The organism is Kitasatospora kazusensis (assembly GCF_039529945.1).
In the GTDB taxonomy this organism is placed as follows: Bacteria; Actinomycetota; Actinomycetes; order Streptomycetales; family Streptomycetaceae; genus Kitasatospora; species Kitasatospora kazusensis.
The window spans coordinates 172,635-230,305 of record NZ_BAAANT010000006.1 but is presented as its reverse complement, the minus strand read 5'-3'; the positions used below and the strand labels follow the sequence as shown (position 1 = coordinate 230,305).

At 74.2% G+C, this 57,671-nt stretch carries 45 protein-coding genes and 1 pseudogene (2 of these 46 cut by a window edge); 33 read left to right on the top strand and 13 right to left on the bottom strand.

Annotated features, from left to right (window positions below; all coding sequences use genetic code 11):
* Positions 1-6,430, top strand: the 3' portion of a protein-coding gene (locus tag ABD330_RS07980) for a DUF6531 domain-containing protein (RefSeq protein WP_344462306.1). Its footprint begins 410 nt before the window's first position; 6,430 of the gene's 6,840 nt are visible here — the last part of the coding sequence; the start codon falls outside the window, past its left edge; its stop codon occupies positions 6,428-6,430.
* A gap of 45 nt (positions 6,431-6,475) precedes the next feature.
* Here ABD330_RS07980 and ABD330_RS07975 read toward each other — a convergent pair whose 3' ends face one another.
* Together ABD330_RS07975 and ABD330_RS07970 are read right to left on the bottom strand one after the other, a co-directional pair.
* Positions 6,476-8,248: a methyltransferase gene (locus tag ABD330_RS07975; protein ID WP_344462304.1), complete on the bottom strand. Its 1,773-nt coding sequence runs from the start codon at positions 8,246-8,248 to the stop codon at positions 6,476-6,478.
* An 87-nt stretch (positions 8,249-8,335) separates the two neighbouring features.
* The gene (locus tag ABD330_RS07970; RefSeq protein WP_344462302.1) at positions 8,336-9,547 is read right to left on the bottom strand and encodes a 4-hydroxybenzoate 3-monooxygenase; all 1,212 of its coding nucleotides are present in this window, start codon (positions 9,545-9,547) and stop codon (positions 8,336-8,338) included.
* A 260-nt stretch (positions 9,548-9,807) separates the two neighbouring features.
* Between ABD330_RS07970 and ABD330_RS07965 the strand changes: the two genes are divergently transcribed.
* The 17 genes from ABD330_RS07965 to ABD330_RS07885 all read left to right on the top strand — a co-directional run bounded on the left by ABD330_RS07965 (position 9,808) and on the right by ABD330_RS07885 (position 31,973).
* A complete protein-coding gene (locus ABD330_RS07965; RefSeq protein ID WP_344462300.1) occupies positions 9,808-10,350 on the top strand; it encodes a hypothetical protein in 543 nt (180 codons plus the stop codon).
* A gap of 109 nt (positions 10,351-10,459) precedes the next feature.
* Positions 10,460-13,876 carry a CHAT domain-containing protein gene (locus ABD330_RS07960; RefSeq protein ID WP_344462298.1) on the top strand — a complete coding sequence of 1,139 codons (3,417 nt, stop codon included), beginning with the start codon at positions 10,460-10,462 and terminating at the stop codon, positions 13,874-13,876.
* Complete coding sequence (locus ABD330_RS07955) at positions 13,873-14,577, top strand: hypothetical protein (protein ID WP_344462296.1); 705 nt, start codon at positions 13,873-13,875, stop codon at positions 14,575-14,577. The genes ABD330_RS07960 and ABD330_RS07955 overlap by 4 nt, the downstream gene beginning before the upstream one ends.
* Entirely contained in the window at positions 14,577-15,305 is a 729-nt protein-coding gene (locus tag ABD330_RS07950; protein WP_425555475.1) for an RES family NAD+ phosphorylase, read from the top strand. Before ABD330_RS07955 ends, ABD330_RS07950 begins: the two co-directional genes overlap by 1 nt.
* Positions 15,306-15,352: 47 nt before the next feature.
* Complete coding sequence (locus ABD330_RS07945; RefSeq protein ID WP_344462294.1) at positions 15,353-16,447, top strand: macro domain-containing protein; 1,095 nt, start codon at positions 15,353-15,355, stop codon at positions 16,445-16,447.
* A gap of 151 nt (positions 16,448-16,598) precedes the next feature.
* Positions 16,599-16,817, top strand: coding sequence for a hypothetical protein (locus tag ABD330_RS07940; RefSeq protein ID WP_344462291.1), 219 nt, complete (start codon positions 16,599-16,601; stop codon positions 16,815-16,817).
* Positions 16,814-17,632, top strand: a complete 819-nt coding sequence (locus tag ABD330_RS07935; protein ID WP_344462289.1) for a vWA domain-containing protein — start codon at positions 16,814-16,816, stop codon at positions 17,630-17,632. The genes ABD330_RS07940 and ABD330_RS07935 overlap by 4 nt, the downstream gene beginning before the upstream one ends.
* Positions 17,629-18,495 (top strand): protein phosphatase 2C domain-containing protein, encoded by an 867-nt coding sequence (locus tag ABD330_RS07930; RefSeq protein WP_344462287.1) that lies wholly within the window; start codon positions 17,629-17,631, stop codon positions 18,493-18,495. Before ABD330_RS07935 ends, ABD330_RS07930 begins: the two co-directional genes overlap by 4 nt.
* A gap of 3 nt (positions 18,496-18,498) precedes the next feature.
* A complete protein-coding gene (locus tag ABD330_RS07925; RefSeq protein ID WP_344462285.1) occupies positions 18,499-19,620 on the top strand; it encodes a protein kinase domain-containing protein in 1,122 nt (373 codons plus the stop codon).
* Positions 19,608-20,258 (top strand): 4Fe-4S single cluster domain-containing protein, encoded by a 651-nt coding sequence (locus ABD330_RS07920; RefSeq protein ID WP_344462283.1) that lies wholly within the window; start codon positions 19,608-19,610, stop codon positions 20,256-20,258. Before ABD330_RS07925 ends, ABD330_RS07920 begins: the two co-directional genes overlap by 13 nt.
* Positions 20,255-21,721 (top strand): hypothetical protein, encoded by a 1,467-nt coding sequence (locus ABD330_RS07915; RefSeq protein ID WP_344462281.1) that lies wholly within the window; start codon positions 20,255-20,257, stop codon positions 21,719-21,721. Before ABD330_RS07920 ends, ABD330_RS07915 begins: the two co-directional genes overlap by 4 nt.
* Positions 21,718-23,841: an AAA family ATPase gene (locus tag ABD330_RS07910; RefSeq protein WP_344462279.1), complete on the top strand. Its 2,124-nt coding sequence runs from the start codon at positions 21,718-21,720 to the stop codon at positions 23,839-23,841. Before ABD330_RS07915 ends, ABD330_RS07910 begins: the two co-directional genes overlap by 4 nt.
* The gene (locus tag ABD330_RS07905) at positions 23,838-25,775 is read left to right on the top strand and encodes an Hsp70 family protein (protein WP_344462277.1); all 1,938 of its coding nucleotides are present in this window, start codon (positions 23,838-23,840) and stop codon (positions 25,773-25,775) included. Before ABD330_RS07910 ends, ABD330_RS07905 begins: the two co-directional genes overlap by 4 nt.
* Positions 25,775-26,968 carry a TRAFAC clade GTPase domain-containing protein gene (locus ABD330_RS07900; RefSeq protein WP_344462275.1) on the top strand — a complete coding sequence of 398 codons (1,194 nt, stop codon included), beginning with the start codon at positions 25,775-25,777 and terminating at the stop codon, positions 26,966-26,968. Before ABD330_RS07905 ends, ABD330_RS07900 begins: the two co-directional genes overlap by 1 nt.
* Positions 26,965-29,520, top strand: coding sequence for a GTPase-associated protein 1-related protein (locus ABD330_RS07895; RefSeq protein WP_344462273.1), 2,556 nt, complete (start codon positions 26,965-26,967; stop codon positions 29,518-29,520). The genes ABD330_RS07900 and ABD330_RS07895 overlap by 4 nt, the downstream gene beginning before the upstream one ends.
* 6 nt (positions 29,521-29,526) lie before the next feature.
* A complete protein-coding gene (locus ABD330_RS07890) occupies positions 29,527-31,089 on the top strand; it encodes a TRAFAC clade GTPase domain-containing protein (protein WP_344462271.1) in 1,563 nt (520 codons plus the stop codon).
* 89 nt (positions 31,090-31,178) lie between these two features.
* Positions 31,179-31,973, top strand: a complete 795-nt coding sequence (locus ABD330_RS07885; RefSeq protein WP_344462268.1) for a maleylpyruvate isomerase family mycothiol-dependent enzyme — start codon at positions 31,179-31,181, stop codon at positions 31,971-31,973.
* A 192-nt stretch (positions 31,974-32,165) separates the two neighbouring features.
* Here the strand turns inward: ABD330_RS07885 and ABD330_RS07880 are convergent, their stop codons facing one another.
* Positions 32,166-33,008: an alpha/beta fold hydrolase gene (locus ABD330_RS07880; RefSeq protein WP_344462266.1), complete on the bottom strand. Its 843-nt coding sequence runs from the start codon at positions 33,006-33,008 to the stop codon at positions 32,166-32,168.
* Between the two features lie 486 nt (positions 33,009-33,494).
* Here ABD330_RS07880 and ABD330_RS07875 point away from each other — a divergent pair, with 486 nt between their 5' ends.
* Both ABD330_RS07875 and ABD330_RS32450 read left to right on the top strand, forming a co-directional pair.
* Positions 33,495-34,823, top strand: coding sequence for a lipase family protein (locus tag ABD330_RS07875; protein ID WP_344462264.1), 1,329 nt, complete (start codon positions 33,495-33,497; stop codon positions 34,821-34,823).
* Between the two features lie 209 nt (positions 34,824-35,032).
* A pseudogene (locus ABD330_RS32450) lies at positions 35,033-35,128 on the top strand (IS982 family transposase); the annotation flags it as partial.
* 82 nt (positions 35,129-35,210) lie between these two features.
* Here the strand turns inward: ABD330_RS32450 and ABD330_RS07870 are convergent.
* Positions 35,211-35,753, bottom strand: a complete 543-nt coding sequence (locus ABD330_RS07870) for an ArsR/SmtB family transcription factor (protein WP_344462262.1) — start codon at positions 35,751-35,753, stop codon at positions 35,211-35,213.
* A 336-nt stretch (positions 35,754-36,089) separates the two neighbouring features.
* Here ABD330_RS07870 and ABD330_RS07865 point away from each other — a divergent pair, with 336 nt between their 5' ends.
* From ABD330_RS07865 to ABD330_RS07855, 3 genes are all read left to right on the top strand, one after another.
* Positions 36,090-36,212 carry a hypothetical protein gene (locus ABD330_RS07865; protein WP_344462260.1) on the top strand — a complete coding sequence of 41 codons (123 nt, stop codon included), beginning with the start codon at positions 36,090-36,092 and terminating at the stop codon, positions 36,210-36,212.
* A gap of 33 nt (positions 36,213-36,245) precedes the next feature.
* On the top strand, positions 36,246-37,553 hold the full coding sequence (locus ABD330_RS07860) for an MFS transporter (RefSeq protein WP_344462258.1): 1,308 nt from the start codon (positions 36,246-36,248) through the stop codon (positions 37,551-37,553).
* Between the two features lie 223 nt (positions 37,554-37,776).
* Positions 37,777-38,787: an Acg family FMN-binding oxidoreductase gene (locus tag ABD330_RS07855; RefSeq protein WP_344462256.1), complete on the top strand. Its 1,011-nt coding sequence runs from the start codon at positions 37,777-37,779 to the stop codon at positions 38,785-38,787.
* Between the two features lie 45 nt (positions 38,788-38,832).
* Here the strand turns inward: ABD330_RS07855 and ABD330_RS07850 are convergent, their stop codons facing one another.
* The gene (locus tag ABD330_RS07850) at positions 38,833-39,252 is read right to left on the bottom strand and encodes an SsgA family sporulation/cell division regulator (RefSeq protein ID WP_344462254.1); all 420 of its coding nucleotides are present in this window, start codon (positions 39,250-39,252) and stop codon (positions 38,833-38,835) included.
* A gap of 539 nt (positions 39,253-39,791) precedes the next feature.
* Here ABD330_RS07850 and ABD330_RS07845 point away from each other — a divergent pair.
* The 8 genes from ABD330_RS07845 to ABD330_RS07810 all read left to right on the top strand — a co-directional run bounded on the left by ABD330_RS07845 (position 39,792) and on the right by ABD330_RS07810 (position 45,785).
* Entirely contained in the window at positions 39,792-40,358 is a 567-nt protein-coding gene (locus tag ABD330_RS07845) for a hypothetical protein (RefSeq protein ID WP_344462252.1), read from the top strand.
* Positions 40,359-40,588: 230 nt separating this feature from the next.
* The gene (locus ABD330_RS07840) at positions 40,589-40,954 is read left to right on the top strand and encodes a PRC-barrel domain-containing protein (RefSeq protein WP_344462250.1); all 366 of its coding nucleotides are present in this window, start codon (positions 40,589-40,591) and stop codon (positions 40,952-40,954) included.
* Between the two features lie 340 nt (positions 40,955-41,294).
* Positions 41,295-41,462 (top strand): hypothetical protein, encoded by a 168-nt coding sequence (locus ABD330_RS07835; protein ID WP_344462248.1) that lies wholly within the window; start codon positions 41,295-41,297, stop codon positions 41,460-41,462.
* Positions 41,463-41,557: 95 nt separating this feature from the next.
* A complete protein-coding gene (locus ABD330_RS07830) occupies positions 41,558-42,109 on the top strand; it encodes an ATP-binding protein (protein WP_344462246.1) in 552 nt (183 codons plus the stop codon).
* 83 nt (positions 42,110-42,192) lie between these two features.
* Positions 42,193-43,089: an RNA polymerase sigma factor SigF gene (locus tag ABD330_RS07825; RefSeq protein WP_344462244.1), complete on the top strand. Its 897-nt coding sequence runs from the start codon at positions 42,193-42,195 to the stop codon at positions 43,087-43,089.
* A 263-nt stretch (positions 43,090-43,352) separates the two neighbouring features.
* A complete protein-coding gene (locus ABD330_RS07820; RefSeq protein ID WP_344462242.1) occupies positions 43,353-44,078 on the top strand; it encodes a hypothetical protein in 726 nt (241 codons plus the stop codon).
* Positions 44,065-44,784, top strand: coding sequence for a class F sortase (locus ABD330_RS07815; protein ID WP_344462241.1), 720 nt, complete (start codon positions 44,065-44,067; stop codon positions 44,782-44,784). Before ABD330_RS07820 ends, ABD330_RS07815 begins: the two co-directional genes overlap by 14 nt.
* 59 nt (positions 44,785-44,843) lie before the next feature.
* Positions 44,844-45,785, top strand: a complete 942-nt coding sequence (locus ABD330_RS07810; protein ID WP_344462239.1) for an NAD-dependent epimerase/dehydratase family protein — start codon at positions 44,844-44,846, stop codon at positions 45,783-45,785.
* Between the two features lie 64 nt (positions 45,786-45,849).
* Here the strand turns inward: ABD330_RS07810 and ABD330_RS07805 are convergent, their stop codons facing one another.
* The 6 genes from ABD330_RS07805 to ABD330_RS07780 are packed head-to-tail and all read right to left on the bottom strand — an operon-like array spanning position 45,850 to position 52,813.
* Entirely contained in the window at positions 45,850-46,623 is a 774-nt protein-coding gene (locus tag ABD330_RS07805) for an ABC transporter ATP-binding protein (RefSeq protein WP_344462237.1), read from the bottom strand.
* Positions 46,620-47,624, bottom strand: a complete 1,005-nt coding sequence (locus ABD330_RS07800) for an ABC transporter ATP-binding protein (protein WP_344462235.1) — start codon at positions 47,622-47,624, stop codon at positions 46,620-46,622. The genes ABD330_RS07805 and ABD330_RS07800 overlap by 4 nt, the downstream gene beginning before the upstream one ends.
* Positions 47,621-48,523: an ABC transporter permease gene (locus tag ABD330_RS07795; protein ID WP_344462233.1), complete on the bottom strand. Its 903-nt coding sequence runs from the start codon at positions 48,521-48,523 to the stop codon at positions 47,621-47,623. The genes ABD330_RS07800 and ABD330_RS07795 overlap by 4 nt, the downstream gene beginning before the upstream one ends.
* The gene (locus ABD330_RS07790; RefSeq protein WP_344462231.1) at positions 48,520-49,467 is read right to left on the bottom strand and encodes an ABC transporter permease; all 948 of its coding nucleotides are present in this window, start codon (positions 49,465-49,467) and stop codon (positions 48,520-48,522) included. The genes ABD330_RS07795 and ABD330_RS07790 overlap by 4 nt, the downstream gene beginning before the upstream one ends.
* The gene (locus tag ABD330_RS07785) at positions 49,467-51,116 is read right to left on the bottom strand and encodes an ABC transporter substrate-binding protein (protein ID WP_344462229.1); all 1,650 of its coding nucleotides are present in this window, start codon (positions 51,114-51,116) and stop codon (positions 49,467-49,469) included. The genes ABD330_RS07790 and ABD330_RS07785 overlap by 1 nt, the downstream gene beginning before the upstream one ends.
* A gap of 26 nt (positions 51,117-51,142) precedes the next feature.
* Positions 51,143-52,813, bottom strand: coding sequence for an amidohydrolase (locus ABD330_RS07780; RefSeq protein ID WP_344462227.1), 1,671 nt, complete (start codon positions 52,811-52,813; stop codon positions 51,143-51,145).
* A gap of 236 nt (positions 52,814-53,049) precedes the next feature.
* Between ABD330_RS07780 and ABD330_RS07775 the strand changes: the two genes are divergently transcribed.
* Positions 53,050-53,787 (top strand): TetR/AcrR family transcriptional regulator, encoded by a 738-nt coding sequence (locus ABD330_RS07775; protein WP_344462224.1) that lies wholly within the window; start codon positions 53,050-53,052, stop codon positions 53,785-53,787.
* Positions 53,788-53,941: 154 nt separating this feature from the next.
* Positions 53,942-55,489, top strand: a complete 1,548-nt coding sequence (locus ABD330_RS07770) for an FAD-binding oxidoreductase (protein ID WP_344462222.1) — start codon at positions 53,942-53,944, stop codon at positions 55,487-55,489.
* A 71-nt stretch (positions 55,490-55,560) separates the two neighbouring features.
* Here the strand turns inward: ABD330_RS07770 and ABD330_RS07765 are convergent, their stop codons facing one another.
* Together ABD330_RS07765 and ABD330_RS07760 are read right to left on the bottom strand one after the other, a co-directional pair.
* The gene (locus tag ABD330_RS07765) at positions 55,561-56,415 is read right to left on the bottom strand and encodes an alpha/beta hydrolase (protein WP_344462220.1); all 855 of its coding nucleotides are present in this window, start codon (positions 56,413-56,415) and stop codon (positions 55,561-55,563) included.
* 108 nt (positions 56,416-56,523) lie between these two features.
* Positions 56,524-57,671: the 3' end of a hypothetical protein gene (locus ABD330_RS07760; RefSeq protein WP_344462218.1), read on the bottom strand. It continues 1,312 nt past the right edge of the window; 1,148 of the gene's 2,460 nt are visible here — the last part of the coding sequence; its start codon lies beyond the right edge, outside the window; its stop codon occupies positions 56,524-56,526.

Here is a 57,671-nt window from a genome sequence, read left to right as displayed (position 1 = left end):
GCGCGGTCACGGTGCCTTCGCGTATGCGGTCGACCTGGACACCGGTCGGGTCCGGGCCGTTGCCAGCGGTGTCGCCCTCGCCTACCACTCTCCCGGCTGCGGGACCGGCGACGAGGCGGAGTTCACGGTCGCCCTGGGTGCCGACCAGCAGACCACCGAGATCGTCTCGGCCTCGCTGGCCTCGGGCACGGTGGACCGTACGAGCAGGGTCGCGGGCCAGCTGACGTCGGTGGTCCCGACCGTGCAAGGGGTGATCGGCGTCCTCGGGGACCGGCTGGTGTCGGTGCCCGAATCCGGGCCGCGGGCCGGACTGCCCCTGACGGTCGCCGCCGTCCCGGGCCAGGCGTACGACCTGCGCCCGGCGGCCGACGGCGGCGTGGACTTCCTCGTGACCGCGCCTGGTTCCGGGACGGCCCGGGTCGAGCACGAGAGCAACGGCGCCGTCACCGAGGCGGGCAGCGGGAGCACCTCCCGGCTGAAGCTGTTCGCGGGGCGCGGCGGACACACCGTCGTGACGGGCGCCGACCGCGTGGGCGCGGGCGCCCTCGTCCGCCCGGTCGACACGAAGTCGATCACCGACCCGCTGACGGTCTCGCTGGACGGTGACGCGGTCTTCGGCCCGCAGCGGACGGCCGCCGGCCCGGACCCGACGGTGCTCGCCGCCAGGACGGGAAGACTCGTCAAGCAGTCGTCCGACGACACGGCCGGGACTGCGGCGACCACGGCGACCTCGGCCGTCGTCCCCGACGGCGTGAACCGGAACGCCCTCGACTCGGAGCTGCCGGCGGCCGCCGTCCCGGCGCAGAGCCGGCCCGTGAGCGGCCCCGGCGGCGCGGCGGCGCCGGCCGGGGTGCCGCAGACCCCGGCGTGTTCGGTGCCCCGCAACAGCCCGGTCTTCCAGGTGGCGCAGCCGGGGTCGAGCCAGATCGACTGGGCCGTCCAGATGGCCGAGCAGAACCTGCTGACCGGCTCGGCGTACGCCCGCCCCGCGAACTACGGGAATCTGGGCCTGGCCTCCTACTCGCCCAACGGCGACTTCGCCGCCGTGCCGCTGTCGCACCCGTCGACCGGCACCTGGAACACCGTCCCGCGCTCCGTCTTCGAGGCGATCATGGCGCAGGAGTCCAACTGGGACCAGGCGTCCTGGCACGCGCTGCCGGGGCTCGCGGGCAACCCCGTGATCGCCGACTACTACGGTGCCGGAGGGACGATCGACACGATCAACTACCCCGGCGCCGACTGCGGTTACGGCATCTCCCAGGTGACGACGGGGATGTTCGCGAACCAGACCGGCCAGCAGTACTCGGCCCACGGCCAGTGGAAGATCGCGGTGGACTACCAGGAGAACATCGCCGCCGGCCTGCAGATCCTCGAACGGACGTGGAACTCCCTGTACAGCGCCGGGATCACCGCCAACGGCGGCGATCCGCGGTTCCTGGAGAACTGGTACTTCGCGATCTGGGCGTACAACACCGGTGTCCAGCCGGATGCCAAGCACGGCAACACGACCGGCTGCACCCCCGGCCCGGCGTGTGCCGGTCCGGACGGGACGTGGGGCCTGGGCTGGGCGAACAACCCCGCCAACCCGAACTTCCCGCCCGGCCGCGCCCCGTACCTGGCCTACACGTACGGCGACGCGGCGCATCCGGCCGACTGGCCGTACCAGGAGCGGGTGCTCGGCTGGATGGGCACCCCGCTCGTGCGGATGGGCACCCACGCGTACGCACAGGCGGCCTTCAACGGCGGCAGCAACTGGCTGAACATCCCGGCCTTCGGCACCTTCTGCACCACCGCCGACAACCGCTGCACGCCGGGCGCGGCCGGGCAGTCGGGCACCTGCACGCTGGCCGACTTCGAGTGCTGGTGGCACACGCCGGTCACCTGGGTCCCCACCTGCCCGACGACGTGCTCGACCAGCGCCTACGCGGTCGGCTCCGGCTCCACCGAGCCCCCGGTCACCGATCCGCACCCACCGGTCTGCAGTCTCGACACGAGTGTCGTGCCGACCACCTCCAACGGGCCGCCGGTCATCGTCGCGGCGCAGGTGGGCCTGGCGGCGGGCAGGACCCCGCTGAACGTCGTCGGCTGCCCGGCGGCCTCGAACTGGTCCAACGGCGGGGCCTTCACGATGGCCTACGGCACCAATGCCAACGGTGACCCGACCGGCTCGGTCGACACCCACGAACTCGGCGCCGGCTTCGGCGGCTACCTCATGTTCGACCACACCCAGAACGGCACCGAGGCGGCCGTCATGAACACCGGCACCTGGGCCCCGACGCTGCCCTCCCTCCAGTACTACAAGGTCAAGCTGCACATCCCGGCGACCGGCGCCCGCGCCACCGACGTCGTCTACGTCGTCAATCCGGGCGGCGGCGCGAGCCCGTGGAGGATCCGGGTCAACCAGGCCTGGGGCTCCGACCAGTGGGTCACGATCGGGACCTTCGCGATGTCCCCGGGCGCGACCGTCCAGCTGTCGAACCAGAGCTCGATGACGCCGGGCGGGTACGACGTCGGGTACGACGCCATCGCCTTCCTCCCCCAGGGCGGCACCCCCGGAACGCCGATCGGCGGGCCGCCCGGCATCAGCGACGCGCCCACCGGCAGCAACCCGGCCTGGATCCAGTGCGGTTGTGCGACCCGTACGGCCGGCGACCCGGTCGACACGGCGACCGGCTACTACGGTGAGACGGTCACCGACCTGTCCACGCCGGGCCGGGGCATGCCGCTGTCCTTCACCCGCACCTACTCCTCGGCGCTGGCCGACCCCGCCGGCCCGAACGGGGGGAACGCGCTCGACGGGCCGTTCGGCCACGGCTGGACCTTCTCCTACAACCTCTCCGCGGCCACCGACGGCACCACGGGCAATGTGACGATCCGTCAGGAAGACGGATCCCGGGTCACGTTCGTCAAGACGTCCGCCGGCTACACGCCGTCGGCGCCGCGTTACGACGCCACGCTGACCGCGGCCGGCTCCAGCTACACCCTCACCCGCAAGGGCAAGCAGATCTACACCTTCGACATCGCCACCGGCCACCTCGCCGCCGAGACGGACCTGGCCGGCGCGCACGCCACCACCCCCTACGCGACCACCCTCGCCTACAGCGGCGGCCAGCTGTCGACCGTCACGGATCCCGCCGGGCACGTGTACACGCTCGGCTGGAGCGGCGGGCACGTCACCAGCCTGGCCGACTCGGCCGGCCGCCAGGTCACCTACGCCTACGACGGCTCCGGCGACCTGACCGACGTGTACGGCGTCGGAACGACCCGTGCCCCAACCCTGCACGACGACGACCACACCGTCTACGGCTACAACACGGCCTCGCACCTGCTCACCTCGTGGCGCCAGGCCAAGTACTACGGCGACACCACGACCAGCCCGGCGCCGGTGATGAGCATGGTCTACGACACGTCGGAACGCGTCGTCAACCAGACCGACCAGACCGGGCACACCACCATCTTCACCTACGGTCCGGCCGGCAGTCCGTCCCTCGCCGCAGGCCAGACCCTCGTCACCGACCCCGCAGGGCACCAGGTCCTCGACACCTACCAGAACGGCCTGCTCGTCTCGGAGACGAAGGGCTACGGCAGTGCCACGCCCGGCACGACCTCCTACACCTACGACCCGGTGAGCCTCGGCGTGACGACCGCCACCGACCCCCTCGGCAACGTCCAGACCTTCGCCTACGACGAGCACGGGAACAGGATCTCGGCCAGCAACGGCCTGGGGAACACGAGCGCCTACACCTACGACGCCCTCGACGACCTGACGTCGGCCATCGACCCCCTGGGTGTGCTGACCACGTACGGGTACGACCAGGCGGGGCACATCGCGGTGTCCGGCGGGACGAACGGCGGGGCGCTCACCTTCGGCCTGCCGACCGGCATCTCCGTCACCCAGCCGCAGCAGTCCGCCGAGATCGTCGACAGCAATCCGGTGTCCCCGCCGCTGCGGACGACCGCCTTCTACTACGACGACGCCGCCCACCCGGGCGACGAGACCCGCGTCACCGACGCCGACGGCAACACCTCCTCGGCGACGTTCGACACGTACGGGGAGGCCGTCAGCAGGACCGACGCGGCGGGGGACGTGGCCCGCTACGGCTACGACACCGGGACCGGGCGGCTGACCTCGGCCGTCACCCCGGACGGCACCGCCGCCGGGACCGCTCCCGGATGCACGCCCCCGGCCAGGGGATGCACCGCCTACGCCTACGACGCGTGGGGGCACGTCGTCAGGACGACCGACCCGCTGGGCCGTTCGGCCTCGGCCGGCTACGACGCCGACGGGAACCGCTCCTCCAGCACCGACGGCAACGGCCGGCAGACGACGTTCCTCTACGACCCGGCGAACCGGCTCACCGTCACCACCGGCGCGGACGGCACCCGGACCAGGTCCGACTACAACCCGGACGGCACCACCGCGGACACCGTCGACGCGAACAACGCCAAGACGGTGTTCGGCTACGACAGCCGGGGCCACCAGACCAGCCGGACCGACCCCGACAACCGGAGCACGACCTACACCTACGACGCGGACGGGCACCCCCGGACGGGCGTCGACGCCGCCGGCCGGACGGTCACCGACGGCTACGACGCCGCCGGGCGCCTGACGTCGCTCACCTACTCCGACGGCGTCACCCCGAACGTCGCCTACCGCTACAACAGCGGCGGGGCGCGGACGGCGATGACCGACGGCACCGGCACGACGGCCTGGTCCTACGACGCGTTCGGCGAGATCGTGTCGAAGACCGACGGCGCGGGGGCGTCGATCGGCTACGGCTACGACAACGACGGCCGTCAGACCTCGATCGTCTACCCCGGCGGCCCCAGCCAGACCGTCCTCCAGGCCTTCGACAAGGCGGGCAGGCAGACCGCGGTCACCGACTGGAACAACGCCAGGACGCAGTTCGGCTACGACAACGACGGGAACCTCACGTCGACCGCCTACCCGAACGGCGACACCGTGACGAACACCGTCGACGACGCGGGGAGGACGGCGGGCACCGTCCTCACGAACGCCACCGGCACCCTGGCCGCCCTCGCGTACACGCGGGACGGCGCCGGCCAGCTCCTGACCAGCACACCCACCGGTCTGCCGGACACAGCCCAGACCTTCGGCTACACCGCCACCGAGCAGCTGAAGTCCGTGAGCGGCACGAACCCGTCCTCGTACGGCTACGACCCGGCCGGCAACCCGACCACGGTCGCGGGCAGCGCGCAGGGCTTCGACGCGGCCTCCCAGCTGTGCTGGACCCTCCCGGGAACGGCGACGAGCAGCGCGCCGTGCACCTCGGCGCCCACCGGGGCCACCACCTACACCTACAACACGCCGGGCGACCGCACGAACGCCCAGCCGGCCTCGGGGACGGGCAGCACCTACACCTACGACCAGGCGAACAGGCTCACCGGCTTCACCGGCCCCGCGGGCAGCGCGACCTACACCTATGACGGCGCAGGGCTGCGGGCCGGTACCTCGGCGGGCGGCGTGACCACGAAGTTCACCTGGAACGACGCCGAGACCGCCGGCCTGCTCAGCGACGGCACCACGAGCTACGTCTACGGGCCGGGCGGCGCCGTCGAACAGCTCGCCGGGAGCACGAGCTACTGGTACCTGCGCGACTCGCTGGGCTCGACCAAGGAACTGCTGAACGCCAGTGGCGCGGTCTCCGCGGCCTTCGGCTACGACTCCTACGGCCGGATCACCTCCGCCTCCGGCCCGGCGACGACACCCCTGACGTTCACCGGCGGCTACCAGGACGCCGAATCCGGGCTCGTCTACCTCCAGGCGCGGTACTACGACCCCGCCACGGCGCAGTTCCTCACCCGCGACCCCGCCATCGACTTCAGCCGGTCCGCCTACGGGTACGCCCAGGACAACCCCGGGAACGTGACGGACCGCAGCGGGCTGTGCTGGCCGCTCTGCACGATCGTCATCGGAGCGGTCCTCGGAGCGGTCGGCGGCGCGGCCGGAGGCATCGTGAACGGCGTCATCAACGGCAACCTCAATCTCAAGGACGTGATGATCGACTCGGTGACCGGTGCCGTCGCCGGCGGTGCCAGCGGGCTGTGCGGCCCGGAGTGCGGGATCGGCGCGACAGCGATGACCGACGCGGCGGCCAACGGCGTGGGGTCCTTCGCCTCCAGCGTGTTCACCCAGGCCAACGACAACGGCTGGGGCCATGTCGACTACGCACACGCGGGGATCCAAGGGCTCATCGGTGCCGGCGTCGGCTTCGGCGGCGGAGGCTACGGAGCGACCATGGCGTCCAACGTCGAGAGCGAGTTCGGCAGCATGGTGCTGAGCAACGGAATGGCCGACTTCTTCGCGACCGGTATCTCCGGACTCGACCCGCTCGGCCTCATCTCCAACCCGCCGCCCTCGTTCAGCTCCTCGGGCGCGGGCTGCGCCTCGGGCCCGGCCACGGCGTGACGCGAGCGGTGGGGCCGCCCTCGGCGGCCCCACCGTCCGCGACGGTCAGGACCCCGGGCGCGCCCGGGGCGGGGCGGGGGCCGGCCCTTCGGACGGGCCCGCCGCCCCGCGCTGGGGGGCCGGGACGTACGCGGGGGCGGTGAGCCTGCGGGCGTGCAGCACGTGGGCGTCCAGCGGCAGGGGGGAGTGGCCGACGAGGTGGAGCCCCGCGTCGGCGAGCAGCCGGGCGTAGTGGTCGGCGCGGCGTTCGCGGCCGCCGACGTTGCACATCATGTGGAGGTCCCAGGAGGTCGCCAGGGAGGACGGGTCGTCCGACAGGAGGCGTTCGACGATGAGCAGGTCGGCGTGGGCGGGCATCGCACGGGCGCAGTCGCGCAGGATCTCCCGGCAGCGGTCGTCGTCCCAGTCGTGCAGCACACGGGAGAGGACGTAGACGTCCGCGCCCGGGGGCACGTCGGCGAAGTCGCCCGCGCGGTAGGTGCAACGGTCGCCGACGGCCGGGTCGAGCGACCGGCGGGCGGCGTCGACGACGTTCGGGCGTTCGAGCAGGACGCCGTGCAGGCTCGGGTGTGCGGCCAGGATGCGGCCGAGCAGTTCCCCGTTGCCGCCCGCGATGTCGACGACCGTCCTGGGCCCGCCGGCCCGGCCCGCCGCGGTGAGGACCGGATGCGCGGGGAGCGGTTCGAACATGCGCGAACTCGCGGCCATGGACCGGTCGAACCGCTCGCCGAGTTCGGGATGGCGGGCGAAGTAGTCGAAATGGTTCTCGCCGTAGAGCTGCTCGAAGCCCGTCCGCCCGCTTCGCACGGCATGGGAGAGGAGCGCGAAGGAGTGGTAGAACGGGCCGCCGTACATGAGGGCCAGCGGCCGCATCGATCCGGCGGTGTTCGCGCGCAGCAGCGTCCCGAGTTCGGTGAGCCGGAATCCGTCCGGGCTCTCCAGCACCACACCCAGCATCGCGAGATAGCGCAGCAGCGTCGCGAGGCTCTCCGGGTGGGCGTCGACCGTCCGGGCCAGCGCCTCGACGCCGACGGCTGCCCGGGTGTCCAGGGCCTCGGGCAGCCGCAGCTGTGCGCAGGTCGCGAGCGCCTGGGTCGTCCAGGCGCCGGTGAACAGGCGCAGGAGCGTTTCAGCGGGGTCGTGGATGCCTGCCGGGCCGAGGTGGCCGGCGAGGACGTCCCGATGGTCGCCGCTCGCGTAGAGCTCCACCCGCCGGTACCCGGCCTTCGAGTCGGCGGGGGCGGTGAAGTAGAACACCGTGCCGTCCTCGTGCGGGTTGTACCCGCCTCCGTCGGGGACCGCGCCGTACCGGGCGAAGACCGCGGCAAGGCCGCGCAGCACCAGCGGATCCGGCCGCTCGACCTCGAAGGCCAGGTGCGCTTCGTTGTCCTGGAGGCGTTCGTGCGCGGCGATCGCGGCCAGCTCCGAGCCTGGCGGGACGACCAGCGCGAACAGCTCGACCGTCCGCCGTTCGCCTTCAGGGCCGTGCACCGTGGGCCGGAGAATCGTTACGCCAAGCTCCGCGGGGTCGTGCCGGTACCGCCGGGCCAGCCGCTCCCGGACGACGACACTGGGCTGCTCCGCCACGTCGGCGGCCAGTCCGCAGGCGGTCAGCTCCGCGCGCAGCATCGACGGGTCGGACGGGAAGACGAGCAGCGCGGCGTGCGCGAAGTGGCAGCGGTCCGCTAACGCCCGCAGCTCCGGGCCGTCGAGTCCGGGCAGCAGGAGTTGCAGCAAGGTGGTGGTGTCGTGGCCGGTGACGAACTCGACCGCCGCGCGCAGGCGGGCCGTGTCACCGGATGTCATCGTCGTCGTCATGGGCTGGGAGGTCCTCGTTCCGGTGCGTGGTCGTACTCGGGGAAGGGGGGAGAGGGGGGTTGGTCCTCGGGGGAGGGGCAGCAGGTCTCAGACACCCGCGTAGTTCTCGGCGAACCAGTCCTGCTGGGTCCGGGACTGACGCAGCGACCGGAGGCGGGAACGGCGCAGGGAGTCCTGGAACAGCGACTCGCCGCCCGAGCCGGGGGTGCCGTGCAGCAGCCGGATCATCCAGAGCGAGAACTCCTGCGCCCGCCAGATGTGCTCCAGGCACTGCGCCGAGTAGCGGGCGAGCGGTTCGGGATCGCCGTGTGCGAGGTCCTCGACCAGGGCGCGGGCGAGGAGCTCCGCCTCCAGCACCGCGAGGTTCGCGCCCTTGGCGGCGGAGGGGCTGATCAGGCTCGCCGCGTCGCCCGCCAGGAAGAGCGAGCCGTGGCGCAGCGGGTCCAGGACATCGGATTCCAGCGCGAAGACTTCGGCCTGGCTGATCCGGCCCGTGCTCAGGGGGCCGTAGTCCGCCGCACGCATCCGCAGTGCGAGCTCGTCCCAGATCCGCTCCTCGGACCAGTCGGCGGCCGACGTACCGCGCTCGCACTCCAGGTAGTAGCGCGTGACCTCGGCGGAGCGTGCCATGTGTCCGGCGAAGCCCCGGTGGTGCACCGCGTAGCCCACGGCGTCGAGACTCGGTGGCGCCTCGGCGAGCAGGCCCAGCCAGGACACGCCGTGGTCGCGGTGGTAGCGGCGGACCGCACCGGGCGGGAGCGAGCGCCGTGCCGCGCCGTGCCGGCCGTCACAGCCGGCGACGTACCTGGCCCGCCACCGGCCGGGCCGTCCGTCCGCCGCACGCACGGTCACCGAGGGTTGCCGGCTGTCGGCGTCGAGCACCGCCAGCGCCTCGGTCTCGAAGTGCACCCGCCCGCCGGAGTCCAGGAAGCGCGTCAGCAGGCTGGTGACCAACTCCTGTTGCGGGTAGACGGTGTGCCGGGCGCCGCTGCCGAGCCGGCCGTAGTCCAGGCTGAAACGGCCGTCCTCGGTGCGGAACTCGCACACACCGTGCTCCCGGCCGTGCCGGTGCAGGTCCTCGGCCAGCCCGTGCCGGTCCAGGATCCGTACCGTGTGCGCGGTGAGGAAGCCGGCCCGCGCCCGGGCCCGGAGGTGCTCCCGGCCGGCCCGTTCCACGATGACGCAGTCGATCCCGCTGCTGAGGAGGAGGTTGCCGAGGACCAGGCCGGCCGGTCCGGCGCCGAGGACGACCACGTCGGCCGAGTCCCCTGCTGTGCCGATGTTCTGACGTTCTGTCACGGGAGTGGATCATAATCACTGAAAGCCGTACGGATCACCGAGAATCACCCGTATGGTCGCAAAGCGTCAGGGCTGACACCCATGAACCGTTTGAAGATGCCTGGTTGGGGCTCCGTGGTTCGTAACCTCCGGATCCTCGGCGGTACTTCGGGCCGGTCGGCGTCAGGTCGAACACCGGGCGACCTCCGGGCCGGCCGTTCCACCGGCCCGGAGGTCGCTGCTTTGCTGGCCGGGTAACGGAGTTGTGGACGGAGGCCAGGGTGGATTTCGGGGACACGAGCGCGCTCGGCGTCGCGGTCGTCGGCGTCGCGGGGACACTGCTGTCCGCGCTGCTGACCCAGCGCGCGGCCGACCGGAGCGGCCGGCGCAGGCAGGAGCGGGTCGAGGAAGTCTCGGACCGGCGCCGGCGTGAGCAGGAGCTGCGCTCGTGCTACGTCGCGCTGAACATGGCGGCCCGGCAGTATCTGGCCGCTCTCACCGACCAGTTGCACGCGCTGGTCCGGGAGGAGGACCTCCAGGAGACCTGGCTGCGGCTGACCGGGGCGCGGGACCAGTACCGCGAGGCGTACGCCGAAGCACAGTTGCGGGTACCCGAGTCCGTACTCGACCTCGCGGGCCGGTTCAGCCACGACCTGGGCGCGCTCTACGGCATGGTCCGCCGCCTCGACGGCGGCCCGACCCGGACCGGTGACTCGGCGGTCGCCGTGCGGGAGAACATCGACGCCCTGTGGGCCGCGCTGCGCCGGATGCGGGGCGAGATGAGGGACCAATTGGGCGCTTCCCGGGCGGATTTCGGGCGTTGATCAGGCCGGTCGCGGAATTCGGCTGCCGCCCCGGCCGGGGCTCGGCATAGTGGCGGTAGTCACGGGGCCCAGGGGGCCAGGAGCCGGGATCGGGAGAGGCGGAGTGCCGGTGGGCGAGGTGGAGGACGGCGGGGTGCGGGGGCTGCGCGCCTGGGCCGCGGACGCGGAGGAACGGGCGAAACGGCTGCTTCCCGTCCTGCGGGGCGACGAGGCGCCGCTGGCGGAGTGCGAGGCGTCCGTCGCCGAACTGGAGCAGCTGTCCCGGATGTTGGAGCACGAACCCGCGCTGTGCAGCGCGGTGAGCATGTGGCTGGGATCCGCGCTGGCCCTGCGGCAGTTCGCCGGTGGCGGGGTGCCCGCCGACCGGGAGCGCGCCCAGTCACTGCTGCGGGAGGTGCGGGACCGCGGCACGGCGCTGGGGGCGACGGCGAGCGAGGAGCACCGCCAGTGGGCTGCGCTGGTCCTGGTGAGCCTCCTCTCACCCCTTCAGGCGCAGGCCGGGTTCGGGGACGTGCCCGACCTCACGGCCTACGTCGAGTGGATGGGGCAGGTGGGGCCGGCCGGGATGTTGAGCGCCGCCAAGGAGGTCCAGGAGCTGTTCGCGGAGATCGTCGACCTCCCGCTGCCACCGGAGTTCCTCGCTCAGCTGAGCCGGATGCAGCAGGTGGCCGCGGCCCCGACCGGTGAGGGGATCTCGGACCTGTTCGAGAGCATGATCCCGGACGGAGACCCCTTCGCGGACCGGCTCCGGCAGTTGCTGGGCGGACTCTTCGGCCCGGCCGGGACACCGATGCCCGCCCCAGCCCCCGCCCCGGGTCCTGCCACCGGCAACGTGCCCCCGGACCCGGCGCCGGACCCGGCAACCGTCCTCACCCCCGACGCCCTGCGCCGCATCGCGGCCGGCCTGGACGCCGTCAACGCGACCACCTACGGCCTCGACGCGGCACTGAACAGCGCCGACCCCCACCAGGCCGTCAACGACCTGCTCGGCAGGCTGCGCGCCGTCCAGGACCAGCCACCCCCGGGCTTCGACCCGACCGCGCACCTGGAGGGGATCCGGGCGCTCCTGCTCAACGCCAGCGCCGGCGCCGGCGGCACGCTCCAGGACCGCGAGGCGGGCCGCCGCCACATGGCGGCGATCCGGGACGGCCTGGAGGGGGTCCGGGACAAGCTGCCGCCCGGGATCGGGGATCCCATGGTGATGGCCCGGGTGATGGACCTGTACAGCCGGATCATGGACGTCGGGGAGAGCGGGAACACCGAGGCCGACGTACGGGTGGTGCGCGGCCTGCTGGCCGAGGCCGAGCAACTGGCGGAGGAGGTCCCGGACGGCTTCTTCCGGGGCATCGTCCTGCTGACGCTCGGTGCGGCCCGCGCCAAGTCCGGCATCGTCACCGGCGACCGGGAGCTGCTCCTGAACAGCCTGTCCGACCTGGAGGGCGGGATGTCCACGGTCAGGGAGACCGGGCCGCCGTTCGGCGACACGGTACCGATCCCGCCCCTTCCGGACTTCGACCTCCTGCGCGCCGCCCTGACGGACGAGCCGACGGTGACGATGCCGGAGCACCACGCCCCGCGGCCGGACGCCCCGACCGAAGAGGTGTACAACTCCGCGCTCTCGCTGGTCCTCGGATACGGGATGACCCGCGACCGGACGGTCCTCGACCGGCTGATCGGGGAACTGGAGCGGGTCCGGGACGGCGTCCGCGAGGGCAGGGCGCCGCGCATCGCCGCCGAGGCGCTGTGGCAGCTGGCCGAGGCGTACCGGGTGCGCGGGGTCGAGAACGACGACGTGGCGGACATCGCGGCCCTGGCGGCCGCGGAGGAGGCACTGACCGCGCTGGCCGCGGACGTCGTCCTGCAGGCCGGCGCGGAACACGGACTGGTGGCCGCCCGCGCCGGAGCGAGCCGGGGCGTCCGGGCCGCGCTGTGGGCCGGCTCCCAAGGGCGGCCGCACGAGGCGGTGGCCGCCCTGGAGTCGGGCCGCGCGCTGGTGCTGCACGCGGCGTCCGCCTCGTCGGCGGTGCCGGAACTCCTCGAAGAGCGGGGGCACCACGAACTTGCCGGGGCCTGGCGGGCCGCCACCGCGAGCGCGGACGGCGCGGCAGGAGCCCACGGCGTCCCCGCCGAACTGCCCAGCACCCTGCGCCGCCGGGCCCTGGAGGCGCTCGGCTACCGGCAGGAGGACGGCCTCCTCGCCGCCCCCACGCTGGGCGAACTCGCCGACGGACTCGCGGACAGCGGTGCGGACGCGCTGCTCTACCTCGTCCCCGGCGACGCCGTCGGCCCCGGCATCGTGATCGCGGTGGCCCCCGAACTCGGGGTCGCGACAAGCGTCCGGGAGCAGCTGTCGCAGGCCGGGAGCGCTCCGCTCGAACGCTACCTGGACGCCGCCGCCGCGCACGAGGCCGCCGTGCGCGAGACCGGCGCGCCGGACCCCGCCCTGCGCCGGGCCTGGGAGGACGCGCTCGCCGCGCTCTGCGACTGGGCCTTCGAGGTGCTCGGCCCGGTGATCGACGGCCTGGAACAGGGGTTGGCGGCCGACGGCCGGCCGCTGCGGATCGTCCTCGTGCCGTGCGGGCGCCTCGGCATCGTGCCCTGGCACGCCGCCCGCATGCCCGGCGAGCAGCCCCGCGCGTACCTCTGCCGGCGTGCGGCCGTCAGCTACGCGGCCTCGGGCAGCCAGTTCCTGCGTACCCTGCGGCGCGCGCCCCGGCCTCCGGCGGCCGCGCCCGTCCTGCTCGCCGACCCGACCGAGAGCCTGGTGTTCGCCGAGATCGAGGTGCTGGCCCTGCGGGACTCCTTCTACCCGGACGCCCGGGTGTGCGGGGCGGTCTCCGAGCTGGCGGACGACGAACTGGCCCCGTGCACACCCGACGCCGTCCTCGGGTACCTCGCCGACGGGGTCTCGGTGCTCCACGTGGCCGCGCACGGCTCGGCGGGGACGAACCCCACCGCCTCGGCCCTCAGCCTGCCCGACCCGGACGGCGCGGACGGCGCGGAGGAGCCGGAGGAGTCGGCGGCCCCGGGCCCCCGTCCCGAACTGCTCACGGTCACCCGGCTGCTGGAGTTCCCGGATGCCCGGGAACCGCGCGCCGACGGCCCGTTGGTCGTACTGAGCGCCTGCCAGACCGACCTGTCGACCCGCGACCACGACGAGGCGCTCACCCTCACCACGGGCTTCGTCACCGCCGGCGCGCGGGATGTCGTCGGCTCCCGCTGGGCCGTCTCGGACGGCGCGTCGGCGGTGCTGATGGCGGTGTTCCACCACTACCTGAACGTCGACCGGCTCAGCCCGGTCGACGCGCTCCGGGCGGCGCAGCTGTGGATGCTCGACCCGGACCGGCGGAATCCGGGCACGCTCCACGGCGACCTGCTGCGCGAGATGCGGCGCCCGGACCTCGACCGGATCGCGCACTGGGCCGCCTTCATCCACCAGGGCCACCCCGGCCCGGGAAGGCAGGAGGACATGACCGGTACGAAGGAAACCGCGGAGCACACCGGCGGGGACGGGAGGAACGCGTGAGTGGCGACGGTACGGGGGAGGACCGCGGGCGCTCGACCGAGCGGCTGCTCGGTCTGATCCGCGAACACCGGGACGGTATCCGCGCACAGCTCGGCGAGGAGGGGTACGCGGTCCTGCTGAGCCGCCTGGAGGCGCTCGCCGCCGCGGCGGACGACCGGGCCCGGCGCAAGGCGCTCCAAGGCGTCCGCCGGGCCCTGACAGCGCTGGAGTTCGACCATCCGGTGCGCGCCGCGCTGGAATCCGCGCGGCTGGTCGCCGCGCCGCCCGCACCGGTGGACGCCGCCGCCGCGTACGAGCTGCTCGCCTGGCTCTCCGCCCCGGCCCCGGAAGCCGGACCGGAGGCGGCTCCGGCCCCCGCCGAGACCCGGCCGGACCACCTGCGGCTGGGCGCGCGGACGCTCTCGGCGCAGGAGGCCCGCGACCGCTGCGGCGGCCCGCCGCCGCCGGAACTGATCAGGGTGCCGGACGCCCGCGCGGACGACCGCTACCCGCAGTTCCAGTTCACGGCGGACGGCGGCGCCCCGTACGAGGTCGTCCTCGAAGTCAACCGGCTGCTGCTCGCGGACATCGACCCCTGGGGCGCCGGAGCCTGGTGGCTCGGCGACAACAGCTGGCTGGGCGCCGCGCCCGCCTCGCTGCTCGGACACCTGCCGGACCACCGGCTGGTCGGGGCGGCCACGCAACTGGTGGAGGGGGAATGATGAGCGACAGCCCCTTCCCCGCGACCGGTTCGTCTCCCGTGACCGGCTCCTCGCCCGTGACCGGCTTCTTCCCCATGATCGACAAGGTGCTGCGCCCCAACGCCGCCACGATCCCGGCGGGCACCGAACTGTGGCGGGTGCACAAGTCCGGTTACGCGCCGGACCAGTTCAACGACCGGCTCTCGGACATCCACTTCGGCGGAGGGCGGTTCGAGGGCACCGTGCTCGACCCGTACCACTACCTCTACCTGGCGATGACACCACTCACGGCCCTGGCCGAGAGCATGCTGCGTTCGGTGCCGTTCGACGGTCCGGGCGGTACCCGGGAGGTCCCCTACGCCGTGGCGCGCGGCCGCTCGCTGAGCTGCCTGCGCGCCCGGTACGACCTCACCCTGGTCCCGCTGCGGACCGGCGCGGACCTGGCCGCCGTCCGCCAGGAGGCCACGCTCCTCGACGACGAGCGCAACTACGCCGTGTCACGGCGCTGGTCGAGCGAGATCCGGGCGCAGGCGGCGGACGCGCAGGGCCTGATCTGGGACTCCCGGCGCAACCGGAGCGAGGACGTCCTGGTGCTCTACCGCGACCGCCTCGACCGCTGCGAGGGCGGCCCGCTGGAGGCGGTGCCGGACCGGAGCGTCCCGGACCTCGGCTCCCCGGAGGGCCTCAAGCACGCCAACGAGCTGCTCAGGCCGCTCTGGGCGGAGATCTCGAAGCCCGTGGGGTGGTGATCGCCGGGAGCTTGTGCGTGGGCGAGGCATGATGCCATCGTGTGCGCATGGCATCGCTCTTACTCGACTCCGCGTCACTTGTGCCTGAGCTCAAGGAGGTCAGGCGGGCGGGGCTGGTCCGCCTGCGCGGGCGTGCGCTGCCCGCCCTGGAGGCGGCCGCCGGGGCCGCCGTCCCGGTGACCGCCCGGACGCCCGGAGCGGCCGTCGAGGCCCTGCTGCGGCTCGCCGTCTCTCAGTTGGACGCCGGGACGCTGCGCACCGCCGCCGAGTACACGCTGGGGCTGGCGCAGGGCACCCGGGACTGGCCGGCCTCCGACCGCCGGGTGCGGGCGGCCGAGGTCTACGGGGTGAGTGTGGAGCGGTTCCGCAAGGACCACGAGGTGATGGTCCTGGAGCAGATCGCCGAGCACGTCCTGCGGCTCGCCGCGGAGCCGGGCCCGCCGCCCGCGAAGGCGGGCGGCGGCACCCACCGGACGGTGCGGATGACGGCCGGGGGACGGCCGGTGGCGCTCACCCTGCACGTGCACCCGGTGGACCTGTTGCGCGACGTGGACGTCGTCGTCTCCCCGTCCAACGTGTACTTCGCGCTGCCGGTGCCCTTCAAGTCCTCGGTCGCCGCGTCACTGCGCCGGGCCGCCGCCCGGCGCGGGGTGACCGGTGACGTGCTGGCCGACCCGGTCCACGACGAGCTGCGCGCCTGGGAGGCCGCGCACGGTGTCGCCGGGCGCGCCGTACTGCCCGGCACGGTGGCGGCCACCGGCTCAGGGGCCTTGGCGGAACGGGGAGTCCGCCGGATCTACCACGCGGCGGTGGCCGTGCCCCGGGCCGGGACCAACGACTACGACGTGCTGCCGTCCGATGTCACCCGGGCCGCGTCACGGGTGCTCGCCGTGCTCGCGGAGGAGCACGAGCGGTTCGACCCGCCGCTGCGCTCGGTGTGCTTCCCGCTGCTCGGCTCGGGACGCGGCGGCCTCCCGCACGAGGTCAGCCTGGCCGCCGTGTGGGCCGCCGTGGAGGCCGAGTTGGCGCGCGGAGCGCAGTGGGAGGTGCACTTCGTGGTGCGCACGCCCGAGGCCGCGGCGCTCGTGGAGCGCGTCCCGGCCGGGATCCGCCCTGCGCGCGACCGGCGGGCGACCGGCTGAGCCGCTGCAATGGAGGGGTACCGCGCCGTGCGCGCGGGGTTCTCGGTTGCGCGTACGGGCGCCGGGGTGCAAGGGTGATCGCTCTTCAGAGCCAAGTTCAGGACCAGCTTGCCGGGAACGACAGTTGACGGATGATCACACGGTGGGGCGGATGGCTGACGGGATGCACGAATGGGCGCGCGGGGCGTCGGGGCGGACGGTGACCTGGCCCGCGCCGGACACCTACGTCCTGGTCGAGGGCGTACTGCTGCGCATGCTCCCGGAGTCCGGCCGCACGCCGCGGGGGACGGAGGTGGTCGTGGACCACGACGCGACCCGGGGACGGCTCCTCGCCCGCCCGGCCGGCCGGCCGGGGGCACCGCGCGGATGAGCCTGTACGAGTTCGGCCCCGCCGAGGGCTACCACGAGCGCCAGCCCGTCCTGTTGCTCCTCGACACCTCGGCCTCGATGGGCCGTCCGGCCGAGCAGCCCCCGGGCCGTCCGGCCGAGCAGCCCCCGGGCCGTCCGGCCGGGCAGCCGCCGATCGACGCGCTCAACGACGCCCTGGTCCGCTGGTTCGACGGCGAGCGCACCACGCCGAGGCTGCGCGCACGGGTGGAGGTCTGCCTGGTCGCCTTCGACTCGCGGGTACGGGTCTTCGACCACGGCCGGAACGAGCTGGTCCCGGTCGAGGAGGCCGCGTCGGACCGGCTCTTCGTGCCGGTGGACGGGATGCGCCCGCCCAGGCTGGAGGCATCCGGGCTCACCCGGCTGACCGACGCCGTCGAGACGGCGCTGGAGCTGGCCCGCAGCCGCTACCGGACCCTGCAGGAGCAGCACGTCCCGGTGCGGCGCCCGTTCCTGTGGGTGCTGACGGACGGCGCCCCGAGTGACGCCCACGGCAACCCGATGGACCCCGCCGCGCTCGCCGGCACCGCCCGCCGGGTCAGGCTCGGTGAGGAGCGCGGCGAGTTCGTCCTCCAGGCGGTCGGGGTGCGCGGCGCCGACCTGGAACTGCTGCAGGTCCTCGCCCCCAAAGCGGTGCTGATGCTGGAGGACCTGAGCTTCGGACAGATCCTCGACCTGCTGTTCCAGAGCTCGGACCGGATCACGCCGGACCGGACGGCCGACGACATCCACCGCGACGTCCGCCAGTACAACGAGAAGCGCGAGCGGATGCGGCGCCTGGAAGAGAAGCACCGGTGATCGTCGCGGGGGCCGCCGTCCAGGGCACCGGGCACCTGGCGGCCGGGCGGGGATGCCAGGACGCGTTCAAGGCCGCCGACCTGGGCGACGCGGTGGTCCTGGCGGTGGCCGACGGCGCGGGCAGCCGGGAGCGCAGCGCGCTCGGCGCCCACATCGCCGTCGACGCGGCCTGCCGGGTGCTGGCCGAGGGCATACCCGACGCGCGGGACGCCCCGGAGACCTGGACCCGCTGGGCCGCGGCCGGCGGGGCCCGGCTGGTCGCGGAGTACCTGGGCGCCGCGGCGGCCGTGCTGCGCGCGACCGGCGGTGGGCAGCCGCCGTCCGACGGGCCGGCACCGGACGCCGGCGCGCTCGCCGCCACCGTCGCCGCCGCCGTGGTCCGGCCGCCCTGGGTCGCCTTCGTCTCGGTCGGGGACTGCTTCGGCACGGTCCTCACCCAGGGGGCGGCCCGCCCCGGACCCGCAATGGAGGCCGCCCGGACCGGACTTGCGCCGGAAACCGCCGCCGAGCGCTGCCACTTGGTGCTGCCGCCGGCCGTCCCCGGCGGGCCGGGGCCGGTGTTCCTCTCCTCCCCGGGGGCCGCGCTGCGCGTGCGCTCCTTCGTCGTGTGGGAGCCGGAGCTGAGCGGGGTCGTCCTCGCCACCGACGGATGCACCGCCCTGAGCCTGGACCACCCCGCCGCCCACGGGCTGCCCCCGGAAGCCGGCCCGGTGCCCTCCGAGCGGTTCTTCTGCGGGCTCGCCGCGACCCTGCGCGCCAACGGCGGCGACGCCGAGCCGCTGCGGGCCCTGCTGTCCGGCCCCGAAGCGGCCAGGACCGGAGACGATCTGACGGTGCTGTGCGCCGTGCTGGACGGGCGGTGACCGATGGTTCTCACCGTGGTGTCCGGTGCCGGGCGCGCCTGGCGGCTCACCGAGCGGATCGGCCACGGCTCGGAGGGGGTCGTGTACGCCGTCGACGACGCCCGCCCGCTGGTGGCCAAGCTCGTCCCCGACCCGCCGTCCCCGGCCGCCTACCGCCGCCGCATCGCCCGACTGGTGCGCCAGCGGCGCGAGCCGCGCACCGTGCGGCTGCTCGCCGGGACCCCGGTACGGATCGCCTGGCCCATGGTGGCCGTCCGGACCGGCGGCGCGGAGGCCGACGCGGTGGACGGCTACCTGATGGCCGACCTGCGCCGGGACTACCGGCCGTTCGCGCAGCTGCTGTCCCCGGCGGCCCGGCGGGCCGCCCTGCCGGAGGCGACCTGGGCGACCGCCCTCGCCGCCGCCCGCTCACTCGCCCGGCTGGTCGCCGACCTGCACGCCGAGGGCTACGTGGTGGGCGACCTCAAACCGGACAACCTGTGGGCCGACGGACAGGGCCGGGTCGGCATCGGGGACGTGGACTCCTGGCAGTTCACCGACGGCGGCGAGCTGTTCCCGGGCCGGATGGGCACCCCCGGCTACACGGCTCCCGAGCGGATCGGCGCGCCGCCCGGCACCCCGCCGGACCGCGGGGCGGACGAGTTCGTGCTCGCCGTCCTCGTCCACCAGCTGCTCACCGACGGCCTGCACCCCTTCGCCGGGCACCCCGGGGACGGCGGCTCCTACCTCTCCTACGACGACAACGTCCTGCACGGCCGCTGCCGCCTGCTGGACCGCGCCTCGGTGGTCATGCCCCGCTCCGCGCCGCCCGCCGACCTGCTGCCGAGGCGGCTCGGGGAACTGTTCCGGGCCGCCTTCGGCGGTGTCCGGCCGTCGGCGTCGGCCTGGGCCACGGCGCTGGCCGCCGAAGCGGCACCGGAACGGCTGCGCCGCTGCCCGGCCGACACCCGGCACGTGCACACGGCGGAGCGGCCGTGGTGCCCCTGGTGCGACCTGGCCGAGGCGGTGGGCGGCGGCGCCGCCGAGCGTACGGACCACCGCCCGGAGACGGCCGGGCCAGGCGTCCCCGGCCCCGGCCGGGCCGAGCACCGGGCACTGCGGAAGGGCGACACATGGCCGAGCTGACCCGACTCCACGTGGCACGGCGGCTGGACCGCTGCACCGTCCTGGGTCCCGGCGTCCGCGCCGTGATCTGGGTGCAGGGCTGCCCGCTGCGCTGCCACGGCTGTGTCGCCGCCGAGACGCTGCCCTTCGACGGCGGAGTCGCCCTGACCGTCCCCGAACTCACCGACTGGCTCTGCCGGCTGACCGAGGTGGAGGGCGTCACCCTCTCCGGCGGCGAACCCTTCGCCCAGGCGGCCGCGCTGGCCGAACTGCTCGACGCGGTACGGGCGCGGCGGCCGGACTTCAGCGCGATGGCCTACTCGGGCTACCACTACGCGGCGCTGCGCACCGGCAGCCCGGACCGCCGCGCCCTGCTGGAGCGGCTCGACCTGTTGATCGACGGCCCGTACGTGGCCGCGCGGCACGGCAGCCTGCGCTGGCGCGGCTCGGCCAACCAGCGGGTGCTCGCCCTCGGCGACCGCTACGCACACGTGCCGGCCGAGCCCGACGTCAGCGCGGGCGTCGAGGTGTCGGTGGAGTCCGACGGATCGCTCTCCTGGGCCGGCGTGCCGCCGACTCCGGGCTTCCGGGAGGGACTTGAGCAGCGGCTCGCCGCGCGGGGCTTCGCCCTGCGCACCGAGGGGTGGGGAGAGGCATGAGCGGATCACCGAAGTACAGCAGCGTCGGGGTGGCCTCCGGCTACGCGCGGCGCGAGGCGGAGCTACGCCGCCGACGCGAGGCCGAACGGCGCCGACAGCAGGAGCTGCGGGCCGCGGAACGCGCCGAACTCGCCGCCCGGCGGGCCCGGGAGGCGGCGGCCCGCCGCGAGCGGGCGCGCGCCGAGGCGGAGCGCGGACGGGAGGAGACGGCGCAGCGGCGGGCCGCCGAGCTGGCCGCGCACACCCGCCGGCTCCGCCAGGACCAGGCCGGAGCTGAGGCCCGTGGGCTGGCCGAGGTGCGCCGGCTGCTGGTCCGGGCGCGGGGCGGCGGGCAGGCCGGGCCGAGCGCCGGACTGGACTCGCTGGAAGCCGCTCTGGCACGCCTTGAGGGCCGGCTCGGCGGTACCGAGCAGCTCGGCGGGGCGATCGAGGAGCTGCGCGGCCGGGTCGTCGGCCTCCCCGGCCGCCCGGCCCCGGGCGCGGATCGCGCGGCCGTCCTGGCCGGGTTCGAGGACCGGCTGGCCGCGGTCGGACCGGACGCACCGGGGTACGACCCGGAGGGCCGCCGGCACTGCGCGGAACTGCTCGACCGGCTCCGGGCCGAGAGCGGCCCGGGCGCGGCGACCACCTTCGACGCCCTGCTGGGGACGGTGGAGCACGCACTCACCCGGCACGCCCTGACCGTCGCCGACCGGCACCGGACGGCCGAACAGACCCGGCGGCAGGCCGAGGAACGGGCCGAGGAGCAGGCCCGGGAGCTGGCCGCCGCCCGCGCCGAGGCCCAGGAGGCGCAGTACCGGCGCGCCGCCGCCGAGAAGGCGGAGCACGAACGCCTCGCAGCGGCGCTGGGCGAGGCGGCCGACCGGCTCGGGATCGTCCGGCGGACCGTCGCCGACGCGGTCGCCGAGGCCCACGACCTCGCCGCCCCGGACCTCGCCGCCCGGCTCGACCGGGCACTGGGCTCGGTCACCGACGCGCTCGCGGCCCGGGCCGGGCAGGACGCGCTCGACGCCGTCGCGACCCTGGAGGGGGTACTCGCCGACGCCGAACTCCGGCTGGACGACCTGCACCTCGCACACACCCGCCGCACCGATCTCGCGCAGGCGCTCCAGGACGCCATGCTCGGCGAGGGCTTCGCCTTCGTCGACGTCGACGACCACGGGGACGCCCTCCTGCTGCGCTTCGAACGCCCCAGCGGAGCGCGGTACGAGACCACCGTCGCCACGGACGCCGACGGCGGCTCGGTGCTCGTCTACCACGTCGACGGCGAACCCGACGTGGCGCTGTACCCGCCGGCGGAGGGGGCGGTCTGCGACGCCACCGAGGACCTGCTGGAGCGGGTACACGAGGCGATCGACGAGCAGGAGGACTTCGTCCCGGGCGAGCTGACCTGGGACGGCAAACCGCCTCGCGGGCAGGCCGGGCCGCTGCCGGACGTGATCGAGTGGAGGCGGCTGCGGTGAGCACGGTCGAGTGGGGCAAGCGGGAGGCAGGCCTCGGCGACGCGGCCCGGACTCCCCGGCAGGGCCGGTCCGACGGCCCGGCCCGGGACGGCCGGCCGGCCGTCGCGGACGGCATGATGCCGCTCTGGGCGATCTCGCTGGACTGGGAGTTGCGGCGCGGGCGGCAGGTGATCCTGGACGGGCAGATCCGCGACCGCTGGTGGTTCGACGACCGGCCCGCCTCCTTCCGGGAGGTGGTCGCCGGGCTGCTCGAACTGCGGGGCGCCGAGGTGGTCGGCTGGTGGGACCCGGTCGGCGGGCTCGGCTTCCCGATCCCGGGCCACGCGGAACGCTACGAGCAGCTGGTGGCCGCACTGCCCGCGGCGGGGAGCGGCGGGGGTGGTGGGCTCGGCGGCCGGGGCGGGCGGTCCCCGGACGGCGGGGCGCCGACCGGCCTCGCGGCCCGTGAGGACGGCGCGGCCGGCGGCGCGGAGCCGCGCACCGCCGACGGGACAGGTGACCCCGGGACGGCCGGTGACCCCACGGCGGCGGCCCACACCAGGCGCGGGGCGGAGCGGCAGCGCGGGCGGGAGCGGCTGTCCGCCGCCCGGCCGCCCGCGACCCCGAGGAACCTGGAGGACATCCTCGCCACCGTCCGCCGCCTGGTGGCCTCGCCGGACGCGGCCACCGCCTTCGTCTTCGAGGACCTGGAGCACCAACTCCCGCCGGGGCAGCCCGATTCGAACCGCGGCTACCTGTGGCTGCGGGCGGCGATGACGGAGGCGGTCACACCGGACGCGGCGGCCGGCCAGGGCCCGCACGCCCGCAACGCCGTGCTCTGCGCGGTGGGTGACGTGGGGCGGCTGCCCGGCTGGCTCCACCTGGAGGACCCCCGGATCGCCACCCTGCATCTGGGCCGGCCCGACCCCAGCGAGCGCCGCCTGTGGCTCGACTGGCTGCGGCAGCGGTTCAACGGCGCGGCGGACGCCTCGCCCGCCGAGCTGGAAGCCCTGGTCGGCGCCACCGACGGCATGACCGGCTGGGACATCGACTCGCTCGCCCGGACCTCCTGGCTGCGCGAGGCGCCGCTGCAGAAGCCGGTCAAGCTCCTGGAACTCCACCGGCTCAACGTCAGCGTGGACCCGTGGACCCAGCTCGACCGCGACACCATCGCCCGGGCCGCCGAACTGCTCTCCGCGCGGGTGGTGGGCCAGGCCCCGGCCGTGGACGCCGTGACCTCGGCCCTCCAATCGGCCTTCGTCGGAGTCGACTTCGGCCACTCCGGCACCGCACGGCCCCGGGGGGCGTTCTTCTTCGTCGGGCCGACCGGCGTCGGGAAGACCGAACTCGCCAAGGCAGTGGCCGAGTTGATGTTCGGCGATCAGAGCGCGTACGCCCGTTTCGACATGAGCGAGTACCAGCAGGAGCACTCCGCCGAGCGGCTGGCCGGCGCCCCGCCCGGTTTCGTCGGCTACGAACAGGGCGGTGAGCTGACCCGGCGGGTGCAGGAACGGCCGTTCAGCGTCCTGCTGTTCGACGAGATCGAGAAGGCCCATCCCAAGGTGCTGGACAAGTTCCTCCAGGTGCTGGAGGACGGCCGGCTCACCGACGGCCGGGGGCAGACGGCGTACTTCTCCGAGTGCCTGATCATCTTCACCTCCAACACCGGCGCGGAGGAGCTGCGCACCCTGCTGGACGGGCGCGGCGGCGAGCCGTCGTACGCCGAGTTGGAGGCGCACTTCACCCGCGCCGTGGAGGACAAGTTCCGGCGGATCGGCCGGCCGGAGATCTACGGCCGGCTCAAGCCCGGGGTGGTGGTCTTCGACATGCTCCGCCGGGAGCACGTCGTCCACATCGCCGACCGGCTGCTCGCCCAACTGCGCGAGTCCGTACGGGAGCGCCACCGGGTCGAGCTGGTGCCCGACACCGCGACGCTGCACCCCTGGATCACCGCGCGGATGTCGGACCCGGAGCACCAGGCGTACGGCGGGCGCCAGATCCGCAACGAACTGGAGCGGGCGCGGGCGGCCGTCGTCCGGCACATCCTGGAACACCGCCCGGGCCCCGGGAGCCGGCTGCGGATCGGAACCGGACCGGACGGCGCCCTGTGGGTCGCCGCGGAAGAGGAGGAGCGGACGTGATCGCCATCGACCTGGGGCACCGGTTCGGGCGGCTGGCCCGGACCGGCCCGGACGGACGGCCGGCCGTCACCGCGTACGAGTTCGACGGCGTGGACGGCCTCCTCGACCCGGCCCGCGCCCTGCCGGCCCTGCTCGCCGCGGCGGGCGAGGGCATGGCGGGCGAGGGCACGGCGGCCGGACCGGACCGGTCCGCGGTGCTCGGCCTGCCCGCCGGCGGCGAGGGCGAGGACGGGCTGCGCCGGGCCGCCGAGGCCGCCGGCCTGTGCGTCGAACGCGTCGTCCCGGAGCCGGTGGCCGTGGCGCTGCACTACCGCGCCGTCGCCGAGGGCGTCGACCGGACCGTCCTGGTCTGCGACCAGGGGGCGACCACCCTGGACCTGACCGTGCTCGCCATCACCCCCGACCTCACCGTGCGCATCCTCCGCACCCGCCGGGAGCACCTGGGCGGCGACGACTGGGACGCGGCCCTCGCCGCCCGGCTCACCGGGCGGCTGCCCGAGGGCACGGACCCGCGCCGGGCGGCGGCACTGCTGCGGCGCGGGATCGGCGCGGCGGACGAGGTGGTGGAGTCGCTGCCCGCCCCGGACGGCGGCCGGCACGAGGTGGTGCTGACCCGGGCCGAGCTCGACCTGGCCGTCGCGCCGCCGGCCGCGCGGATGCTCGCCGCGGTCGCCGAGGAACTCGCCGCCGAGCCGGCCGTCGACACCGTGCTGCTCGCCGGCGGCCTGTGCGCCACCCCCGGGCACCGGACCGGGATCGAGGCCCTGCCGGCCGCGCGCCACCTGACCGTGCGCTGCCACCAGCCGGAACTCGCCGTCGTACAGGGCCTGTTGCTGCGGCAGGAGTTCGGTGTCCTGCGGGTGCTCACCGGCCCGGGGCCCAGGACCTCCCGGCCCCCGGACGGGTACTTCCCGAAGGACCCCGCCCCCCGGTCCGATCCCCGGCCGTCCTCCCGCATGCGATACCCCGTGCCGGGCGAGCTGGAGGAGCCGGAGGATCCGCAGCCCCGCCCGCGTCCGAGCACCGCCCCGCCCAGGCGGGTGCCCGGGCCCGAGGCGGACGGCGTACGGGCGGCGGAGCCCATGGCCGAGACGGCCACCCGCCCGACCCCGCCCGGCCCTGTACCCAGCCCCGCGGCGTCGAGCCCCACGGCTCCGGGGCCGGACGCGCCGCCCGTCGCACCCGCCATCCCCGAGCCCCGGCGGAGCGAGGACGCTCCGCCGCCGCCCCCGCCGTCCCCGGAGCGCACCGCCACCTCCGTACCGAGCCCCGATCCGGTCGGCGAACCCCGGCCCGCCGGCCTGCTCGCCGTCCCCGTCGCCGATCTGCAGGCCGACCGGCGCGGTGACCACCTCCTCGTCCTGTGGGCCTGGCCCGACGGCGCGCTGAGCGCGCGGGTCCGCTGGCGGCGTGAGGGCAGCGGCGCCTTGGACGGCCGTCCGGACGGGGACCTGGTCTGCCGGCGCCGGGTGTACGAGCACGACGGCGGGCTCGACCTGGCCGTCGGCCGGGGGGCGGTGACCCTGACCGTCGAGGCGCTGGTCGCGGGCGCCGGCGTGGACTGCGAGGGCGCCGCCGCGCTGATCGTGCCCGCGCAACCGCCCCTGGTGCAGTACGAGCCGGCCGTACGCCGCAGGTTCAAGGGCCGGACGGCGACGGTCACCTTCACCGCCGAGAGCGGCTGCGACCTGCCCGACCTGCGGATCGTCCACAGCCTCGGCCGGTTCCGGCCGGCCAACGCCGCCGAGGGCACCGTCGTGCACGAGGTGCGGGCGCAGCGGCTGTCCGCCCGGACGCCGCTGACCGTCGAGTTCCCGCTGCCCGCCACCCGGGGCCCCTCCTGGCTGGTCTGCTTCCCGGTGCACGGTGACGCGGGTGCCGAGGCCGGTATCGACATCCGTCCGACCGAGCTGCACAGACTGCGAGTGACCTGATGGCCCGACAGCACACCTGCCCCTACTGCTACGAGAGCTTCGCATCGCGCGAGATCCGCTTCCGCTGCCACGGCCGGCTCAGCCCGACCGGGGAGAAGTGCGAGCTGCGCCGCGACCAGGTGCTGGACACGCGGATGGGCCCGCGCCGCAGCCACGACCTGGGCCCGGACTTCCTCGCCGACGGCCGCCGGCCGACGGCGGTCTGCCCGGGCTGCAAAGGCGAGACCACCTACCGGATCTGTCCGGTGTGCCACTGTGAACTCCCGGTGCAGTTCGGCCGGGTGGACAACCGCCTGATCGCGATGGTCGGCGCCAAGGCCTCCGGCAAGACGGTCTACATGACGGTCCTGCTGCACGAGGTCCGCAACCGGGTCGGCGAGGCGTTCGGGGCCGCGCTGATGGGGCTGGACGACGCCACGATGCGCCGCTACAGCTCCGAGTACGAGGACCGCCTCTACCGCGACAACCAGCTGTTCCCCGGCACCCAGACCGCCTCCACCAACCCCAACAACCGGGTGGATCCCCTGGTCTTCCGCTTCAGCCTGCGCCGCCGCACCCTGCTCGGCCACCGCCCGCAGCACACCGTGCTGTCCTTCTTCGACACCGCGGGCGAGGACTTCAGCTCCCGGGAGAGTGTGGAGCTCAACGCCCGCTACCTGACCGGCGCCGACGGCATCATCCTGCTGCTCGACCCGCTGCAGATGCCCGGTGCCCGGGACGGCGCGCTGCCCGGCACGCCGATGCCGGGCACCGACGGGTTCGACACGCCCGTGAACCTCCTCTCCCGGGTGACCAACCTGCTGCTCGCACCCCGCTCCGGCCGCTCCGCGCAGAAGATCGACGTACCGGTCGCGGTGGTGTTCTCCAAGATGGACGCCTTCCGGCACCTGCTGGACGCCGCCAGCCCGCTGCGCGACCACGCACCCGCGCGCGACCACTTCGACGTGGGCGACAGCCTCAGCGTGCACGAGGAGGTACGCCGGCTGCTCAAGGACTGGGACGGCGTCCCGGTCGACCAGCTGCTGGAGAACCACTACACCCGCTACCGCTACTTCGGCGTCTCCTCGCTCGGCCGCAACCCCACCCCCGACGCCCGGATCGCGGCCACCGGCATCCAGCCCTACCGGGTCGCCGACCCGCTGCTGTGGCTGCTGAGCGAGTTCGGCTCGGTACCGAAGGCGGGGCGCGGATGAGCGGGCACCCCGGCAGCGACGGCACGGTGAGCACGGGCAGCGACCGCACGGGCAACAACCGCACCGGCAACAACCGCACCGGCAGCGGTGCGCACTTCCAGCAGCTCTACTACACCTCCTGCGAGCACGGGCTGAGCGGCTTCTCGGGCTTCCAGTTCAACGCGGTCAGCGAGGGCGTCACGGCCGGCACCCGGCAGGCCGTGGAGGTGCTCGCCGGTTACGAACCGCCCCGCTCCCTGGTCGAGTCGGAGACCCCCGAGCAGCTCGACCGCTGCCCGGTCAACCTCTGCTACCGGCCGTACGATCCGCGCGGCCGCTCCGCGACGGCCCTGTGCGTGCGATACGTCGGCCGGGACTCGGCCCGCCGGTTCGGCAACTACTTCGCCCACGCCCTGCACGGCGAGGACTTCCCGGCGGCCGGCCGCGGACTGCTCGGCATCGAGCTGTGGGATTCGCCGGTGTGGACCCGGCAGGTGTCCCCGACCACCGAGATCCCCGTCCTGGCGGCGCCCCCGCGCGGCCCGCTGAGCGCGCGCAGTGTCCAGGACTTCCTGAGCGCCCACCCCCACGGCGGGCGGCTGCCGGACCTGCTGGCCGCCGTGTTCGCCGCGCTCACCGAACACGGCTCGGTGGTGGTGGCCGACCACACCACCGAGCGGATCGCCCACTGGTTCGCCGCCGTTTCGTACCTGCTGCCGCCCCCGCTCGCGCGCGGACTCTCCTTCGCCACCTACGTCCTGCGCCCGGCCCGCAGCCGGCTGCACCTGATCGGGACGGTGCCGCAGGCGCGGCTCGACTTCGGGCCGGACGAGCAGGACGCCTACACCGTCTTCGACTTCGCCGAGGGCCGGTTCCCGCAGCCGGCCGCCGTCCCGGACGGCGTCCGCGCGCTGGTGGACCTGCTGACCCGGATCGGGGTCGGCTCCGTCCGCCCGGTGTGGACCTGGGCGGCGGAGTTCGTCCACGGCGGGGAGGAACACCCCCAGGACTGGCACCCGCCGGCCGCCGCCGCGGCCGCCTCCGGCGGCATCGCGCTGACCACCGCCGAGATGCGGGCCCTGATCCGCTGGCTGCCCGGCGCGGACCACCTCGGGCCGCGCCGGGCCGAAGTGGCCGCCGAACTCTACCGGGCCGACCGGCACTTGGACGACGGCCTGCTGACCGCGCTCAGTGACGTGGCCCGGGCCGACGGGGACGGCGCGCTGCACCAGGAGATCGAGGGCCGGCTGTACGAGTCCCGGATGCGCGCCCACATGACCGCGGCCGAGGACGCCGTGGCCCCCGCCCCGATCGTGGACCGGGATGCCCGGCTCCGGGCGACCGCGCTGTGGGAACGGCTGCTGGCGACCGGGACGACCACCACCGGGGAGCGGGTACGGCTCCTGCTCTGGGCGCTCGGCGCCGACCTCGCCCCGGCGCCGGAGGTGATGGAGCGCGAGACGCTCGCCCTAGCCCGCGCCCTGCTCGCCACACCGTCCCCCGGCGCCCGGCTGGCCCGTGAGGTCGAATGGCTCGCCGGTGAACTGCCCCCGGTGCGGGCCGCCTTGGCGAAGGCCGTGGAGGAGGCGCTGGAGAGCAGGGCCGGCCAGGAGCAGCTCTTCGGCCAGTTCCCCGCCGCGCTGCTCACCGAGCGGGACCTGACCGGCCGTCCGCTGCTGCTGGAGCACTACTGGCGGGCCCGCGCGGAGCGGCAGCCGGAGCGCACCGTCGAGCTGCTGCTGCGGATCCTCCGGGTCCGCGGCCAGGCCGTCCCCGACGCCGCGCTGCTGCGGGAGCTGTGGCGGCAGCCCTCCCGCCCCTGGACCCACCTCGAAGCGGTCGAGATCGCCCGGGCGCTGCCCGCCGAGGCGCTCCGGGACGAGGAGGTCGGCCAGTGGCTCGACCGCGCGGTGAACCAGCCGATCGACGGCGAGGAGCAACTCGACCTGTGCCTGCGGCTGTACGGGCTGCTCGGCTCGCCGGCCCGCTTCGCCGCCCTGCGCCCCGAGACCCAGCGGCGCGTGACGGCCACCCTGGCGCTGGAGAGCGGCCTGCACGAGGCCCGCGAGGCCACCGAACTCGCCCGGGTGTTCACCGTCCGGGAAGCCGACCCGTGGGCCGGGCCGCAGGCGCTCAGGCGGCTGCGCCTGCTGCCGGCCCTGCTGCGACTGCCCGCCGACAGCGGCCGGTTGCGCGACGTGCTCCCGGACTTCGGGCACGCGCTGCTGGAGCGGTACCTGACGGAGGTGTGGAGGATGGTCACAGCCGGCGAACGGATCGACGACATCCGGCTGAGCCACGTCGCCGCCGTGGCCGCCCTGCGCTCCGGGACGGGGCTGGCGACGGCGCACCAGGAGATCGTCAACGCCGTACGGCTGCACGCGGCCCACCGCTGGCCGCTCGCGGACCTGGAGCGGCTGGAGCGGGCGGTACGGCCGTGCCACGCCGAACTCGCCGACCGCTACCGCGAGATCGCCGAAGAACGCCGGGGCCCACAGCGGCCGGGACGCAGGCTCCCGGCCCGGTGGCCGTCCTGGCGCCGGCGCGGGCCCGGCGAGAACGGGGAGGAGTGATCCGCCGTGGCCGAGATCGTCGTCTTCGTCCTCGTTCCGCTGTGCTACCTCGCCGCGCTCGCCGCCTACCTGGTCGTCGCCCCCGCCCTCGCGGCCCTGCGCGCCCTGGCGCTGGTCGTCGAACTGCTCTGGGGCTACGTGCAGTTGCTGGTCGGCGTGCTGTTCCGGCGGACCGCCGAGTTCCGCACGCTGCCGCCGTACCGCCCGCAGGACGACGAAGTCCCGGCCCACCGCAACTACTTCTTCGGCCCGGGCAGCCGTGACCTGCGCCAACTCACCACGCTGGCACGGCGGTCGTACCTCCGTACGGTCGGCGACGCGTTCCGCGAGGTCACCACCGGACAGTTCACCGCCCCGGCGCAGAACCGGGCCCTCACCGTGCCCTACGGGCTCACCCTGTACCCCGGCCTCGCCCTCGGCGCCGTGCTGGCGGTGCCCCCGGTGCTGGTCCTCGCGGCGCTGCACGTGCTCGTCCTCGGCCTGCTCGCGGCCGGGGCCAGGATCACCGCCGCCACCCTGCGGGCGGTGGACCGCGCACTGCTCCGGCTGAAGCGGCTGCGCACCGGCATGATCTGCCCGCACTGCTACGAGCGCGTCCGCTACCCGGCGTACGACTGCCCGAGCGCGACCTGCCGCCGCCGGCACGCCGACATCCGCCCGGGCCGGTACGGCATCCTGCGCCGGCGCTGCGCATGCGGGCAGCACATGCCCACGCTGCTGATGCTGATGCGCCGACAGGAGCGGCTCCAGGCGTACTGCACGCACGCGCACTGCGGAAAGCCGATGAACACGGACGCCGGCCACATGCCGGAGGTGGTCCTGCCGCTGATCGGCGGCCGGGCCGCGGGCAAGACGCAGCTGATGGCGGCGATGCTGCTCGCGCTGGAGAACGCGGCCGCGAACGGCGGCCCGGCGGTCCGCCTGGCCGACGAGGACTCCACCGCCGGCTACCGGGTGCTCCGCGAGGTGCTGCGGATGCGCGGGCACACCCTCGGCACCCAGAAGGCGCTGCCCCGGGCGCACTCCTTCACGCTCGGCTCCGGCCGCGCCGAACGGCTGGTCCACCTGTTCGACACCGCCGGCGAGCGCTTCGTCGACCGGGACGAGACCGACGCCCTGCGCTACGCCCGGGCCGCGCGCACCTTCGTCTTCGTCCTCGACCCGATGGCGGTGGACGACTTCTGGACCCGGCTGGAACCCGCACCGGGCGCCCTGCTGGACCGCACCCTCGCCTCGACGGTCCACCCGGAGGAGGTCTTCGGCCGGTCCGTCCAGGCGGTGGCCGCGATGGGGGCGCCCGTCCGGCAGTCGCGGCTGGCCGTGGCCATCAGCAAGACCGACCTGCTCGCCGGACACGGACTGTCGCCGGAGCCCCCGGACGACAGCGACGCCGCCCGCGCCTGGATCCTCGACCGGCTCGGCCTGCACAGCCTGGTCCAGGCGATGGAGCTCGACTTCCAGGAGGTCCGCTACTTCTGCACCGCGGCCGTGGCCGACGAGAGCGCCCAGGTGGACCCGAGCATCAGCCGGCTCGTGGGGTGGTGCCTGCGGTCCCGGCCGGCCGGGTGAGCCGGCGTCACTGGGCAGGATCGCATCCGGTGCCCGCCGGTCAGGAAAACCGCTGTCCGGCCGCCGGGGCGCGGTGATACACATCCGGGGTGCAAAAGACTCTGGAGTTCTCCGATCTGCTGCGGCTGATCGACGATCGGTCGACGGCCTTCCGTGCCGCGATCGCCGCCGCGCCCGGCCTCGACGTGCAGGTGCCGACCTGCCCGGAGTGGACGCTGTTCGATCTGGCGCAGCACCTGGGCGAGGGACGCCTGGCCTGGGCCGCCACCGTCGCGGCAGGGCCCGGCGCCACGGCCAAGTCCGCGCCGAGGGGCGACGCGGCCGCACCTCGGGAGCGCGAGGCGCTGCTGGCCTGGCTCGCGGCATCGACGCAGGAGCTGCTGGACGCACTGCGGGAGGCCGGCCCGGACCGCGGTTGCTGGACGTGGTGGGGCAAGTCGCAGTCGCCGCAGACCTGCGCCGGCGCCGCCCGGCGCCAGCTCCACGAGATCGCGGTGCACACCTACGACGCCCAGCTGACCGTGGGCACCCCGCAGCCGCTGCCGGACGAGGTGGCGGTCGACGGCGTCGAGGAGTTCCTGTCCACCATCTGCACCACGACGGAGGCCTGGCCGCACGAGCCCGGCGCCGTCGACTACCACGCCACCGAGGGCCGGTCCTGGCGCAACTCGTTCTCCGCCGAGGGCGCACGCTTCAGCCGGATCCCCGTGCCCGGCAGCACGCCTGCCACCGCCGCGGACCCGGCGGCGGCCGACGCCTCCGCCCGGGGTACGGCCCATGAGCTGGTGCTCGCCCTCTACGACCGCATTCCGCTGGACTCCCTGAAGCTCGACGGCAACCGGGCCGTCTTCGACCAGCTCGTGGAGTGGGACCCGGAGCGGTAGGGAAGCCCGGCGGAGTCCCCGTCCGCCCGGAACACCTGCCCTGGGCGCCCTGACGGCCGATCACTTCAGGTACGGCCCGGGCCCGGTACTCCGGCAGGCGGCGCGAGCAGGACACAGGGTGCTGGGGCGGGCCGTTCGGCCCGCCCCGGCACCCTGTTCCCGTCCGCTGGTCCGGTGCGCTGTCCGCCCGCGTCAGCGGGTCGCCCGGGCGGCCTCCTCGATCACCTGGGCGACGATCCCCGGGCGGGACACGGCGACCGAGTGCGAGGCCGCCACCTCGGTGACGTGGGCGTGAGCGCGGCGGGCCATGAAGAGCTGGGCGGCCTCAGGGATGTTCAGGTCCTGGGTCGTGACGACGTCCCAGCTCGGCGTGGTCTGCCAGGCCGCGACGGTCGCCGGCTCCTGGAGGGCGCTCTGCGTGATCGGACGCTGTGTGGCAGCCATCAGTGCCGCCTGGCCGGCGGGGACGTCGGCGGCGAACTGGTGGGCGAACGCGTCCGCCCGGATGTACAGGTCCGTCGTGGCGGCGCCGCCGGGGAGTGCGTAGGTGACCGGGTCCAAGGCGGCCCCGAGCGTGGAGCCGGGGAATTTGCCGGTCAGCTCCAGCGCCGTCTCGCCGGGGGCGGGGAGGAAGGCGGCCACGTACACCAGGGCCTTGACCTGCGGATCGTTCGCACCGGCCGCGCTGATGACCGAGCCCCCGTAGGAGTGGCCGACCAGGATCTTCGGCCCCGGGATGTGCTTGATCACGCTGCTCAGCACCGCCGCGTCGGCGGCGGGTCCGCGCAGTGGGTCGGCGGGGGCCACCACCGGGTACCCCTTCGCCTGCAGCCGCTTGATCACGCCGGCCCAGCTGGACGCGTCGGCGAAGGCGCCGTGCTCCAGGACGATCGTCGGCTTCGCGCCGCCCGCGGCCGACGCCGACGCACTCGCGGTGCCGCCGGCCACGGCCGTGCCCAGCACGACGCTCGCGGCCACGGCCCACGCCGCCACCGTCGCGAGCCGATGCTTGCGGATGCTCTTGCCTGCTGCCATGGGACAGTCCTTTCAGATGTACCTGAGTCACCGGGCCGACGTGCGGCGCAGCCCCCGAACCCCGCCCGAGCGGGCGGCGGGGGTGTCGGCGTTCTCAGCCTCGCGCCGCAGCGGTCGCCGGAGATCCGTCAGATGACGGTCAACCGCGGCGCAGTGCCGACGTCACATCTGCGGACGCCCGCCGCGGACGCCCGGGCCGTGAGCGCGCGCCACCGCTGCGGCAGCCGTCCGCCAGGGCAGGGCCAGGGCAGGGTGCGCCCGCGCACCGTGCCGCACCCGGAATCCGCCGGGCGCGGCGCGCGCGGGCGGGGCGGCCGGATCGCGGATCCGCCGGGGGCCGCGCGATACTCTCGGCCGTGTTGATCTCGGCGCGGCCTCCATCGAACGCCCGCGCAATGCCTTGTCGTTGCTCTGTACGGACGCACTACTGACAGGTAACTTGATGCGAGGTCAGGCATGTGATCCACCTCACGACTACGGGGAGCCATGTACAGCAGATCTGTTCGACGGCTGGTCATCGCCACCGTCACGGCCCTGGCGTTCACCGCCACCCCGTGCGCGGTGGCCGCGACGCCGGGCGCTACGGCGGGCGATTCGTTCTACGCCTACGACGGCAGCGCGCCGCTGTCCTCCCTCGCGCCCGGCACCGTGCTCAAGACGCGGACGCTCGCGTACCACATCGAGGGCATCCCCACGCCGGTCACCGCGATCCAGCTGCTCTACCGGACGACCGACGCCCTGGGCCGGCCGGCCGCCAACGTGACCTCGGTGGTGCGCAGCATCACGGGTGACAGCACCAAAGCGGTCTCCTACCAGTCGTTCTACGACTCCCTGAACCCGCGGGACGAACCGTCGCGGGCCATCGCCGGCGACGTGACCCTGGGCGGCACGCTCGCCAACGTCGAATCCGCGGCCCTCTCGGCGCTGTTGCTGCAGGGTGACAACCTCGTCATCCCGGACACCGAGGGCCAGTCCGCGGACTTCGCGGCGGGGCCGGAGTACGCGGCCAACACCCTGGACTCGATCCGGGCCGCGACCAGGTCCCCGGCGACCGGCCTGAACGCCGCGACCAAGTTCGGCCTGCTGGGCTACTCCGGGGGCGCCATCGCCACCGACTGGTCGGCGGCGCTCGCCCCGGCCTACGCGCCCGAGGTCGACAAGAACCTCGTCGGCTTCGCCGAGGGCGGCGTGCTCGTCGACCCCGCGCACAACCTGAAGTACGTCGACGGCTCCCTGGTCTGGTCCGGTGTCATCCCGATGGCGCTCATCGGGGTCTCCCGCTCGTTCGGCATCGACCTGACGCCGTACATGAGCAGCTACGGCCTCCAGGTGTACAACCGGCTGCAGCACGGATCGCTGCTCGACGCGCTCGGCCACTACCCCGGCCTGACCTGGCGGCAGATGGCGAAGCCGCAGTACGCCGACCCGGATTCGGCGAGCGCGTTCGTCGCTGCGGTGAACCGGCTCAACCTCGGCTCGGCCCCCACCCCGACCGTCCCCGGCTACATCGCCGAGGGCGCGGGGGGCGGGCTGGAGGGGACCTTCGCCAACCCGCCCGGCATCGGCACCGGCGACGGCGTCATGGTCGCCGGAGACGTACGGGCACTGGCCAACCAGTACTGCGCCACCGGCAACAGCTCGATCACGTACGACCAGTACGACCTGCTCAGCCACACCGGGACGGCGGCCGTCTGGGCGCCCAAGGCAGTGTCCTGGCTCAACGACCGGTTCGCGGGCAGGCCCGCCCCGTCTGACTGCGGACACATCCCGGCAGGCAACTCGCTCGCGCCGGAGCGTACGGTACCGCCGTCCTGAGCTCCGACCTCCGGACAGCGGGACGCCGCTGACGCGGACCCGGGCGGCGCAGTGGCAGTCGGTTTCGAGGGGGGCAGGTGGCGGTGGCCACCTGCCCCCGGGCGTGGGTCCCGAGGAGGAGCGCCGACGACCTCACGGGTCAGTGCACCTGGACGAGCAGATCCGAATTTCCGGTCCGCCAAAGGGCAGAGGGTGTCCAAGATCCGTGTGTGACGACAGACCCGCACACCCTCTTGACCGCACTTCACGTGAAGATCGACGACGAGATCGGAGGAACGCGATGGATGGGACGGCCGCCCCTGCTCAAGCGCATGATCCGCGAAGTCGCGATGGACAGCGGCGCGTGTATCGGGCGGAGGGGCGGGATGCCCGGGCCGACGCCGATGCTCAGACTTCGTACCGGCCGGCCAGCAGATCGCCGGTCTCGGTGCGACGGTAGACCACACGTCGGCCGACTCTCGTCCCGATGATCAGATCTGCGTCGCGCAGGATGGCCAGGTGGCCCCCGACGGTACCGAGCGACAGGTCGAGCTGCGCAGCGAGTTCGCTGCTGGTCGCCGGGCACCGGAGTGCATGGAGAATCGCCGCTCGGCCGGCCCCGATCAGCCGACCCAACGCACCGTCCGGCCTCGCGTGCGCGTTCGTGGCAAAACCGCGGGCCGGGTAGACCAGGGCGTACTGTGCCGACGGCCCCTCGCACAGCCATGTACCGCTCGACACGCTGACCGGCACGAACAGCATCCCACCGTCGCCGACGACGCGGTCGGGGCCGGGCCGCTTGCTGAAGCGGATCGCGTCCGCACCCTCCCAGGCGCTCCCGCGGCTCATGTGTTCCAGGGCTCGGGGCCAGCCGTAGGCGGCCAGCAGCCCCGCCCGGTAGGTGACATCCCGTTCCAGCAGCGCACGGCGGCGCGACCAGTCCGGGCCCACGTGCGCCTTCCACACGAGCCGGAGCAGGTCGGCCGTCCTCGCCCCCACTCTTGCCCGGACAGCCAGCTCAGGTCGTGCTGCTTCCAGCTGTGCGCCACTGACGTCTGCAACTCGGCGCGCACGTCCCGGTCGGGCACCCGGGCGACCTCCGCCAGTTCGCCGGTGAGGGTGGTACGCATGCCGCCCGGCGGCGGGATCGCGACGAAGCCGGGCAGCCACTTGGTCGAGCCCAGCAGCCTGACCATGCCCTTGGCAAAAGGGTCCGCGTCCAGGGCGGCACTGAACGCGGGTTGGTGACGGGCGTGCCAGGAGCTCAGCCACGGATCGGAGCACGGCTTGCCCAACACGATCATCGACCCCAGCGTCTCGGCGAGCGGCGACAGCGCGAACCGTGACCTCGACAAGGCCATCGAGCTCAACCGCAACAGCGTCATCTTTCGCCTCCAGGCGAAACGATAGCGTCCGCGCCGGCGCTTGCGGAGACTCGGGCCGGTGCCCACACCTCTGCTACGACAGACAGACTTCCGCTGGTTCTTCACCGGGAGGCTGGTGTCCCTGCTCGGCAGTTCCCTGGCGCCGGTCGCGCTCGCGTTCGCGGTCCTGGACGCCTCGCGCAGCCCCGGCGATCTCGGCATCATCCTCGCCGCCCGCATGGTGCCGCTGCTGGCGTTCCTGTTGGTGGGCGGAGCCACGGCCGACCGGTTCTCGCGCCGGACCGTGCTGGTGTACGCCAACCTGGGCTCGGCGCTCACCCAGGGCGGCGTCGCCGCGCTGCTGCTGACCGGCCACTACTCTCTCCTGCTCGTGGCCTCGCTCGAAGTCCTCAGCGGCGTCCTCGCCGCATTCACGACACCGGCCCTGCGCGGTGTCGTACCCCAGCTCGTCGGCAAGGCCCAGCTCCGGCAGGCCAATGCGCTGCTGGGTTCGACGAGCAACGCCACGAAGGTCCTCGGACCGAGCCTGTCGGGCATTCTCGTCGTGGCCGCCGGCAGCGGCCCGGCCATCGCCTTCGACGCGCTGACCTACCTACTCGCAGCCGGATGCCTCGCCCGCCTGTCGCTCCCCGCCGGCGCAACCACGTCCCGACCCAGCGCCGTGCTGACCGACATCCGCGACGGCTGGACAGAGTTCCGCCGCATCCCCTGGGTGTGGGTCGTGACTGTGTCGTCCTGCCTGATGAACCTGGTGCAGACCGGCACATGGCAGATCCTGGGGCCGACGCTCACCAAGCAAATCAGCGGCGAGGCAACGTGGGGATTCGTGCTCAGCGCCCGCGGCATCGGCCTGCTGGTGATGAGCACGCTGATGTACCGGCTGATGGTCAGGCACCTCCTGCGGCTGGGGCAGCTGATGAGCGCGCTCGGCGCGCTCCCCCTGCTCGTACTCGGCACGCACCTGAGCGCCCCCTGGATGATCGCCGCCGCCTTCACCGCCGGGCTGGGCTCCTCCGTCTCAGGCATCAGCTGGGACACCTCGCTCCAGGAGCACGTTCCCGCGCACGTGCTGTCGCGTGTCTCGTCCTACGACGATCTGCTGTCCTACATCGCGATCCCGATCGGCCAACTCAGCGTCGGTCCATTTGCCCAGACGTTCGGTGGCTTCACGGTGATCACAACCACCGGCATCGCCTACGCCGCCGTGGCCGTGATCCCACTGGCCTCCACTGCCGTCCGCCGGCTACCCCACGCGCAGGCCGACCGAGTTCAACCGCCCATCGCTCACCAAGTCTCGCGCCCGGCGCCGCAGTCTCCGGCAACACTCGTGAACCAGGCGGCGAACGACGGCAATGTGAAGGGTTGAGTCCCCTGCACCCGTATCCAGCTCAACCCGCTGACATGGCAGGAAACACATCGGAACCACTCGCTAGGGCCGTTGGACCCTCCTCTGGCCTCCGTCCCAGGTGCATCGTGGAGGCAGACGACGGAGCGACTTCGGTGAAGCCTCGGTGGCGCTGCACCACGGGCCGAGCGGAATGCCGCAGGACCCGGCGCGATCCGGGAACGACGGTGAGGAGAGTCCTGTCATGAACCAGCCACCACTCGGCGTGGACGATCTCCAGCTGCTCGCCACCGTCGGTGGAGCGGCGCCGTCGCTCCACAACAGCCAGCCCTGGCGCTTCCGCCCGGCGCCGGACGGCCAGGGTCTGCTCGTGTACGCGGACCCGGCGCGCGCCGTGCCCGCCACCGATCCGGACGGGCGGGCGCTGTACGTCTCGGTCGGGGCGGCGCTGTTCAACCTGCGGGTCGCCGCCGCGCGGCTCGGCCGCGAGCCGGTGGTGCGGCTGCTGCCCGACCCCGGCGAGCCGCGGCTCGCCGCCGCCGTCGACCTCTCCCGCGCGGCCACCGACCCGCACCCCTTCGGCCCGGACCTCTACCCCGCGATCACCCGGCGCCACTCCAGCCGTCGGCCCTTCACCGACCGTGACATCCCCGAGACCGTCGTCGGCGAGCTCATGGCCGCCGCCCACGGTGAGGGGGTCGTGCTGTCCCTGCTCGAAGAGGACGGGGTCCGGCGGGTGCTGGCCCTGACCGCCGAGGCCGAGCGGCGCACCGCCGCCGACCTGGTCCGGCAGTCCGAGACCCGCAGCTGGCTGCGCCCGGAGGAGGGCGCCACCGACGGGATCCCGCCCGGCGCCCTGGGTCCGATGGACCACGACGCGCGGGTGCCCGTGCGCAGCTTCACCGGTCACCCACCGCGCCCGGCGATGCCGACCGAGCGGTTCGAGGCACTGCCGCAGGTGGCCACCCTCACGACACACGGCGACCGTCCTGCCGACTGGCTCCGGGCCGGCCAGGCGATGGAACGGGTCTGGCTGGTCGCGACCGCGCACGGCGTCCGGGCGTCCCTGCTCCACCAGGCGGTCGAGTGGCCGGACACCCGCCGGCAGCTGCGCGACCCGGCCGAGGGCCCCGGACACATCCAGCTGGTGCTGCGCCTCGGCTACGGTCCGCCCGGTGCGGCCACCCCTCGTCGTCCGGTGGCGGAGATCCTGGAAACGGCGACGGGCGGCCGGCTCCCGCACGGTGAAAGCTGAGTCCGCGATCCGTCGACGTGGCGGTCCGGAAGTGGGCGGGGGCGGTCAGCTGTCGAGCAGCAGGCCGACCGCGGTGTCGAGGTCGAGGTGGCCGCTCTCCGCGCCGGCGGGCACCAGTGCGAACGAGTCCGCGAGGAAGGCGGCGACGGCGTCCGCCGGTGCGCTGAGCACCACGCTGTCGGAAGGGCTCCTCAAGGTGATCAGGACCTCGCCCTCGCACCCGGGGCAGACCCTGACGTCACCGCTCCCGGCGGGGGCGTGGCGGCCCTCGTTCAGCAGCTCACGGCTGAAGTACCAGCACACCTTCGGATCGCCGTCCGTGCAGCCGCATCCGGACAGCGGGAACGAGAGGCACGCCGCGTAGGGAAGGCCCGGGTCGAAGCTGAGTTCCGCGTCGACCGCGACATCCGGCAGCGGGCTGTCGGGGAACGTCACGGACAACGGATGGACGGCGGACCTGGACATCGGATCGTCCTCCTGCGCTGCTGCGCCGGCCCGGGCGGGCCGACTCCGTGCACCCGGGTACCCGGGCCGCTGTCAGCCAGTCGGCCGGTCCGTGATCTCCACAACTCCACCACCACCGCCGGTCCCGCGGGCCGGTGCCGACGGGCTTCGGCGGCCCCGGTACCCGTGCCACCCGGGAGCCGGGCTGCGGGTCACCGCTCCGGGCCGTCGGCTTCGTGCGGGCATCGGAGGGCCGGTGGCAAGAATGCAAGTGGGCATGTCATTTCCGGGTCCCGCCGGAAGCCCGGAAATTGCGGCGCTTTTGGCCCGTACAGTTCATAAACGCGTGGCGGCATTTTCTAATATTCATATAAATGCTGAGTGTATTGCTCCACCGGGGTTCGACCTGCGAGTGTCGGGCCCCAAGTGGCGGGCCGTCAGTTCGCCACGGGAGGGCGGGAGTAAGAGTGCGTACGGAGAACAGCGAAGGAATCAGTCGGGGCGGCGCGGCGCGGCGCCCGTGGGTGGGGCGGTCCGTGGCGGCGGTCGGCGCGTCGGCGATGGCAGCGGCTCTCGTCGTCGGAGGCGTCGCGGTGACGCACGGCGGCCGGGGTGCCCAGGCCGGGGGAGTCGGCGGTGCGGCGGCGGTCGCCGCCCCGCAGGCCGACGGCGGGAGCCTGCGGCTGACCGCCGCGGAGCTGGCGCAGTGGCAGCAGGCGACGGCGACGCCCGAGCAGCGGCAGCAACTGGTCGCCGGCCTCCAGGCGGCGTTCGCCGGCGTCGCGACGGTCGGTTCGGGCCCGGTCCCGGGGGCCGGTGGGTCGCAGGGAGCCGGTGTCGTCAGCGCGTCCTACACCGGAACCGGGCAGGGCGGCCAGGTGGAGCAGGCCCTGTCCACCGGGGTCACGGGTACCCACTTCTGGGTCATCGCCTCGTACGCCGACATCGTTCACGGGGCCATCGGTGTAGCGGTGAAGGCCTGCTACAGGTGGGCCCCGGGCTGGCTCTGCAACGGCGTGGGATCCCTGCTCACGGGCTGGGCCAACGGATGGGGCGCCGCGAGCAACCACGGAGTCTGGGGCGCCGTCTACTGGGCGCCGCCCCACCTCGACGGCGGTCGCTGGTAGCGGCGGCACGGGTGCTCCGGGCCTTCGGGTCCGGAGCACCCGTCCGACGGCCGGGAGGAGTGCGTCGGCCGCGGTGGCCTCCCGGGACGTCGGGGCAGGGCGCGGGATCCGGGGCCGTCGATCCGTGACGTGCGGTCAGGCATGAAGCCGGAGAGGCGGGGCAGCCGCCGTTGCGAGGGCGCACCGCCCCGGGAGCGGCCCGGTGCGGTGCGACGAAGCGAGGAGGCGGTATGAGCGGCATCGAGATCTGGAAGTTCCGTTCGACGTCCGGCCACGTGTCCGGCGGTGACCTGATCGGCTTCCAGGTCGAGGCCACCGACGGCCACATCGGCAGGATCGACAAGCTCTCCGAGGAGGTCGGCGCCTCGTATCTCGTGGTCGACACCGGGCCGTGGATCTTCGGCAGGCACGTCCTGCTCCCGGCCGGTACGGTCGTCCGGGTCGAGCAGGACGACAGGAAGGTCTACGTCGACCGGACCAAGGACGAGATCAAGAACGGCCCGGAGCTCGACCGGGGAGCCTGCGACGCGGACACCGGCTACCGGGAGCAGTACGGCGCCTACTACGGCCCGTTCTACGGCGGCCCGTTCTTCTGATCCGCGCCACTGCCGCGCCGGGCCGTGAGCCGTCCCCGGCCCCGGTCCGGGACCCGTGTTCCGCGAGAACCGGGGCGAAATCCGCGGCCGGGGTGTGAAGCCGGAATTCCCGGGAAGCCGCCTGCTGAAAGAGCCGACGGCTCCGACTGATCGATGACGAACCTTTTGGTCGAGGAGGAATTCCCACGGGTGCCGGTGGCAAGGCCGAGAACGCCGAGAACGCGGCCGAGGACGTTCTGGGCCGCTGACCCACCCGCCCCGATCGGTCCCCCGGGAACGAGCTGTTTCCGGGGGACCGTGCCGAGGTGGCGGGGCGGCGCGGCGGAGGGGACCTGGGGGGATGGGCACCGACGAGGCCGACTCGGGCGGCTCGCGGAGCGACGGTTCGCGGCTGTCCTTCGACATGCGGTGCGAGGGGACGCGCGCGGCGGTCTTCCGGGTGGCGGGTGAGATGGGCCTGAACGCGCCGGCGCCGCTGCGGGGAGCGCAGGTGTTTCCTCCGCCGTAGCGGGAACACGCTTCCATGCCGCAACCACAGCTCCGGGGTACACCGTCTGTCCGGCATCGCACGGCAGCCCTGGCGGGAAGAGTACGGAGAAGAGAATGGAAGGTCCCAGCGTCAGCCGGACCGTGCCTCCCGGTCTGCCCGTGCACGGGCAGCGGCGCAGCCTGCACCTGGCCGGCGTCCGGGGCCAGGTGGCCCGCGGCCGGGACTTCACCCGCCAGGCGCTGGCGGACTGGCGGTGGCTGCCGGGCCACGGCCGGAGCGGCAGCGGCAGCGGGACCGGGGCCGGGACCGGGAGCGAGGCCGTGGACGACGTTCTGCTCCTGGTCTCCGAACTCCTGGCGAATGCCGCTCTGCACGGCTGCGGCCCCCGCAGCCTGTTGCTGGACGCCACGGCGGAGCGCCTGCGGATCGAGGTGACGGACGGTAGCCCCGCGCTGCCCTCGCCGCGTCTCCCGCACCAGCCCGGCCGGCCGAGCGGCCACGGGCTGTTCATCGTGCAGCGGCTGTCCGACCGGTGGGGTGCGACGCCCGACGCCGAGGGCAAGACAGTGTGGGTGGAGATCGCCGCGAGTCGTCTCGTGCCGCCGGTGCGACCGGGGCGGTGGCTGCCGGATCCCGATCTGCAAACGGGACATAAGTACATGTAAGGGACCGCTTGGTATTTGAGGCGCATCACCGACAGTGATAGGGGTAGAGGCGCAACACGACGACACCCGACGGAAGGAACGTCATGACGGCGCCTCGCGCTCTGCTGACCAATCCCCACCCCGTACCCGACACCACCACGTCGTCGGACACCGCAGTCCCCCGCTCCGCGGACCCCGCGGAACTGCCGCACATCGAGGATCCCGGTGCCGTCGCCCCCGCCGACGCCCGCGAGCTGTCCCGCGCCCTGCTGGTGCGGTTGAGCCTGCTCGAAGAGGGCACTGCCGACTACTCCTACGTCCGCGCGACCCTGATCGAGCTGAACGTCTCGCTCGTCAGGTATGCGGCGCGGCGCTTCCGGTCCAGCTCCGAGCCGATGGACGACATCGTCCAGGTCGGCACCATCGGCCTGATCAAGGCCATCGACCGTTTCGAGCCCGACCGCGGCCTGGAGTTCACCACCTTCGCGCTGCCCACCATCATCGGCGAGATCAAGCGGTACTTCCGTGACACCACCTGGGCCGTGCACGTCCCCCGCCGCCTGCAGGAAATGCGGCTGACGCTCGCCCAGGCCTCCGACGAGCTCGAACAGCGCCTCGACCGCGCGCCCACCGTCGCCGAACTCGCCGCCCACCTGGAGGTGGACGAGGAGGAGGTGATCGAAGGGCTCACCGCGGGCAACGGCTACACCGCCGGCTCCCTGGACATGAAGCTGGCGGCCGACACACCCGACAGCACCCTGGCCCGCCGGCTGGGCTTCGAGGACGCCCGCATCGGCCGGGTCGAGGATCTGCACACCCTCAAGCCGCTGATCGCGGCCCTCCCCGAGCGCGACCGGACGATCCTCTCGCTGCGGTTCGTGGAGGAGCTGACGCAGGCGCAGATCGGAGAGGGCCTCGGTATCTCGCAGATGCAGGTGTCGCGCCTGCTGACCCGCACGCTGGCGGTGCTGCGCGCGGGGCTGCTGCCCAGCGACCGCTGACACCCGTCGGCGGACCACGGCAGGGCGGCACCGGGTGGACCGGTGGCGCCCCGCCGACGGCACCGCGTCCGTCCGGCACCGCGTCCGTCCGGCACCGCGTCCGTCCGGCACCGCGTCCGTCCGGCTCCGTGGACGGGGCCGGACGGACGAATTAGCAGGTTCATATGCGTGGCGTGCTTGTCCGCGCACTCCCGGTGACGAATCGTTGCGGCAACCGGAGGGCTGACCCGCAGGAGACCTCCGCTGTCCCTTGGAGTCCCACCGTGATCGATTTCCCGTGTTCGACCGCCTCCGCCCGCCGCAGAAGCCCGGTCCCCTGGGCGCTCGGCGCCGCCGCCGCCCTGCTGGTCGTCGGAGTCGCTCCGGCGGCCCACGCCGCGCCGGGTGACAACGGTGACATCAAGGTGCACGACAGTGCCACGGCCGTCGGTGACCACCGGAACGATCCCAAGGTGTGCAGGTTCTATCTGGACGCCTTCGGCTTCGACCTCCTGCAGAAGGTCGACTTCACGGTCGAGCAGCAGCCGCCGACCGGTACCCAGCAGGTGCTGGCCGGCTCGATCACCCTGACGGCCGGCGTCGGGCACACCAGTACCTTCAGCCTTCCGAACGGTCACTACAAGGTCGACTGGACCTTCGCGGGCGAGGAGGGCAGCGCCAAGCACAAGGTGTTCATGGTGGACTGCCCGTCACCCTCTCCGACCCCGACCCCGACCCCGACCCCGACCCCGACCCCGACCCCGACCCCGACCCCGACCCCGACGCCGACGCCCAGCACCAGCGCCTCCCCGACGCCGACGCGGACGCCCGGCGCGAGCACCTCACCGAGCGGCGGCGGTCCGATCGGCAGCGTGGGTACCGGGGGCGGCGGCAGCGTGAGCGGACCGAACGCGGCTGAGATCGCGGCGGGATCGGTGGTGCTGGCCGTGGCGGCCGGTTTCGGGTTCCGGACCCTGCGCCGCCGCTCCGCCCGCAATGCCACGTCCTGACCTCCCGGTCGGACCGGCCGGCCGGCGCCCGGCGGGCACCGCACGCCGCCGCCCCGGCCGCCTGACGGCCGGGGCGGTGGCGGTCGCGCTGGCCGCCGGGGGCTGGCTGGTCCACGACGGCGCCACCCGGACGGGTCCGCCGCAGCCGCCGGCCGCCGGGTCCGATCCGGGGGCGCGGCCGGCCGGCGCCGTCGCGACCACCGCCCCGGAGGAGACCGTCGATCCGGGGCGGCCGGCTCCCCGGCCGCTGCCGCCCGCGGCGCCGACCAGGATCAGGATCCCGGCGATCAAGGTGGACGCGCCGCTGGTCGGCCTCGGCCTCGACGCCGCCCGGCACCTGGCCACGCCGCCGATGGAGGACCGCAACCTCGTCGGCTGGTACCGCGACGGCGTCGCCCCGGGGTCCACCGGCGCGGCCCTCGCGGTGGGGCACGTCGACAACCGCTCGGGGCCCACCGTGTTCTACCGGCTCGGGCTGCTGCGCCGGGGCGACCGGATCGAGGTGCTGCGCGAGGACCGGCGGACGGCCGTCTTCACCGTCGACTCGGTCCGGACCTATCCGAAGGACGCCTTCCCCGACGGTGTCGTCTACGCCGCCGCCCAGCGGCCCGAGCTGCGGATCATCACCTGCGGCGGCCACTACGACAAGCACTCCGGCTACCGGTCCAACGTGGTGGTCTCCTCCCACCTGACCGCGACCCGCTGAGCCCGCCCGTCTCAGGCCCGCGCCCGGGCGGCCCCACGCACGCGCGCTAGTGTGCAGGCGTGAGCTTCCATCTCGTCATCGGATTCGGGCCCGCCGGGGCCGCCACCGCCCGGCTGCTGGCTGCCCAGGGCAAGGCCGTACGGGTCGTCACCACGTCGGGCCGGAGCCCGGAGCCCGGCATCGAGCACATCGCGCTGGACGCGGCGGACGGTGCGCGCCTGACCGAGGTCGCGCAGGGCGCGGCCGCGATCCACAGCTGCGCCGCACCGCCCTACCACCGCTGGGCGAGCGGCTGGCCGCCGCTGGTCTCGGCGGCCTGCGCGGCGGCCGAGGCGAGCGGGGCCGTCCTGGTCATGCTGGGCAACCTCTACGGCTACGGCCCGGTGGACGGCCCGATGACCGAGGAGCTGCCGCTCGCGGCGACCGGCCCCAAGGGGCGGGTGCGCGCCGCGGGTTGGGAGCAGGCCCGGCAGCTGCACGAGCAGGGCCGGATCAGGGCGGTCGAGGTGCGGGCCTCGGACTTCTTCGGCCCGGGGGTGACCGACGGCGGGCACCTGGCCGCCCGGGTGGTGCCCTGGCTGCTGCGCGGCAAGCCGGTCTCCACGATCGGGGACCCGGACGCCCCGCACAGCTGGAGCTACCTCCCCGACGTGGCCAGGGCCCTGGCCGAGGTTGCGGGCGAGGAGCGGGCCTGGGGCCGGGCCTGGCACCTGCCGACCGGACCGGCGTTGTCCACCCGGGAGATGGCCGACCGGCTGGCCGCCCGGGCGGGGACGGGGCCGGTGGCGGTGCGCAGGCTGTCGCCGGCCGTGCTGGGCGCCGCCTCGCTGTTCTCCCCGCTGATCCGCGAACTGAAGGAGATCCGGTACCAGTTCGACCGTCCCTTCGTGGTCGATTCGAGCGCCTACGAAGCCGCGTTCACGGTCCGGGCCACCCCGGTCGACGAGCAGGTGGCGGCGACGGTGGACTGGTGGCGCGCGCGGGCCGCCACCGCCGGGTGACGGCAGGCCGGTCGCAGGGACGCCGGCACCGGGCCCGCACCGCCGCGGCGGTGCGGGCCCGGTCTCAGCCGGCCGCTCTCCAGCCCTGGACGGGGACGGCTGCCCGCAGGGCCCTGGTGTACGCCTCCGCCGGATCGTCCAGGACGCGCGCGCAGTCGCCCTGTTCGACCACCCGCCCGCGCCGCAGGACGAGTACGGTGTCGCACAACTGCCTGACCACCGCCAGGTCGTGGGAGATCAGCAGGTAGGCGATCCCGGTCTCGGCGCGGATGTCCGCGAGCAGGTTGAGGATCTGCGCCTGGATGGAGACGTCCAGGGCGGAGACCGCCTCGTCCAGTACCAGGACGCGCGGCCCGGCGGCCAGTGCCCGTGCGATCGCGACGCGCTGGCGCTGGCCGCCGGACAGGTCGCGCGGGCGCGCCAGGGCCTGACGCATCGTCAGGCCGACCTGGTCGACCAGCTCGTCGAGCCTGGCCGCGCGCTCCGGCGCGGTGCGGCCGCCGTGATGGCGCAGGACTTCGTCGACGGCCGACCGCACGCTCTGCTGCGGATCCAGCGAGGTGTACGGGTCCTGGAAGACGATCTGCAACTCCTTGGCCCGGGAGCCCCGTTCGGAGCTCCCGCGAGCCGGGCGGCTGCGGTCACGGCCGAGTACGGTGATGCTGCCGCTGGTCGGGCACTCCAGCCCGACCAGCATCCGGGCGATCGTGGTCTTGCCCGATCCGGACTCGCCCACGATGCCGAGCGAGCCGCCCGCCGGGATGTCGAAGCCGACGTCGGCGACCGCGTGGTGGCCCTTGAAGAACTTGTTGAGATCCCGCACTTCCACCGCGTTCACGCCGTGGCCTCCTTGCTCGTTCGTACCGCGTGGATCTCCTCGGCCCGGGCGCAGCGCACCAGTCCGCCGTCGAAGGGCAGCAGTGCCGGGGGCGCTGCCTCGCAGACCGGGGCCGCGAACGCGCAGCGCGGCGCGAACGCGCACCCGGGCCCGGCCTCGAAGGCGGAGACCGGCCGGCCGGGGACGGCCGTGAGGCGCTCCGCCCGCACGTCGACCGACGGGCGCGAACCGAGCAGCCCGAGCGTGTAGGGGTGGGCGGCACGCTCGTGCAGGGTGTCGGCGGAGCGGAGTTCGACGATCCGCCCCGCGTACATGACCGCGACCCGCCCGCACACGGCCAGGGCGAGGTCCAGGTCGTGGGTGATGAAGACCATGCCCATGCCCCGTTCGCGGCGCAACCGGTCCAGGACGGCGACGACTTCGCGCTGGACGGTGACGTCCAGGGCGGTGGTCGGCTCGTCGGCCAGCACCAGCCGGGGCTTGGCCAGCAGCACGGACGCGATCATCACGCGTTGCAGCATGCCGCCGGAGACCTCGTGCGGGTACTGGCGCAGCCGGCGGGCCGGGTCGTCGAGGCCGACCTCGGCCAGCGCCGCCTCGGCCCGGGCCAGCGCCTCGCGCCTGCCCAGGCCGCGGTTGTGCCGCAGCGCCTCGGTCAGGAACGCGCCGATCCGGCGGGTCGGGTTGATGTGGGCGCGCGGGTCCTGGAAGACCAGGCCGACGCCGCTGTCGCGGTAGCCGCGCAGGGCGGCGGCGTCCATCGCGCCGACGTCCCGGCCCTCGAAGCGGACCGTGCCGGAGGCGGTGGCAGCAGGTGGCAGCAGGCGGGTGACGGCGCGGACGGTCATCGACTTCCCCGAGCCCGACTCGCCGACCAGGCCCAGCGCCTCGCCGGGTGCCAGGGTCAGGTCGAGGCCGGCCAGCAGGGTGCGCGAGCCGCCGTCCTCGGTGGCGAAGTCGACGGTCAGGCCGGACAGTTCCAGCAGCGGTACGGCGGTCATGCGGCGGCTCCCACGGCAGTTCGGTCCGCGGGGGCGGCGGACCGCCCCCGGCGCTTCAGGTAGCCCGGTGGCTTGTCGCCGCTGATCCGCGCGCCGAGCACGGTGAGTGCGAGCACGGTGAGGACGATCAGCAGGCCGGGGGCGAGGACCGGCAGCCAGTAGCCCTTCAGCAGCGCGTCGCCGTCGCTGACCATGACGCCCCAGTCGGGTGTCGGCGCCTGGACGGCCAGCCCCAGGTAGGAGAGCGAGGCGAGGTCCAGGAGTGCGTAGCCGAAGGCGATCGCGGCCTGGCCCGCCACGACCGGCGCGATGTTGCGCAGGATGTGCCCGGCCGTGATCCGCAGCACGCCGAAGCCCTGCACCGCGAGCGCGTCGACGTACGGGCTGACCCGCTGCTGGCGCGCCGCCGCCCGGACGATCCGGGCCAGGAACGGCACGTACGCGACCGACAGCGCGGCGACCGCCGGGGTGAGGCCGGGCCCGAACAGGGCGACGGCCAGCACCGCGAGCAGCAGCCCGGGCAGCGCGTAGACCAGGTCGAAGACCCGCGCCACCACCGCGTCCACCCAGCCGCCGTACCAGCTCGCGGCGAGGGCCAGCGGGATGCCGGCCAGCAGCGAGACACCGACCACCAGGACCGGGCCGAGCAGGCTGGTCCGCGCCCCGAACACCAGCCGGCTGAGCAGGTCGCGCCCGATCCCGTCCGCGCCCAGCAGGTGTGCGCCGGACGGGCCGCCGTACGCGTCCAGCAGGCTGCCCCGGTTCGGGTCCTGCGGCGCGAGCAGCGGCGCGGCCACCGCCACCGCGAGGACCAGCAGCAGGAACACCGCCGAGGCGATCCCGGAGCGGCCCAGCCGCCCGGCCGTCCTGCGGGCCGTCCGTACGAGCGTCTTCTTCACGAGGTGCTCCCTGTCTCGCGCAGCCGCGGGTCGACGACGGCCTGGACCAGGTCGCTCGCGGCGTTGCACAGTACGAACGCGCCGACCAGCAGCAGGGCGACGGCCTGGACGACCGGGAAGTCCTTCTGGGCGACCGACTGGATGGTCAACTGCCCGATGCCGGGTACCGCGAAGGCCGACTCGACCACCAGCGTGGAGGCGAAGGTCCCGGCGGTGAGCAGCCCCACGGCGGTCACGATCGGCGCCAGCGCGTTGCGCAGCACGTGGCTGCGGAGTACGACCAGCCTGGGCAGGCCGCGCACCAGCGCGGTCTGCACGTGCTCGCGTTCCACCTGCTCGCGGACCGCGTTGCGGGTCACCCGGCCGAGGAACCCGCAGGAGAGCACCGCCATGGCGCAGGCCGGCAGCACCAGCCCGCCGATCTCCCCGCCGAGGCCGTCCCCGAGCCCCGAGGCCGGGAACCAGCCCAGCCGCACCGCGAACACCGAGATCAGCAGCGTCGAGGCGACGAACGGCGGGACGGTGACCGACACCGAGGTCAGCGAGCTGACCACGGCGTCGACCCGGCCGGGCAGCAGTGCGGCGGCGAGGCCCAGCGCCGGCCCCACGACCACGACCAGCAGCATCGTCAGCAGCACCAGCAGCAGGGTGGTGCCGAGCCCCGCGCCGATCCGGTCCGCGACCGGCTGGCCGGTGACCATCGAGGTGCCGAGGTCGCCGTGCAGGACGCCGGTCAGCCAGTCCCAGTAGCGGACCGGCAGCGGCTGGTCCAGGTGCAGCCGGTGCCGCGCCGCCGCCCGCGCGGCGGCGGCGGGCATCCGGCTGCCGAAGAGCACGTTCTCGGGGCTGCCGGGCGCGAGGTAGAGACTGCCGAAGATCACCAGGCTCGACAGCAGCAGCGTCGTGGCCAGCCCGCCGAGGCGGCGCAGCAGCAGCCGCCCCATCAGGGTGCCCCCACGGCGGTGACCCAGGAGTTGTCCAGGTAGGAGAAGGTCAGCGGCGCGCCGGTGACCGCCTTGCTCTGGAACAGCAGTGCGCGGGGCTGGACGATCGGGATCCAGGGCAGGTCCTGGCCGAGGACCGCCTGCGCCTTGAGCACCTGCGCGGCGCGCGCCGCCGGGTCGTCGGTGGCCTGCGCGGCGTCGAGCGCGGCCTGCACGGCGGGGTTGGCGTAGCCGTTGAAGTTCTGCACGCCGCTCGCCGTGGCGAAGCTCGCGTACATCGTCGCGGCCTCGGGGAACTCCAGGTAGTTGATCGTCAGGAAGCCGTCGTAGGCGGCGCGGGCCTTCGGGTCGGTGAACAGGCTGCCGTACTGCTGGTCGGGCAGCCCGGTGATCTTGATGTCCAGCCCGATCGCCCGGCCGGTCTGCTGCAGCACCTGGGCCAGCTGTGCCTGGGAGGGCGTGCCCGCCGCGTACGCGAGGGTGATCTGCTTGCCGGCCGCGCCGGCCTGCTGCACCAGCTTGGTGGCGGCCGCCAGGTCGGGGGCCTTGGAGAGCTGGTCGTAGGCGGCCCGGTAGGTGGAGGCCGCCGGGTCGTGCAGCCAGAAGCCCGGTCCGGCCACGGCGTAGAGCGGGTCGGCCGCGCCGGCGTAGATCGCCTTGGCGATGCCCGCGCGGTCGATGGCCATGCTCAGCGCCTGCCGGGTGCGGGCGTCGGCCAGGCCGCCGGTCAGGCTGGAGACGGCCAGGTCGACGTTCTGCGTGGTGGAGCCCGCTCCGCCGATGTACAGCTTCCCGGCCGCCGCCTTGCTCAACTGCGCGATGGTCGAGGTCTGCAGGTCGAAGGCGCCCTGGAGGGAGCCCGAGGAGAGCGCGTTGGCCAGCGCCGAGGGGTCGGCGAGGAACTTGAAGGTCACCGTGTCCGCCTTGCCGGCGTGGCCCGGGTCCCAGTAGTCCGGGTTCCTCTTCAGCACCATCTGGTTGGTGCCGTCGAAGGACTGCACCGTGTACGGGCCGGTGCAGACGACACCGGTGCCGGCGTTGCCGAAGCCGGCGCCCGCCTTGACCGCGAAGGCCTTCTCGACCACCGCCGCGCCGAGGGTGCCGAGGTTGCGGACGAAGATGTAGTCCGGCTTGGTCAGAGCGACCGTCACCTGCGCCGGGCCGGTGGCCGTGACGGTGTCGACGTCGTTGTAGGCGTCGGCGTAGTTGCTGGCCACGGCCGGGTCGAGGTTGCGGGTCAGGCTGTAGACGACGTCCTCGGCGGTGACCGGCCTGCCGTCGCTGAACCTGGCACGCGGGTCCAGCTGGAGCACGACGTGCTTCGGGTCGGGCTGGGACCAGGAGGCGGCGACGCCCGGGTGCATCGAGTAGTCGGCCGCCACCCGGATCAGCGGCTCGCAGACGTTGCCGAGGACGGTCTCCTCCGGGTAGTCGGCGGTCTTGACCGGGTCCTCGGAGTACGGCGCGCGGTAGTCGCCGGACCAGGCGAGGTCGGTCAGCTTCCCCGTCCCCGGCGCGGTGGTCACCTGCGCGGTGGAGAAGTTGCTCTCGGTGCCCGCCTTCTGGGCGGTGGAGCCCGGGCCGCACGCGGCGGCCAGCAGGACCACGGCCGAACCGGAGACGGCGGCACGCAGCAGTCTGGTGTTCACTTCGGATCTCCTCGGTCTCGGGGCTCTCATGCGGACGCGGCGGCGTGGACCAGCTCGCCCTGGACGTAGGTGCGCAGCACCCGGGTCCCGGCGATGGCCTGGCTCGGGCCGTCGAAGGGGTTGCGGTCGAGCACGACCAGGTCGGCGAGCTTGCCGGCCTGGACGGATCCGGTCAGCGCGTCGAGGTGGTTCACCCGCGCGGTGCCGGCCGTGTAGGCGGCGAGCGCGGAACCCAGGTCGATCCGCTCCTCGGGGCCGAAGACCCGCTCCGGCTCCTCCTCGCCGGTGCGGTTGACGGCCACGTGCACGCCGGCCATCACATCGGGCGTGCTGACGGACCAGTCGCTGCCCGCGGCGAGCATCGCGCCGGCCCGCAGCAGCGAGCCGAACGGGTACTGCCAGCCGGACCGGCGCTCGCCGAGGAACGGGATGGTGAGCTCGTCCATCTGCGGCTCGTGGCAGGCCCACAGCGGCTGCATGTTGGCGGTCGCGCCGAGCCGGCGGAAGCGCGCGACGTCGTCGGGGTGGACCACCTGGAGGTGCGCCAGGTGGTGGCGGTTGCCGAGGTCGCCGTTGCGGCGCAGCGCCTCCTCGACGGCGTCCAGCGCCAGCCGCACGGCACGGTCGCCCAGGGCGTGGAAGTGCACCTGGAAGCCGGCGGCGTCCAGCCCGGCGACGTAGCCGCCCAGCTTCCCGGGGTCGACGAAGTCCAGGCCCGTGTTGCCGGAGGAGCAGCCGCAGCCGTCCAGGTAGGGCTCCAGCATGGCCGCGGTGTGGTTCTCGGCGACGCCGTCGAGCATCATCTTCACGGTGCCGGCGCTGAACCGCCCGCCGCCCCGCGCGGCCTCGGCCCGGCGCTCCCGGAAGCCGGCCAGCTGCTCCAGGCCGCCCTCGCGGTCCCACCACTGCGCGGCGCGGACCCGGGCGGTGAGCGTGCCCTCGCGGTCGGCGCGCAGGTAGGCGCCGTAGACGTCGCCGGGGCCGAAGGCCGCGCCGACGGCGGCGTCCTGCCAGCCGGTGATGCCGAAGGAGTGCAGGTAGGCCTGGCCGGCCAGCAGCCCCTGGTAGCGGTCCTCCTCGGAGGTGGCGGGGACGTGCCGGGTGACCAGCTCGGCCGCGCCCTCCTGGAGCATGCCGGTCGGGGTGCCGTCGGCGTCCCGCTCGATCCGGCCGTCGGCCGGGTCGGGGGTGTCCGCGTCGATGCCGGCGATCTCCAGGGCACGGCTGTTGGCCCACAGGCCGTGGCCGTCGCGGTTGGGCAGGGCGACCGGGCGGTCGCGGACGGCGGCGATGCCGTCCAGCAGCGAGCGGTGCGGGGTGCCGCCGGGGAAGGCCTCCATGCTCCAGCCGCCGCCGGTGATCCAGGCGGCTTCGGGGCGGGCGGCGGCGTAGGCCGCGACGGCGGCGGCGTACTCCTCGGCGGTGCCCAGCTCGTGCAGGTCGCAGGTGCGCAGGGTGGTGCCGGCCAGCACGGGGTGGACGTGGGCGTCCTGGAAGCCGGGCAGCAGCAGCCGGCCGGCCAGGTCGACGACTTCGGTGTCCGGGCCGACCAGCGGGCGGACGTCCTGGTCCCGGCCGACGGTGACGATGCGTCCGTCGCGGACGGCGACTGCGCCGGCCCAGGAGCGGGCCGGATCGACGGTGTAGACCGGTCCGCCGAGAAAGACCAGGTCTGCTGGGTGGTGATCACGGTGCACGGGTGCTCCAGAGCATGGGGGGAGGGCTCGCTCACGGCCGGAGGGCGGGGGAGGGCCGGGGCGGCGCTGCCGGATGTGTGGAGAAGCAAAGCCGGTGACAATGTCGATGTCAATGCCGTTGACAAGGGTGCGCAGTTACGATCGGATGAAGCGCCGCACCAGGACCGGCCGGTCCGGGGGCGGAGATCCCGGGCGACCCGGGAACAGTGACGAGGAGAGATAGCGTGGAGGCCCGAGTGGCAGAGCAGGCGGAGCGGCCGACGTCCAAGCGGCGGGCGGCGCTCACGCGCGAGTCGATCCTGGAGGCCGCCCTGCGGCTCTGCTCCCCCGAGGGGGGCGGCCAGCTCACCTTCAGCCGGCTCGGCAAGGAGCTGGGCGCGGACCCGACCGCCGTCTACCGGCACTTCCGCGACAAGGACGACCTGGTCCTCGCCCTCACCGAACTGACCGTCGCCGAGGGCGTCGAGCTGGCCCGCGCCGCGCTGCCCGACGGCCCGTCCGACGACTGGCGGGCCTGGCTCACCGTGACCGCCGAGAGCATCCGGGCGAGTTACCTGGCCCGGCCCGTGGTCGCCATCCTGGCGGCGGCCCGCACCACCGCGAGCCCGGCCGAGACCCGCAGCGTCGAACTGCTCATCTCGGTGCTGCACCGGGCCGGCCTGCCGGTGATCGAGGCGGCCGAGTGCTACCGCCAACTGGTCGACCTCACCCTGGCGATGACGCAGTACACGGCGGCCTTCAGCTCGCTCGACCCGGCGACCCAGGCCAAGGACGAGGCGGCCTGGGCGGTCAAGTACGGCATGCTCCCGGAGGCCGAGTTCCCCCTGCTGCACCGGAGCGCGCCCCGGCTGACCGAACTCTTCCGGGACGACGGCGAGGTGTTCCGGATGATCCTGGGGACCTTCCTGGACGGTGTCGCCCTGCGGATCGACCGCGCGCGGGACGGGTCCGCCGGAGCCGGCCGGTCCGCCTGAGCCCGCCGGTCCGCCCGAGCCCGCCGAGCAGGCACCCCCGTGCGCCGAACGGCGCAGCCCCGCAGGCCCTGCCCCGGGCAGCGGGCGAGGATGGCCGCGAAGTCGGCCGCGCGGCGTGCGCGGCCCGCGTGGACCAGCTGGGAGAAGCAGGCACATGACGATCGACCGACGGCGGTTCCTGGCGGCGCTGGGCGCCGGCGGCGCGGTGCTGGTGGCCGGAGCCCAACGGGCGGCGGCGCTGGACCGCGCCGGGCCCGGGACCGGCGCCGGCGGGCCGTCGGCGGTCGACGCCTGGCCGGCCCGGGCCCGGTCGGGGGCGGTCCTGCCGCCCGACTGGCAGGCGCTGCGCACCCGGCTGGACGGCCGGCTGCTGCTGCCCGCCGACCAGGGCTACGGCGAGGCCCGGCTCGGCTACAACGAACTGAACGACGGCCAGTTCCCCGCCGCCGTGGCCCGCTGCACCTCACCGTCGGACGTCCGGGCCTGTCTGGACGTGGCCCGCGGGCACGGCATCCCGATCGCCGCGCGCAGCGGCGGACACAGCTACCTCGGCTACAGCGTCCCCGCCGGCGGGCTGGTGATGGACCTGCGCCCGATGGCCCGGGTGCGGGTACGGCCCGACGGCACCGCGGTGGTGGGGGCCGGCGCCCGGCTGATCGAGGTCTACGCGGCCCTCGCCCAGGCCGGCCGGCTGCTCCCGGCCGGTTCCTGCCCCACCGTCGGCATCGGCGGACTCGCCCTGGGCGGCGGGATCGGCGTGCTGGCCCGCAAGTACGGCCTGACCTGCGACCGGCTGGCCGCCGCGCAGGTGGTCACCGCCGACTCGTCCCTGCTCGAAGCCTCGCCGGATTCCGAGCCCGACCTGTACTGGGCGCTGCGTGGCGGTGGCGGCGGCAACTTCGGCGTGGTCTGCGAGTTCACCTTCCGGACCGAGCCGGCCCCCGGGCTGACGGTCTTCTCGCTGGGCTTCCCCGCGGGCTCGGCCACCGCGGTGGTCGGGGCCTGGCAGCAGTGGATCGCCGGGACGCCGTTCGAGATGTGGACCACCTGCCAGCTCTCCGGCGGCGATCCGCCGAGCTGCCGGATCGTCGGCTGCTACGTGGGCGCCGAGAGCGAGGCCAACCAGCTGCTGGACCAGCTGTTCGCGGCGGCCGGTGTGCAGCCGAGCACGCGCAGCGTGCTGCCGAAGAACTACCTCGACGCGATGAAGTACATGGCCGGCTGCGCCAACGACACCATCGCGCAGTGCCACCTGGTCTCGGAGGGCGGCGTGCTGCCGCGTTCCTCGTTCGTGGCGGTCTCGCGGATGCTCGGCCCCACCGCGCTGGACGCGGGCCGGGTGACGGACCTGATGGCCGGGCGGACGGGGGTGGACCTGCTGCTGGACTCGCTGGGCGGCGCCGTGTCACAGCTCGCCCCGGACGCGACGGCCTTCCCGCACCGCTCGTCGCTGGCCAGCGCGCAGGTCTACGCGAGCGCGACCGCGGCCGGGCAGGCGGCGGTGACCGAGTCGGTGGACGCGGTCCGCGACGGCCTGGCGGAGCTGGGCGCCACCGGCGCGTACGTGAACTACATCGACGCGACGCTGCCCGACTGGGGGCGGGCGTACTACGGGGCCAACCTGGACCGGCTGCAGTCGGTGTCGCGGCGGTACGACCCGGACGCGGTGTTCGCCTTCCCGCAGTCGGTGACCTGCGGCTGAGCCCGCCCGCACACCGCAGGGGCCCGCCGGTACGCGGCGGGCCCCTGCGGTGCGGCCGGTCTGCGGAGCCGTCAGTCCGCGCTGCCGGTCACGAAGTCCAGGACGGCGGCCACCACCTCGGGGCCGGCCAGGATCCGCTGGTGGCCCAGCCCGCGGGTGGTGACCAGCCGGGCGCGGTCGCCGTAGGCGGCGGCGATCCGGCGGGCCTGGTCCACGCCGACCAGCTCGTCCTGCTCGTCGTGGACGACCAGCAGCGGTATCTTCACGGCCTCGGGGTCGTGGACGACCGAGAAGCGGGTCCAGAAGTCCGGCTCGCCGGGGAACAGCCGCTGCTCGATCAGCCGGCGCAGCTCCTGCCGGAGCCGGGGGCGCAGCCGCAGCGCGGTGCAGAACTCGTCGACCAGGTACTCGAACTCGCAGACCCCGCCGATCGCGGCCAGCCGGTCGGCCCGCACCCCGTCGCGCAGTGCGAGGAAGGAGGCCATCACCCCGACGGAGTGCGCCACCACCGCCTCGAACGGGCCGTACAGGTCGTGGAGCAGGCGGATCGCCTCGCGGTACTCCACCACCGTCGTGGTGCGGCCGGTGGAGTCGCCGTGGCCGGGGGCGTCGAAGGCGACCGGGCTGTAGCCGCGCTCCAGCAGCCCGGCGGCGAACAGGGCCAGCCGGGAGCCCCGGGAGCGCCAGCCGTGCACCAGCAGGACGGGTCGGGCGCCGTCGCCCCACCGGTAGGTCACCACCGATTCCCCGTTCACGTCCAGCCGGCCCACCTCCGCGCGCGCCATCAGCGCGGCCTCGGCTTCGCGGGGTCTGCTGCGGGCCAACGGCAGCCGGAAGACCCGGAAGGCCGCCCGGCCCGCCGGGCCGGGGGCGAGGTACGAGGCGGTGTTGAGCACGGCGGAGAGCGCCGCTGAGCTGGGGAGCATGTCCTGTCCTCCTGGGCGGGCGGCTCGCCGGAAGGCTCCGCGAGCCGCCGGTTCGTGGCGCCGGCACGGTCTTTCGGGTCGTCGGACGGTTCAGGGCCTCGCGCGGTGCTACCGGCCGCTGCGCCGCCGGGCGGACTGCCCGGCCCTGCGGGCGGCGCGGGCGATGGTGAAGGCGAGTTCGGGCAGGTCGTCGCGCTGCCAGCCGGAGGCTCCGGCGAGGTTCATCCCGTCGCCCTCGTTGTTGTGGGACAGCAGCACCGAGTACAGGTCGACGACCCCGGGCTCCTGGAGCCGCGCCCTGAGCTCGTCCTCCGAGTCGGCGATGTCGCCGATGTGGCGGTGCGTCACCGTCAGCGGGCCGTAGTGCTGGCGCCCTTCGGGCTCCAGCAGGTGCAGGATCCGGGTCTGCCGGTCGGCGGTGGCGCCGCTCTGGGTCTCCCGGTAGGTGCGGATCACCGAGTGGCCGCCGTCCACCAGCCGGAACACGCTCAGGTTCCCGCCGGGCCTGGCCCCGTACAGGACGGCCTGCTGGACCAGAGTGGGCACGATGTCGGGGACGAGCCCCAGCGCGCCGTCCCCGACGAACGCCAGCACGTTGCCCTCGCGGGTGAGCGCCACGGCGGGCGCGGCCTGGAGCGCGTCGCCCATCAGCGCCCGGCCGTACCAGCCGGAGAAGCCCGGGCCGGTGCGCGGCAGGTTGCGGATGGCCGACATGGCCCCCCGGCCGACGTCGTACAGGCCGGTGTAGGTGTAGCCCTGGTGGACGATCAGGTCGTCCAGGACGGCGCCGAGCCGGTGGAAGAAGTAGTTGGGGCTCATCGGCAGCAGCGGCAGTTGGTGCACCATGTCGGAGGCGCTGTCGCGCGTCTCGGCGATGGCGCGCTGCCGCAGGGCCAGCACCTCCGGCGCGACCGACAGCCGTTCGCGCAGCTCGCGCAGGAAGGTACGGGCGTCGGCGGGCACCGGGAGGTCGGCGAACGGGGCCAGGTGCGCGGGGTCGTGGGTGACCTGCACGATGTGCAGCCCCCGGTCGAGCACCCGCGGGGTGAACGGCGTCGTCAGCTCGGCGATCCGGCTCTTCAGGAACAGCACCGACTGCTCGTTCTTGCGGCGCAGCCGGCCGTCGCGGTGCAGGTAGTCGTGCACCCGGGCCGAGCAGCCGAACATGCCGAACGTCCCCAGGTACTCGGGCACCCGCTCGCCGTCCCGGTAGCGGGCCACGCTGCCCGGTCGGATGGGCGAGTCGGCCAGCGCGA

Excerpts from the sequence above, each read along its gene's own strand:
- ABD330_RS07850 (WP_344462254.1), bottom strand. The coding sequence starts at position 39,252 with ATGTCCAGGTCCGCCGTCCATCCGTTGTCCGTGACGTTCCCCGACAGC.
- ABD330_RS07855 (WP_344462256.1), top strand. The coding sequence starts at position 37,777 with ATGAACCAGCCACCACTCGGCGTGGACGATCTCCAGCTGCTCGCCACC.
- ABD330_RS07790 (WP_344462231.1), bottom strand. The coding sequence starts at position 49,467 with ATGGGGCGGCTGCTGCTGCGCCGCCTCGGCGGGCTGGCCACGACGCTG.
- ABD330_RS07900 (WP_344462275.1), top strand. The coding sequence starts at position 25,775 with ATGGCCCGACAGCACACCTGCCCCTACTGCTACGAGAGCTTCGCATCG.
- ABD330_RS07845 (WP_344462252.1), top strand. The coding sequence starts at position 39,792 with ATGGCAGCGGCTCTCGTCGTCGGAGGCGTCGCGGTGACGCACGGCGGC.
- ABD330_RS07830 (WP_344462246.1), top strand. The coding sequence starts at position 41,558 with ATGGAAGGTCCCAGCGTCAGCCGGACCGTGCCTCCCGGTCTGCCCGTG.
- ABD330_RS07840 (WP_344462250.1), top strand. The coding sequence starts at position 40,589 with ATGAGCGGCATCGAGATCTGGAAGTTCCGTTCGACGTCCGGCCACGTG.
- ABD330_RS07975 (WP_344462304.1), bottom strand. The coding sequence starts at position 8,248 with ATGACGACGACGATGACATCCGGTGACACGGCCCGCCTGCGCGCGGCG.
- ABD330_RS07920 (WP_344462283.1), top strand. The coding sequence starts at position 19,608 with ATGGCCGAGCTGACCCGACTCCACGTGGCACGGCGGCTGGACCGCTGC.
- ABD330_RS07940 (WP_344462291.1), top strand. The coding sequence starts at position 16,599 with ATGGCTGACGGGATGCACGAATGGGCGCGCGGGGCGTCGGGGCGGACG.
- ABD330_RS07915 (WP_344462281.1), top strand. The coding sequence starts at position 20,255 with ATGAGCGGATCACCGAAGTACAGCAGCGTCGGGGTGGCCTCCGGCTAC.
- ABD330_RS07770 (WP_344462222.1), top strand. The coding sequence starts at position 53,942 with ATGACGATCGACCGACGGCGGTTCCTGGCGGCGCTGGGCGCCGGCGGC.
- ABD330_RS07935 (WP_344462289.1), top strand. The coding sequence starts at position 16,814 with ATGAGCCTGTACGAGTTCGGCCCCGCCGAGGGCTACCACGAGCGCCAG.
- ABD330_RS07825 (WP_344462244.1), top strand. The coding sequence starts at position 42,193 with ATGACGGCGCCTCGCGCTCTGCTGACCAATCCCCACCCCGTACCCGAC.
- ABD330_RS07945 (WP_344462294.1), top strand. The coding sequence starts at position 15,353 with ATGGCATCGCTCTTACTCGACTCCGCGTCACTTGTGCCTGAGCTCAAG.
- ABD330_RS07925 (WP_344462285.1), top strand. The coding sequence starts at position 18,499 with ATGGTTCTCACCGTGGTGTCCGGTGCCGGGCGCGCCTGGCGGCTCACC.
- ABD330_RS07950 (WP_425555475.1), top strand. The coding sequence starts at position 14,577 with ATGAGCGACAGCCCCTTCCCCGCGACCGGTTCGTCTCCCGTGACCGGC.
- ABD330_RS07800 (WP_344462235.1), bottom strand. The coding sequence starts at position 47,624 with ATGACCGCCGTACCGCTGCTGGAACTGTCCGGCCTGACCGTCGACTTC.
- ABD330_RS07815 (WP_344462241.1), top strand. The coding sequence starts at position 44,065 with ATGCCACGTCCTGACCTCCCGGTCGGACCGGCCGGCCGGCGCCCGGCG.
- ABD330_RS07765 (WP_344462220.1), bottom strand. The coding sequence starts at position 56,415 with ATGCTCCCCAGCTCAGCGGCGCTCTCCGCCGTGCTCAACACCGCCTCG.
- ABD330_RS07875 (WP_344462264.1), top strand. The coding sequence starts at position 33,495 with ATGTACAGCAGATCTGTTCGACGGCTGGTCATCGCCACCGTCACGGCC.
- ABD330_RS07895 (WP_344462273.1), top strand. The coding sequence starts at position 26,965 with ATGAGCGGGCACCCCGGCAGCGACGGCACGGTGAGCACGGGCAGCGAC.
- ABD330_RS07835 (WP_344462248.1), top strand. The coding sequence starts at position 41,295 with ATGGGCACCGACGAGGCCGACTCGGGCGGCTCGCGGAGCGACGGTTCG.
- ABD330_RS07880 (WP_344462266.1), bottom strand. The coding sequence starts at position 33,008 with ATGGCAGCAGGCAAGAGCATCCGCAAGCATCGGCTCGCGACGGTGGCG.